Here is a 55,404-nt window from a genome sequence, read left to right as displayed (position 1 = left end):
GCCCTGCTGGCCTGCGCCTTCATTCTTCCGGCGCTGTTTAACCTCACTGCCCAAGCCGCCGTCCTCGGCGCCTCCGGCCGGGAGCAGCGCTTGGCCACCCTGCGCCTGTTGGGATTGAGCTCCCGCCAGGTGGAGCGCATGGCCATCGTGGAGACCGGCCTGCAAGCCATCCTCGGCATCGTGCTCGGCGGGCTTATCAGCCTGCTCGTCGCGCCGGTCTTTACGCAGGTGGATTTCCAGATGCGTTCTATTGCTGTATCCGAGATTCTCCTCCCGTGGTGGGGTTATCTGGCCGTGGCCGGTGTGCTCTTTGTGTTGGCCATCGGTGCGGCACTCGTCGGCATGCAGCGCGTGCGCGTGAGCCCCCTGGGTGTGGCCAAGCGCCAGATGCCCGCGGCCTATCGCTGGTGGCGCGTCATCGTCTTCCTCATCATCGCGGGTATCGGTGGTGTGTTGCTCTCCGGGAAGGCGGGACCGCCGACCGCCATGGTCATCGTGGTCATGTTTGGCATGGTGATGAGCATCAACCTCATTTCCCCTTTTATCTTGCAGCTCGGCGCACACATCATGTCTCTCTTTCCTGGCACCGCGCACTTCGTGGCCTGCCAGCGAGTGGCGGGCAATGCGCGCCCGGCGTGGAAGCGGAGTGCGGCCATCGCGTTCTTCGGCTACTTGGCGGGCTTCCTCGTTGCGGCGCCCCTAGGCTCTGATGCCTTGGCCATGGTTCTCAAAGAGGACCCGGGGATGAACGTGGTGTTTAAGGACATCTCCACCGGCGTCTTATTAACCCTCATCTTCGGCTTCACGCTGACCACCATGTCCATCATTCTGGGGCAGGTCTCCGGCATCTTCGAAGACAAGGAACTCATCCGCTCTCTGGATCTCATGGGTGTGCCGCGCGGTTTCCAGTTCCGCTCCGGTGCCCTGACCATCATGGGGCCTGTGGTGGGATTGAGCTTCTTCGGCTTCCTTTTCGGCGGTGGGATCGCCTCACTGATGTTCTTCTCCAGTGTCGAGCAAAGCGATGTCGACGTTCTTGGCCGTCTGCTCATGGCCTTCGGTTTCTTGGCCATAGGCTGGCTGGTCACGCTGCTTGCCATTGTCCTTGTTGAACCCCTGCGCGGCTACGTGCTGCGGACTGGAGGTCGAAAAGAATGAAAACGGTACTGAAAATCTTCGGCGGACTCTTTCTCGTTGCTCTTGTTGCTGTGGCCGCGGCCGTGTATTTCTTCGGCCCCTCCTATGGCGGGGCGCTGCTGGGCAAGCCCTACTTCCTCTTCAATGCCAGCGAGAAGCGCATCAACACTGCGATGGTGGATACTGCCGCGATCTCCGGAATCTATGGCGAGAGCGAAGAATTCCAGCGCGCCCGCGAGGCCTTCAAAGCGGACCCCACGAACGCTGAGCTCCTCGATGCCGCCATCAACGCTGCCGGTGGCAAGCACTCCAAAGTCTTTAGCACCGAAAAGGAAAAGGCCGCCGAAAGCGCTGAGCCTTCGGTTGACTTCAACGATGGCGTCTTGCGCGCTACCGTGCCCTCCATCGGCCGCCACGATGACGGCCAAGCCTACGCCGACACTTTGGCCCACGGTCTGACCTCTCACCCGGAGGCCTGTGCTGCCGTGGTGGATCTGCGCGGCAATGACGGCGGGGACATGGGCCCGATGTACGCGGGCTTAAGCCCCCTTCTGCCGGATGGCACCGCCCTCTCCTTCGTCAGCCGAATGACTACTTCTGACGTGGTCATCGACGGTAATTCCGTTACCGGCGGTGGCACGCCCACCACCACGTCGGGCGGCAAGCTGAACATTCCCGTCGCCGTGCTCACCGACGACGAGACCGCCTCCTCCGCCGAAGCCACCCTCCTGGCCTTCCGCGGGCTGGACAACACACGGACCTTTGGCAAGCCGACCGCCGGCTACGCCTCCGCCAACGTGGTCCTGGACTATCCGGACGGCCGCTCGCTCATGCTCACCACGGCCAAGGACAAGGCGCGCACGGGCGAGGAGTTCGCCGAGGATCCCATCGCTCCCGATGCACCCGAATCCGAGCTCGACGGCTGGCTCGCCTCCCACTGCGGCTCCTAAGTGTGGTGCGGCGATCTAGCCGCAACGCTCGCCTTCCCACCGCCAGTAGTGGTGCCATGTCCACGGCGGGGCCACGAAACTGCCCCGCCCTTGTATGACCGCGAGAACCTGCTGGACGGCGACGTCGAGGTGGTACTCAATCGTGGCGGCGGTGAAGTGGAGGGGCCGATAGCCGCGCTGGACGGCGTCGTTCAGCTTTTGGCGGTCGATTTCGAAACGCTGTCGGTTCTCGCCTTTGTGATAGGCGTAGCCGTCCACCTCGATGGCGACCTTGTGTTCCTCCAGCACCAAGTCCCAGCGGTAGGGCCCAATCCGCACGTTGTTGCGGACTTTGACGTGGGGCTCAAGGCCCCTGGTCAGGTCGCGCTCCGGCTTGCTATCCGCTCCGACGATGGCCTTTTCCAGAACTTCGCGCGTGTGCTTGGGCAGGCGGCGAAAGTCCAGCTGCTCGGTCTCGATGCGCGAACGCCCGTGCGGCCCGGCGAAGAAGGCCTCGATGAAGGCCACGGCATCCTCCTGCGCCATCGCCTCAACACACTGCAGTGGGCTGCAGACGTTCACCCGATTCATGCTGCCCAGCGCTTTAGGCCGTGCCCGCCTGCTGCGAAAATAAGTGCTCGATGGGAGAGTGGAGTCGCGGATAAACTCGAGCGGGAATTGAAGGGGCTGTTCTAGGTACCGGCGCGCGGCGGAATAGCCATCAAGCGCTAAATCGGGCCATTCACGTGACATGATTTGTGCTAGCTGAAGCGGTGTGGGCTCCTCTGAGAGGTAAAAGCCATTCGCAATCTTGATGGCCCCCTTGCGCCGAGCCCCGCGGGAGACATCGCGCCCCCGATAAATCTCAATCAATGTTCCCCCCGGAACGAAAAAGGTACGTTTTCGCAAATAGTGGCGAAAAACTGGTAGGTTTTCAGCCCCTATTTACCAAAACGTACCTGACAGTGCCGTCGCCGGCATGCGGAACGCGGCTGCTTACTTGAAGCGAGCCTTGGCTTCCTCGAGGATCTTCTCTGCTTCAGCCTTGTCTCCCCAGCCGGAGCCGGTAACTTCCTTGTTCGGCTCCAGGTCCTTGTAGCGGGTGAAGAAGTGCTCGATCTCGTCCTTGATGTGCTGCTCTACATCGTTGATGTCCTGGTAGCGCTCCCAGCGCGGGTCATCGACGACGGCGAGCAGCTTGTCGTCGCCACCGGCCTCGTCGGTCATCTTGAACACGCCGAGGACACGAGCCTCAACGACAACGCCGGGGAAGACCGGTTCCGGGAGGATGACCAGCGCGTCCAACGGGTCGCCGTCCTCACCCAGGGTGTGGTCGATGAAGCCGTAGTCAGCCGGGTAGGCCATCGGGGTGAACAGGTAGCGGTCGAGGTGGACCTTGCCGGTCTCGTGATCGATCTCGTACTTGTTGCGGGAGCCCTTTGGGATCTCGATGGTTACTTCAACGCTCACGGCTGAATCCTCCATAACTAATAGGTTGGCATGTGCTCCGCTTAGTCTACCGCGCTAGTCTAAAGGGCGATGAAAGCTAAGCATGTCTGGTGGAGTACTGCGGCCCTCGTCACGGCGGGAGCCGTCGCGGCGACGGCCGCCTTGGGCGTAGAAATCCAGCGCACCTACGATCACCTGGACCACGGCCAGCCCTACAAGCAGGAAGAACCCACAACACTGGTCCAGCCCGTCGAGCCCGGCGATATCGACGCCGCCGCGCTTAAAGCCAGGTTGGATGAGCTGGGCAAGGACAAGGCTCTAGCCACTTTCGGCGGGCAGATCATCGACACCACCACCCACGACGTGCTGTGGGAACGCGAGCCCGCAAAGCCGCTAACCCCGGCCTCCGCCACCAAGGTCCTCACCCTCGCCGCGGCTACGCTCAAGCTCGACGAAGAAGAGCGCCTCACCACCGAAGTAGTCGCAGGGGAGCACGAGGGCGAGGTCGTTATCAAGGCCGCCGGCGATGTCTGGCTGACGGACGAGCGCCTCGATGAGCTGGCGGAACAGATTCAGCAGAAGATGGATACCGTCACGCGGGTCTCCATCGACACGTCCATCTGGGCCGGGCCCGACCAGGCACCGGGCTGGGATGATGACAATATTGACGGCGGTTTCGTCGCCCCCATCCAGCCGGCCATGCTCTACGGCGGGCGCATTGGGGAGAAGACCGGCGACGTTCCGCGCTCCCACGAGCCGGCCCTCGACGTCGCCCGCGCGTTGGCCTCCCGCCTGGGAACCGACAAGGCGGACACGAGCTCAGCGCCCGAGAACACCGAGGTCATCGCAGCTACAGAATCTGAGCCGTTGGCTTTGCGCGCCCAGGAAGCGGTGAAGGATTCCGACAACGTCATGGCGGAGGCCATCGCCCGCGAGCTGGCCGTCAGCCAGGGCGCGGAAGCAAGTTTCGAGGGCGCCACGAAAACCATGCTCGACGTGCTTAAAGGCCACGGCATCGACATCAGCGGCATCACCCTCAAAGACGGTTCCGGCCTGTCCCGCGATAACCGCATCCCCGCCGACGTACTCGCCCACATCATGGACCAGGCCGTAGCCACCGAGGAGCTGCGCCCGTTGTTGGGCTACCTGCCCCTCGCCGGCGGCGAAGGCACGCTCTACCAGCGCTACCCCGATTCGCCGGCCCGCGGGTACGTTCGCGCCAAAACCGGCACCCTCACGGGAACCTCCGCGCTGACCGGCACCGCCCAGGGCCAGTCGGGTCGCGTGTACGCCTTCGCCTTCTTAGTCAACGACGGCGAAGTCACCTCCGCCCGCCAAGCCCAAGATGCTCTCGCCGCTGCCCTCCATGACTTCTAAGAAACCTTTTTGGCCGCGCAGAAGCCCCAACTTTTTGGCGTGCCGCGTCGCCGCCCGCGCCGTGGTCGGTGAGCAGCCACGCGCCATCGCCGTGGGCTTGTCCGGCGGGGCCGATTCCTTGGCGCTGTCCGCCGCTCTCGTGGCCGAAGGACACGAGGTGACAGCGCTCTGCGTCGACCACGGCTTACAGGAAGGCTCGGCCGCGCAGGCGCGCCGGGCTGCCGAGCAGGCCCGCGCCTTGGGGGCGGGGGCGGAGGTGTTGCGGGTGGACGTCGGCAAGCAAGGCTCCGTGGAGGCCGAAGCCCGCGCCGCCCGGTACCGTGCCTTCGCGCCCTGGGGTGAGGTGGCGGTGGCGCATACCGCTGATGACCAGGCCGAAACCCTGCTGCTGGGTGCCCTGCGGGGGAAGGTCGCGGGCATGCGCGAGCGCTCCGAGGTGGAGGGCGTGCGCGTTGTGCGCCCCCTGCTGAGCGTGCGCCGCGCCCAGACCGAGGCCGCCTGCGCGGAGCTGGGGCTGGAGGTCTGGCAGGACCCCCAGAACCAGGACCGAGCCTTCCGCCGCGTGGCCCTGCGCCGCGAGCTCCTCCCGCGGCTGCAGGAGATCGTGGGCGGTGACCCCGTCCCGGCCTTAGCCCAGGCAGCCCACGACGCCGCGCTTGACGACGTCCTCCTCAGCACCCACCCCACCACCGACTGCGCCGAGCTGGCCGTTCTCCCAGAACCGAAGCGCCGCCGGGCGATCGCTGCGTGGCTGCGCGAGGAGGGAATAGAGGTTACGCGCGAGGCGGTGCGCGGCATCGATGCCCTGTGCACGCAGTGGCATGGCCAAGGCCCCGTCGCCGTCCGTGGGGAAAAGAAAGGTACAAGGTTGGAAGTCGCACGCGTTGGTGGCAAACTGTCACTATTGCCTCGGTCAGCAAAGGAGCGCTCACGTGCACGATAACCATGATTTAGCCGTCCCCGCCCATCCTTATGGAGAGGACATCAAAAACGTTCTCATCACCGAAGACGATCTTCAGGCGCGCATCCAAGAGATGGCGGATCGCGTGTCCAAGAAATACAGCAATGCCGACGATGACCTCATCTTGGTCTGCGTGCTCAAGGGCGCGGTCTTCTTCCTGACGGATTTCGCCCGCAAGCTGGCTATCCCGTCCCAGCTGGAGTTCATGGCGGTCTCCTCTTACGGCAACTCGGCCTCCTCCTCGGGGGTTGTGCGCATTCTGAAGGACTTGGACCGCGATATCGAGGGCCGCGATGTGGTCATCGTGGAGGACATCATTGATTCCGGCCTGACTTTGTCGTGGCTTATCCGTAACCTGCAGGGCCGCCAGCCACGATCCCTTGAGGTGGTCACCCTGTTGCGCAAGCCAGAGGTGGTTAAGGCAGAGCTTGACCTGTTCGATGTAGGCTTCGATATCCCCAACGAGTTTGTCGTGGGGTATGGCCTGGATTTTGCCGAGCGCTACCGTGACCTGCCCTATGTAGGTACGCTGCATCCGGCGGTCTACAGCAACGATTAATCTTTATTCTTGTCCGGCGCTTTAAGCCGCAATTGTGCAAGGTAGTTAATGAAAAACAAGAACATCATCCGCTACGGCTCCATCGCGGGCCTGGTTCTCATCCTGCTGTACGCATTCACGTTCTTTACCAACGATGCCCGCAGCTTCAAGCAGGTGGACACTTCGGTGGCCATGGAGCAGCTGACCTCCAAGAACGTCGAGGAAGCGCAGATCGACGACCGCGAGCAGCAACTGCGCCTCAAGCTCAAGAAGCCGGTGACGGTGGAAGAGCAGGAGGGCATCGAGGAGGTCATTGCCAAGTACCCGGCACGCGCCTCCGAGCAGGTCTTTAACGCGGTCAAGGACTCCGGTGCTGAGAAGTACCAAACGAAGGTCACGCAGGATTCCTTCATCGGCTCGATGATTAGCTTCCTGTTGCCGATGCTGCTGCTCTTCGCGCTGTTGTTCTGGATGATGTCGCGCATGCAGCAGGGCGCTGGCGGCATGTTTGGCATTGGCGGCTCCAAGGCCAAGGAGCTGACCAAGGATATGCCGACCAACACCTTCGCGGATGTGGCCGGTGCGGACGAGGCCGTGGATGAGCTGCAGGAAATCAAGGACTTCCTCGATGATCCGGAGCGCTACCACGCCCTCGGCGCGAAGATCCCGCGCGGCGTACTTCTCTACGGCCCGCCGGGCACCGGTAAGACCTTGCTGGCCCGTGCCGTGGCGGGCGAGGCCGGTGTGCCCTTCTACTCCATTTCTGGCTCCGACTTCGTGGAGATGTTCGTCGGCGTCGGTGCCTCCCGCGTGCGCGACCTGTTCAAGCAGGCGAAGGAAAATAGCCCGTGCATCATCTTCGTTGATGAGATTGATGCCGTGGGCCGCCAGCGCGGCTCCGGTACCGGCGGTGGACACGATGAGCGCGAGCAGACCCTCAACCAGCTGCTCGTGGAGATGGACGGCTTCGGTGACCGTGAGGGAGTCATCCTCATCGCCGCTACCAACCGCCCGGACATCCTGGACCCGGCGCTGCTGCGCCCGGGCCGCTTCGACCGCCAGATCCCGGTGACCAACCCGGACCTGGCCGGCCGCGAGCAGATCCTGCGCGTGCACGCCAAGGACAAGCCGTTGGCCAAGGAGGTCGACGTGGCGCAGCTGGCCAAGCGCACCGCCGGCATGTCCGGCGCGGACCTGGCCAACGTGCTCAACGAGGCTGCCCTGCTCACCGCCCGTATCGGCGGCAACGTCATTACCTATGACGCGCTGGAGGAGGCCACCGACCGCGTCGTCGGCGGCCCGCGCCGCCAGGGCAAGATCATTTCCGAGCATGAAAAGAAGGTCACCGCCTACCACGAGGGCGGTCATACCTTGGCCGCCTGGGCGCTCAAGGACATTGAGCGCGTCTACAAGGTCACCATCCTGGCCCGCGGCCGCACCGGCGGCCACGCCATGACCGCGCAGGAAGATGACAAGGGCATGTATACCCGCGATGAGCTCTTCGCGCGCCTCGTCTTCGCCATGGGTGGCCGTGCCGCTGAGGAGCTGGTCTTCGGCGCACCGACCACCGGTGCTTCCTCCGATATCGAGCACGCCACCAAGATTGCGCGGTCCATGCTTACTGAGTACGGCTTCTCGCCGGATCTAGGCACCGTCAAGTACGGCAAGGAGCAGGGCGATCCCTTCAGCCAGATGGGTGGCGGCGGGACCATCGACTACTCCGATGCCATTGCCGCCAAGATTGATGAGCAGATGGCTTACCTCTTGGACCGCGCGCACCAGCAGGCCTATGACATCCTGTCCGAGCACCGCGACTACCTGGATAAGCTCGCCGAGATGCTCCTGGAGAAGGAAACCCTGCGCCGCCCGGACCTCGAGGGCATCTTCGAGGGCATCGAGCCGCGCGAGGCTTTCGACGTTTTCCCGAACGAGGACGCTCGCTTCCCGCGCCAGGCCGGCCGCGAGCCGGTAAAGACCCCGGTCGAGCTTGCCCAGGAGCGCGGCGAGGAGCTGCCGAAGCGCATGACGCTTCTCGACGCCTCCCGTGCCGCCCGCGAGCGCCGCCACGCGGAGCTCGAACGCGCGAAGGAAAACGGTGACGAGGCCGCCGCCGCGACATCGGAGGCATCGGTCGAGGAGATTGGCTTCAGCTTCGGCCAGCACGCGGGTGACTACGTGGATCCGGAGAAGGGCAATACCTTCTTCGGCGAGTCCGATATCACCGAGCCCACCGGTCGCGAGCTCAGCGCAGACGAAGCGGTCAGCGATGGGGCGCAGGAAGAAACTGTTGCCCCAGAACAGGCTGACCCCAGCCACGAGGACACCCAAGAGATTCCGCGTGTGCCGGATGCCGCCGCATCGCAGCCAGAATCCCAGCCCCAACCAGAACACCAGCCGCAGCCACGCGAACCGGAACGCCGCGGCCGCCACGCCAAGCCGGAGGAGCACGCCTGGGGCGCTCCCGGCTGGGGAGAACATGAACACCGCAACAACCCGTACAAGGATGGCGACACCAATGAGCGATAACATCCCGGCGCAGCGCGACTTCGACCACGAGCGCGCCGAAGCAGCCATCCGCGAGCTGCTCATCGCAGTGGGCGAGGACCCCGACCGCGAGGGCCTGCGCGAGACCCCGGCCCGCGTGGCCCGCGCCTATGCCGAGGTCTTCGCAGGTCTCCACCAGGACCCGACTGAGGTCCTGCACAAGACCTTTGCCGAGGAGCACCAAGAGCTCGTCCTCGTGCGCGATATCCCCATCTATTCCACCTGCGAGCACCACCTCGTGCCCTTCTACGGCACGGCGCACATCGGCTATATCCCTGGCTCCGACGGCCACGTCACCGGCCTGTCCAAGCTGGCTCGCCTGGCGGACATGTACGCAAAGCGCCCGCAGGTCCAGGAGCGCCTCACCAGCCAGATCGCCGATGCGCTGGTGGAGGTCCTCCACGCGCAGTCCGTCATCGTCGTCATCGAGTGCGAGCACCTGTGCATGGCCATGCGCGGTATCCGCAAGCCGGGGGCGACCACGACGACATCCGCGGTGCGCGGCGGATTCAAGAAGAATGCGGCCTCCCGCGCGGAGGTCATGAGCCTGATTAGGAGCTAGCAGCAATGGCAGTCAGTGATCTCACCGTTCCCGGCCGCACGCTGGTCATGGGCATCGTCAACGTCACGGAGGATTCCTTCTCCGACGGCGGGCGCTGGATTAATGTCGACGACGCCATCGCGCACGCCCGGCACTTGGTGGCCTCTGGAGCGGACATGATTGATGTGGGCGGCGAGTCCACCCGCCCGGGTGCGGTGCGTGTCGCGGCCGAAGAGGAAGAGCGCCGCGTCGTGCCCGTCATCAAGGCGCTGCGCGAGGAGGGGATTAAGACCTCCGTGGACACGATGAGGGCCTCGGTTGCTCAAGCCGCTGCGGAGGCCGGCGTGGACATGATCAATGACGTCTCCGGAGGTGCGGCCGACCCGCACATGTACCGCACCATGGCCGAAACCGGCCTGCCGGTCTGCCTCATGCACTGGCGCACCGTCCAGTTCGGCTCGGCCGCCGGTGTGGCCGACCACGGCGGGGATGTGGTGCGCGATGTCCACGAGTCCCTGGCGAAGCTCGCCGATAACGCGCTGCAGGCCGGTGTTAGCCACGACAACATCGTTGTTGACCCGGGCCTGGGTTTTGCCAAGTCCCCGCAGGATAACTGGGCTTTACTCAAGGCTCTGCCGGAGTTCCTCCAGGGCGAATTCCCGCTGTTGGTGGGTGCGTCCCGCAAGCGTTTCCTCGCCGCCATCCGGGAGGATCGCGGTGCCGAGTCCAGCCCGCTGCTCGCGGATCCGGCCACCGCCGCCGTGACTGCCATCTCCGCGCAGATGGGTGCGTGGGGCGTGCGCGTGCACGAGGTGGAAGTCTCGCGCGATGCCGTGGATGTCGCCGCGGCCTGGAACGCGGGCGCGGCCTACACCGGCGGCGCGCATGCCTCCGGCAGCTACGCCAACGGCGCGGACGGCGGAACAGTGGTGTCCACTTCTTTGGGAAAGGCATAAAACATGGCGGATCGCATCGAACTCACCGGCCTGGAGTGCTTTGGCTACCACGGAGTCTTCGAGGAAGAGAAAAAGACGGGGCAGCCCTTCATCGTGGACGTCACCTGTTGGTTGGACACCGCGGGAATCGGGGATGACCTGTCCCGCACGGTGAACTACGCCGAGCTTGCCGACGTCGCCGCAGACATCGTCGAGGGCCCCTCCCGGGACCTTATCGAGACGGTGGCTGAAGAAGTTGCTGAGACCGCGATGCAGCGCTTTGAGATTCTCCACGCCATCGAGGTGACCATTCATAAGCCAAAGGCGCCCATCCCGCGCACCTTCGCGGACGTGGCAGTGGTGGCCCGCCGCTCCCGGAAGAGGATGGCAGGCTAATGCGCGCCGTGCTGTCCATCGGCTCCAACATGGAGGATCGCCGCGCGCTGCTGCAGACCGTCTTTGACGAGTTTGCTGAGGAGACCGTCGCTGCCTCTCCAGTCTTTGCCACCCCGCCGTGGGGCGTGACCGACCAAGATGAATTCCTCAACGCGGTGCTCATCGTGGACGTGGACTGCACCCCGCTGGAGCTGCTGCGCCGCGGCCAGAAGCTGGAGGAGGCCGCTGAGCGTGTGCGGGTGCGGCACTGGGGTCCTCGCACCCTGGACGTGGACATCGTACAGATAGACGGCGTGACCTCCGAAGATCCGGAACTTACTCTGCCGCACCCTTATGCTCACGAGCGGGCCTTCGTGCTCGTGCCGTGGTTGGCCGCGGATGAGCACGCGGAGCTCAACGGCACCCCGGTGCGCGAGCTCATCGCCGACCTCGATGAGGACGAGGTCGCTGCGGTGAAGGAACTGGGGGAGTAATGACGAGGACGTCGATCGGCGCGCTTGTCGGCACCGCCCTCTTCGTGGCTGCGGCGGCTGCCATCCTCACCACCCGCTTTTATGGCTCCATGCTGGCCATTCCGGCAACCGTATCGATTTCTCTGTGGGCTATGGCGCTGGTGTGCGTGCTGTTGACGCTCAAGGTGCGCGGTGCCAAGGAGGACGAGCACGGTATCGGCCTGGATAACTCGCAGCTCAATCCCATGACCATCGCGCAATTCCTGCTTGTCGGCAAAGCCTCGGCGTGGACCGGGGCCATCGTGGGCGGGGCCTATGCTGGCATGGCGGTCTACGTGGTGCCGCGCGCCGGTGAGCTCGTCGCTGCGGCTGGTGACCTGGCCGGGGTGGTGTCTTCGGCGCTGGGCGGTGCCGCGATGTGTGTTGCCGGAGTGGTGTTGGAGCGACACTGCGAGGTGCCACCTCCAACTGATGGGGCACAAGCGGTAAGTTAGTGGGCATGACGAGCCCGCACCACGCCCCTGATCCCCAGTACGAGTCGGCCCCGGATGATCGCCCGACCACCCAGTTTTCTGCGCAGCCGGACTCTCAGCCACCGACAACGGCGGAGTCTTCCCAGGACGGTTCGAAGACGGATGCTGGTTCTATTGGGCTTATCATCCTCGTCATCCTCGCGGTCATCGCCAGCCTGGTCATGTTGATTTCGGGTTCGGCGAACGCACTGAAGATTGCCCTGCTGGCTGCCCTGTGGGCCGCGGTGTTGGGCTTCTTCTTGGTGGTGCGCTATCGCCGTCAGGCCCATGAGGCCAAGGAGCTTCTGGCGGTGGAGCGCGCCCATGCCGCATCCACCTTGACCGCTTCCGGTGCTTCGAGCGCGGATAACAGCAAGGTCCTGGCGGAGATCCGATCGGAGCTGGAAGCCATCCGCACCCAGATCGAGGAGATCTCCGGGCGCGAGTGGGTCTACGAGCCGGCCGCCCTGTATGCGGAGGCTCGCCGCATCCAGGAGCTGGAGCGCAAGGCTGGCGGCGCTGGCGTGGATGAGCGCGGCGATGCCCCCAACGTGAACTTCACCCAGAAGTCCGGCGGCGCGCCGTCTGCCGACGCCGTCGCAGGCCGCCTCGGCTCGCAGCCGACCCACCCGGTGAGCAACCCGCTGGACAATCTGCTGGCGGATAACGCCCGTGCCAACGCCCAGCAGCCGGCGGCGAAGCCAGCCGCGAAGCCTGCTCAGCAACCCACGCAGAAGCCAGCCGAGCAGCCCGCCGGGAAACCCGCAGATCAGCAGGGCACCCGCCCAGCACCATCGGCCTTCGGCGCGCCGCAGCCTTCTCAGAACCGTCCCTCGGCGTTTCGCCCAGTGACCGAAACACAGCCTCAGCCGCAGGCGGCACAGCAGAAGCCGCAGCCGAAGCCTCAACCCCAGCCGAAGACTGAGAAGCCACAGCCCCAGCCAAAGGCACCGGAGTTCAAGACCGATAGCTTCCAGGCCGTGCAGTGGAACCAGGGTGCCGCGGGCGGGCAGCACGTCAAGGAGAACTCTGCCCCGGCCCAGCCGCACCACCGCCACCGCAAGCCGGAGGCAGACACCGCACAGACCAGCACCCGTGGCCGCCGCCGCAGCGATGAGCACCGCGAGGGCGCGGTCTCCGTGGCGGAGCTCATGGCACGCCGCAAGCGTCAGCAGGAACAGCAGAACAAGGGCGACAAGAAGTAGATGAAGGCACCACGCATGCGGGTGGCGGTCTGGGGTAGCTCCCGGGCCGGCCTTAACTTCGCGCGACGCCTCGAGTGGGCGGGCCATACCATCGAGAGCCTTGAGGACCCCGCCCAGCTGGACCGCTTCGATGCGCTGATTCTCGCCGCGACGGCGAGGGAGCTGGAGGGGGCAGTGGGGGACGTCGAAAAGCACGTGCGCCCCAAGCAAATCGTCATCCACACCTCATTGCTGGCTGGGGTGGAAGCCCTTGATGAGCTGGAAACGCGCGGGTGCCTGACGATTGCCGCAGCTCCCCTGGGCGACTCCTACGCGGTGGGCACCCTCGATGAGGTGGCGGAGACCGTCATTGGGTTGCTGCTCTCGGAGATTCACCAAACTGCAGAAACGGTGCCGGCGGCACAACGTGCCGAGCGAGCCGCGCGGTTGTACTACGCGGAGATGCTCGGTGAACTCAGCGCGTGGGCGGCGCTTAAGGCGGGGATTATCGAAGATTTTATGGGCAGTTCCTTCGACCTTGACGCTGGCGACATCATCGATGCTTACCCCGCCGCCGTGGAGCTGGGCATGGCGCGCAACTACCGCGACGTCGCCCGCATGGTGGGTGAGAAGAAGAACATGGAAGAACTGGAACTGTGGGCAGTAAGAAAGGAAGCGCCGTGGCAGAGCAACTCCTAGTGGAGGACAACGAGCGCATCCGCATGGTCGGCAGCGCCTACCGCAAGACCGGCAAGCGCGTAGTGCTGGTGCCACTCGGCCGCGATATTCACGCCGGGCACCTGGCACTCGTGCAGGCAGCACAACGCGTGCGCGGTGGCATCGTGGTCGTGGCAGTGGACCCGGAGACGGACATCTCTTCCCTCGATGGGGTTGATGTGGTGTGGCGCTACGACCAGCAGAGTCAGCGCACGCGGGTCCTTGCACCCGACCACGGCATGGAGGACGTGAGCGCGGAGCTGACCCGCATTGTGGCGCTGACCTGCGCGCTGGGTCCCAGCGATGTGTTCATGGGGGAGAAGGACTACGAGCTGCTCGTGGCCACCCAGCAGGCCTTTACGGACCTCCACATTGCGGCGCGTGTGCAGGGCGTGCCCTCGGTGCGTATGCCCGATGGGGTGGTGATGAGCCTGCGCAATGCCGACGTCGCACCGGAGGCCCGTGAGCAAGCCAGCGCCTTGTCAGCGGCACTCACCGCCGGTGCGTACGCGGCGGAATCCGGGGCCGAGGAAGTCGTGCGCGTGGCACGTGAGGTGTTGGCTGCCGCGGGCGTGGAACCGGAGTACGTGGAGCTGCGCGGGCGCGACCTGGGTGAGGCCCCCGCAGAGGGCGATGCCCGCCTCTTTATCGCCGCCACCGTGGGTGGGGTGCGGCTCATCGATAACGCGGGCGTGCCGTTGGGAATTGGGTTCCGAAACTTAGAACAGCGCGGATAAAAGTCTGTGGCGCAGGTCTCCACCAGCTAGGTTGGAGACATGAAGATTGGAATTCTGGGAGCCGGCGCCATCGGCGGATACTTTGGCGGAAAACTGAAAGCAGCGGGCCACGACGTCGCCTTCGTCGCTCGCGGTGAGACCTTGCGGGTGCTGGGGGAGACGGGCGTGACGCTGATCGACGCCCACGCGGAACCCACCACCACCGAGGTCATAAAGGTCCCGGCTGCCCACACCTTTGCTGAGGTCAAAGAACTCTTGGGCGGATTGGACGTGGCGATTATCGCGTCGAAGGCGCTGCCGGGCAACGAGACCTTTGGAAGCGCGGAGGACCGCGAGGCGCTGCAGGGAATCCCGGTGGTGACCACGCACAACTCGGTCGAGATTCCGTACTTGGCGGCCGAGGAATTCGGGGAGGAAAACATCCTCGCCGGTGTCGCTCGCGTCTATGCCACGCGCCTGGCGCCGGCACGGATCAAGCGCAACCCAGGGCCTTTGGCTTTGGCTTTCGGACCGCTAAGTGCCGATGCGCCGGAGTCCCTGCGCCGCACGGGCGAGGAACTGGCGGCGGCGCTGAAGGAGTCTGGGGCTTCCAGCAAGTTCCATGACGCCGCGCTTGTCGACGTTTGGTCGAAAGCCATGTTCGTTACCCCGACAGGAACTCTGGGCGCCTTGGTGGATAAACCGATTGGTTACCTCTGCCAGGAAATCCCCGGCCAGCTTGAGGCATTCATGCGGGAAGTCGAGGCCGTCGGGCGCGCACTCGGCGTGAAGCTGCCGGAGAACGTGGTGGAACAGACCATGGAGTTCGCCCGCCAGCAGCACCCGGACAGTACGTCCTCGATGCAGCGCGATATCAAGGAGGGGCTTCCCAACGAATTAGACGCCCAGGTCGGAGCGATCCGACGCATGGGCGTCAAAGCTGGCGTTGCAACCCCGTTGTGGGACTTTGCACAGGAGGTGCTGGAGGCGCAGCTGCGCACCGCCTAAGAGTGCGCACTACGCAACGTCGGTGCCTTATTCGGTACCGATCTTGCCGCCCTTCTTCCACACCACAACCACGGCCGGGCGCGGGGTGGACTTACCGCCATCAGGCCAGTGGGAGGTGGCGTTGTCGAAGGTGGCGTCATCAGACTCGCCCGGGTGCTGAACGTTGACCATGACGCGGTCATCGTCGACGATCGGGCCACAGGTCTCCGCGCCCGCCGGGACGGTGAGGAAGCACTTGAGCTCGCCGCGGGTCTCGCCCTCGGTGGTCACGGCGTAGAGGCCGTCGTTAGAGTCCAGCGCGTTGCCGTCAGTGGAGATCCACAGGTTGCCGTGGTTGTCGAAGGCCAGGTTATCCGGGCAGGAAATCGGGGAGACCTTCTCCTTATCAAAGCCACCGAAGTAGGTGCTGGCCTCACGCGGGTCACCACAGACCAGGAAGAGGTTCCAGGTGAACTTCTCGCCGGCGTGGTCATCCTCGAGCTCCATGACCAGGCCGTTCTTGTTCTCCTTGACCGGAGCCCATTCCTTGGCGTCTTCCTTGTTCTTCTTAGCGTTCTCGCCGGTGGCGCCGCGGTACTTATTGTTGGTCAGCGCGATGTAGACCTTCTCGGTCTCCGGATGAACCTCAACGTCCTCCGGGCGGTCCATCTTGGTGGCGCCCACCTTATCGGCGGCCTCACGGGTAAAGACGGCGACTTCTTCGGCGGACATGCCGTCCACGTGGGACTCGAACTTGTTGTTCTCCGTATCGGAGGTCAGCAGCTTGACCCACTCACCGGTGCCGTCGAAAGCACCGTCCTCCGGCAGGACGCCGGAGCCGTCGATTTCCTTCTCCGGGGAGTTGCCCTCCATCTTGGCCACGTACAGGGTGCCGTGGTCCAGGATGGTCATGTTGTGCTTCAGGTCGCCCTCCTTGTACTTCTTGGAGGAGACGAACTTGTAGACGTACTCGAAGCGGGAGTCATCGCCGGAGTAGCAGACCACGGTGCCATCCTTGGTGATGTGGATGTTGCCGGCCTCGTGCTTGAAGCGGCCCACGGCGGTGTGCTTAATCGGGGTGGACTTCGGGTCCAGCGGGTTGATCTCCACGAGCCAGCCAAAGCGGTTCGGCTCGTTCGGCTCCTTGGTCACGTCGAAGCGGTCATCGTACTTTTCCCACTTACGCTCGGACGGGCCCTCCTCGATGCCGAAGCGCTTGAGGGATTCAGCGGCCTTCTCATCCTTGACATCGCCACCGGCGAAATACTGGTCGAAGTTCTCTTCGCCAGAGAGCATGGTGTTCCACGGGGTCACGCCACCGGAGCAGTTGTTGAGGGTGCCCAGGACCTTCTCACCCTTCGGGTCGGCGGAGGTCTTCACCAGGTCGGTGCCCTTAGCGGGGCCCACCAGGGTGAACGGGGTGGTAGCGGTAATGCGGCGGTTGAGCGGGCCGAACTCGCGCTTGAGTTCGCCGGAGCCCTTCACCTTGGAGACCTCGAGGATGGTGTGGCCGTGGCCAGCCCAACCGATCTTTACCTGCTCCTCGGTAGGGTTCTCCGGGTCGTAGTCCGGGAACATCATCGGCTCGGTGGTGTACTCGTGCGAGCACATGTAGATCATGCGGTTCTTGTCATCCGGGTGCTCGATGAGGCCGGCGAAGTCATTGTTGAAGCCGAACTGCTTCTCCGCATCCGCGGCAGTCTGGTTGTTGACGTCGAATTCCGGCGCGCCCTCGATGACCGGGTCACCCCAGGCAATCAGGACGGACTGCTCATAACCCTTGGGGATGACGACCTCATCCTTGGTGTTGGCCTCCACGGCTTCAAAGTGCATGCCCTCGGCGGAGGTGAGCTCGATGTCAGAGCCCTTGACCTCGCTGGTCTTGTTGGAGGAGCTGCCAGCCGCAGACCCGTTGTCATCCGGCGCGGCACACGCAGCCAGCGCAGAGGAGCCACCGACGGCGACGACGGCCAGACCACCGGCGCGCAGAGCAGTGCGGCGGGAGAACTGGTCACCAAAGTAAGGGTTATCGGAGGTGTTCTCGCACTCGCCGAAGCAGGCATTACCGCACTTGTAGGTGCAGGTAAGAGAAGAACGAGAAGAGGTAAACATGTTAGCCAAGAGATTGCGGCCGTTGAGTGCCATGAAAATATGCTCCAAAAATCGAACTCGTTGGTTGCGCGGGGATGTCGCAACGGACGCACTGAGTTAATACGGTTGAGATGGCCGCGCGGTTGATACTGTCTAACGGCTAGATGAACACTCTGTGAACCGGGATCGCGCCAGCGTATGGGGATCGACTACCCTAGACAACCGTGAGCGAGAAGAAGAATACTGAAGTTACTGACGTCCCCGAGCAGCTGCGCATCCGCCGCGAGAAGCGCGCCCGACTGTTGGAGTCCGGCACCGAGCCTTATCCGGTGACCGTGGACCGCACGATCTCCCTGCGGGATCTCCGCCAGCAGTTCCAGGTCGTTGCAGAGGGCGAAGAGCCGGCCGCGGAAGAGGGCGTCACCTACCTCAACGCGGGTGAGGAGACTGACGTCGAGGTGGCCATCGCCGGCCGCCTTATCTTCATGCGTAATACCGGCAAGCTCTGCTTTGCCACCTTGCAGGATGGTGATGGCACCCAGGTACAGGCCATGCTGTCGCTGGCGGAGGTAGGGGAGGAGCGCCTCGCCGCGTGGAAGTCTGACGTTGACCTGGGTGATTTCATTTCCGTACGCGGCCGCGTCATTGCTTCGCGCCGCGGCGAGCTCTCCGTCATGGCTTCCGAGTGGACCATGGCGGCGAAGTCCTTGCGCCCGCTTCCGGTTTCCTTCGCTGACATGAACGAGGAAACTCGCGTGCGCCAGCGCTACAACGATCTCATCGTGCGCGAGGAGGCCCGCAAGAATGCCATGACCCGCGTGAAGGTCATGCGTGCGTTGCGCAACTACCTGGAGGATCAGGGCTTCGTGGAGATCGAAACCCCGATGCTGCAGACCATCCACGGTGGTGCGGCGGCCCGCCCGTTCGTGACCCACTCCAATGCCCTGGACATCGACCTCTACCTGCGCATCGCTCCGGAGCTCTTCCTGAAGCGCGCTGTCGTCGGCGGCATTGACCGCGTCTTTGAAATCAACCGCAACTTCCGCAACGAGGGCGTTGACCGCTCCCACTCCCCGGAGTTCGCCATGCTGGAGACCTACGAGGCATGGGGCGACTACAACGACTGTGCTCGCACCATTCGCGAGTCCATCCAGTCTGTGGCCCGCGCGGTCTTTGGCTCCACCACCGTCACCCTGGCGGATGGCACGGAGTATGACCTCGGCGGCGAAGAGTGGCCGGAAATTGAAATGTACCCCTCCCTCAACGAGGCTCTGCAGCGCAAGTTCCCCGGCCAGCCGGAAGTGACCATCGACTCCACCGTCGAGGAGCTCAAGGCGATTGCCGACGTCATCGGGCTCGACGTCCCGAAGAACGGCGGCTGGGGCCACGGCAAGCTGGTGGAGGAGATCTGGGAGGTGCTCTGCGAGGACCAGCTCGAGGGCCCGATCTTTGTGAAGAACTTCCCGGTTGAGACCTCCCCGCTGACCCGCCAGCACCGCTCGCAGCCGGGTGTGACGGAGAAGTGGGACCTGTACGTGCGCGGCTTCGAGCTGGCCACGGGCTACTCGGAGCTGGTGGATCCCGTAATCCAGCGCGAGCGCTTCGAGGACCAGGCCCGCCTTGCCGCCGGCGGTGATGAGGAAGCCATGGTGCTGGATGAGGACTTCCTCGCCGCCATGGAGCAGGGCATGCCGCCGACAGCCGGTGCTGGCATGGGCATGGACCGCCTGCTCATGGCCCTGACCGGCCTGGGCATCCGCGAGACCGTGCTCTTCCCGATCGTGAAGCCGGAGCACTAGTTTCTCCTAGCTTCCACCTGCCCGCGCCCGCCACTGTGGTGGCTGCGCGGGTTTTCTGGTTTTCTCATTGCTGCGCCTTCAGCCCCCAATGAGGGAAAGTTGCTGCGGCTAGCCGCAGGATTGACCAATCCATGGGAAAATGCAGGTGTGACAAAGCTTCTGAATGCCCTGCCCCTCGCACTGATCGCCTGTACAGCGGCAGCGTGTTCTGCTGCCGAGGATTCCACCAGCGGTGAGCCGCAATTCCACAACACCTCCACCGCCGAGACTTCCGCCGATAACACTGAATCTACGGAAGCGAGCCCGGCTCCGACGTCCGCGAAGGACAAGGAAGGTGACTCGGGCCTTAAAGAATTAGATAAGGAAGACTTCATCGCCACCAACTTGGGACACGCGACCTCCACGGTGTATGGAGTGAGCAGCCCGAATGACCGTGTGGCCTGCACAGTTACTGAAGATCAAGGTTTGATCGGGTGCAGCGTAATGCTCGCTGATCCGCCCCTGTACCCGGCGACCGGGCAGCCGTTCTGGCTTTCTAACTCCGTCAACTTCGATGCGAACGCGGGCTTTTATCCCAATGTGAAAATGGGCGGAGACGCCGCGGCGCCCACCATGCTAGAAGCAGGGAACACCGTCACGATGAACGGTGTGACGTTTGAATCCGTGAATGAGGATGAGTTCACGGTCAAGATCGATGGCCACCACTTCACAGTGAAAGACGATGGTGAGTACTACTCCGATACCTTCCCACCGCAGCCAGATGGGGAAGGGAAAGCTATGACCGGAACCATCTGTGGGGACCTCGGCAATGGCGAGTATGTCTATGCCAAAGAAAACGGGACGAATTGCGCGCGGGCAATGGAAGTTCTTGAGTATTACAAGAACTATGACTTCGCGCCCATGGAGGGCGGTAACCGTGGGTACCTCATGGAAGATGATTTCAGTTGCTCCTATAACGCCGATCCCGGCTGGCCAGACGAGCCCGACTATCGGTGGCTTGGCTGCAGCATTGAAGACGGTGGCGCTGTCGTCGTCCTGGACCCGGCCGCGCGTGCACTCGTGTCAGAGAAAGGTGGGCAGCGCTAGATCAGTGCGGGCCGCGAGTCAGCGTGAGTTCGTAGGAGCCGCTGGGCGTCGTGAAGCACAGCAGCGAGGTGCCCTCGGGGATGGCTGCGGTAGCGTGCGGCAGCAGCCTGATGGGGCCGTGCGTGCGGATGCGTGGGGAGGATAACTCCGCCGCCAGGAAGCTGCCCACGTTACTCACCATCCAGTTATCCTCTTGCTGCCAGAAGTGGAGGAAGTGACGGTGCATGGAGGCGTCATCAGGAGCCAGTGGGAAGTCCCCCGCGCGGCCTGCCACGAGCTGCTGACCTGGGCGCACGACGGCGCGTTCCCCAGCGGAGTTAGTGACAAGGAGGTCGCGCTGCATCCAGAGGCCTTTCTGTAACTTTAGGCAGTAGCTTTTAGAGCTTTGAGTAGTACGGAGGGCGCTGTCACCTTTACACTGCCGTGTGGCCTAGCGCGCCTGCTGAGATTCCGGGGAGTGCCACCCAACGAGGGTTCACATTTGGCTCGTGTGGCACCCCCGGCCACCAGAGGAATACACTAAATCGCTCACGTGTTGTCTCTTGGGCGCTGACGATGTGAGTAGCAGCGCTGAAGACCCAAAATAGAAAAGTTGAAAGGTGTAGCCGGCCGCATGTCCGCTGAAATCCCTTCGAAGGTAATAACTACCCTCAGCATCCTGGTGCTGGGAGCGATGGTCATGATTCTCAACGAGACCTCGCTCTCCGTTGCGCTACCAGCCATTATGGCGGACTACTCCATTCCTGCCACGAGTGCCCAGTGGTTGTTGACGGGATTCATGCTCACCATGGCTGTGGTTATCCCGACCACCGGCTTCCTTCTGGAAAGGCTCACGACGCGCCAGATCTTCGTTGCGTCCGTGGGGCTCTTCCTGGCCGGAACCGTGGTGGCGGCCCTCGCACCGAGCTTCTTCATCCTGCTGGTGGGCCGCGTCCTTCAAGCTGGCGGAACCGCTTTGATGATCCCTACCCTTATGACCGTGGCCATGACGCTGGTCCCAGCGCAGCGTCGTGGCACGGTGATGGGCATCATTTCCGTGGTTATCTCCGTGGCCCCGGCATTGGGACCCACCGTCGGCGGAGCGATTCTCAACCACTTCACCTGGCACGCCATCTTCTGGTCCATGGTTCCGCTCATCGCCCTCATTCTCATCGCCGGGCTCTGGCGTTTGGACAATGTGGGTGAGAACCGTGATACCCCGCTCGACGGCCTCTCCGTCATCCTTTCCGCCTTCGCGTTTGGCGGGTTGATCTACGGCCTGTCCTCGATGGAAAAGATCCTGCAGGGAGGCGGCTGGGTGGACATCGCCGTTACCGTGGTGGGCGTCATCGCGCTCGCCGTATTCATCCGTCGGCAGCGGCGCTTGGCGCTGGAGGATCGCGCCCTGATGGATCTGCGTCCCTTCCGTGTGCGCAATTTCACCCTCGCGGTGATCATCCTCCTCCTGTCCTTTGGGCTCATGCTGGGAATGGTCACGGTCTTGCCCATCTATCTGCAAACCACCCTGGGGGCTACGGCCTTTGCCACGGGGTTGGTGGTGATGCCGGGCGGCATCCTCCAAGCCTTCCTTTCCCCGATTGTGGGCCGGCTCTTCGATTCCTATGGCCCGCGCCCGCTCATGATTCCTGGTTCACTGCTCATGGTGGCCGGGCTGTGGCTCATGGCCACCTTGGGTGAGAACTCAGCTGTGTGGATGGTCGTGGGTATGCACGTGATCTTCTCCCTCGGCATGTGCTTGATGATGACGCCGCTGATGACCACTGCGCTGTCCTCGCTTCCGAAGAAGCTCTATTCGCACGGCTCGGCAATCATGAACACTTTCCAGCAATTGGCGGGTGCGACGGGAACGGCTTTGCTCGTTGTCTTCCTCACCCGCGGCACCCTGGCTGGCGCTGCCGCTGGGCTAAGCCCGGCCGCGGCGACGGCGCAGGGAACGCATTGGGCTTTCCTGTTTGCCGGCGTGGCCGGCATCGCCATTGCTGTGATAGCACCGCTGCTTAAGCGCGCGGACTAAGTGCGCGGTTTAACACAGAGGTAGGTTGAGGCGGATGTCCTCTGCGTCCTCGCCCCAGACGAGGACGGCGTCGGTGGAGTCCTCGGCGCTCATGTAGAACACCGGCTCGGAATCGGAAATGTCGTAGCTGTACACGGTGCAGCGTCCGTTGGATAGTTCCTGCGCGCCCTGCGTCGGGCCGGCGGCCTCGCGCTGGGTGACGTCCCCGTACCGCGCCACGGAGTAGCTCACGCCGTCACCAACGCACGTAATCTTCGCCTCTTGGCCGTCCTCCGGAGCACGGGATTCGCAGGTGGCGCCGTTGAAGCCTTCGTCGCCGGGGCGGGAGCTGATGAGCCCGGGGTGGCCGTCGGCAAGCGCCTGCTCTGAGTCGGACCACGCCGACCGCCCCAAGAAGAACCACAGCAGCCCACCAACCAGGAGCAGGAGAAGAAGGCCCACGCCCAAGCCCGCAAAGACCTTGCCCTTCGATTTCGAGGTGCGCGTGGTGGGTGATGACTCCGCGGGATCGGCAGCATAGCCAGGTTGCGGTTGCTGGGGTTGCTGGGGTTGCTGCGGCCCGGCCCAGTCCGCCTGTGGGGCGGCGGTGGGCTGCGGAGCTGACTGCCACGAGGCCGCGCCCGGACTATCTGTGTTTGTGCTGCGCACGGCGTCGATAACGGCGGCCGCTGAGGGGTAGGCGGCCGCAGCACGGAAGCCTGGGTAGGCCGCGGAGACGAGCTGGGCTAGGCGGTCAATGACCTCCTTCGCGGAGGCAGTGGGGGCGTCGGTAGCGGTGGCCGGGCCGACCGTGGCGAAGAAGGCGTTCGCGCGGTTATCGGTGAGGATGATGCGTCGCGGGTTGAGCGCACGGAGAGCGAAGCCAGCGCGGCCCTGCTGGATAAGGAAGTCCGTGGCGTCGGCCAAGGGAGCAAAGACGGCGAGAGCCTCCTCCTGGGAAAGGTGATGGGCGCCGATGCCAGATGACGTGTACTTCGACAGCTGCTCGCCCGGCAGGCTGCGGCGTACAAAAAACTCCTGACCATTGTTCATCGTGCCCGTGCCCACGACGGGGGCAATAGCGCTGTGCTGCAGCTGGCCAACGATTCCGGACTGGCGGAGCACGCCGCGGTGCTCCGGACCATAAATCTCTACGAGGAGTTCGTCTTGCGAGGGATCTTCCACGAGAAACAGCGAGGAGCCCGTCCCTTGGTCCAAGACAGCCTTCTCGCGCAGCCGGTGCTGGGTAGTGAAAAATTCAGGAAGCGTAGTCACGGTGAGAGAAATCCTTCGTGGAGGAGGTCGACGGTGAGGTATACGAATCTTCCTCATTCTAAAGGCGACACCGTGTCCATGGGCGTGACACAGCGCTCCCGCCAGGGTGGGCTAACAGATGGGCAAGCTCAAACGGTCCTCGTGGGCCTGCGGACCAGCAAGAACGAGAGCAAAACGCGCGGAGACGCCCGAGGGGTACACTCCCCACGTTCCCGGCTGGTGAGGGATTTCCGCCGAGGTGATGCTGCACGCATCCTGGACTAAGACGTCGAGGCGGCGCGGCATGATGGAGTTACGGTTGTCCTCCGTGCCGAAATCAGCTGCGACGAGCGTGAGGTCGTCGCCCCTGCACACGATTCGAGCCTGCTGCCCCGCTTCCGGCAGCGCGGGGCGGCAGTCGAGGTTGCGCCACGGAGCGCGGCCAGGGTGCTCCGGCAACAACTGTGGAAATTGTTGGGCCAGAACCTCGTCGTAGTCGTCCCACCCCGCGCCGTACAGCGCTAGTCCGCCGGCGACTGCCAGACACAGCAACACCGCCGCAAGCACGCCCCCGAGGATGCTCAGATGGCGGCGCCGCGGCTGCTGGGCGCGCTCGTGGTGGGGGCTGGCCGGTGGCGTAGCAGGGCCGGCGGCAGCATCCGGGGCTGCGGGGCGCGGCGCGGACGCCAGCTCACTCAGCTCCGCGAGCATCTCCGATGCGCTGGCGAAGCGCTGATGAGGATCCGGGTTCAGCGCGCTGGCGAAAAAAGTGTTGAGGGCGGGGGCGAGGGGAGCGTCGCCAGGCGCCAGATTATGAGCGGTCAACTGCGGTATCACACGGCTGTGCGCCCACTGCTGGGGACTGGTGGCGCGGCGCAGATTAACCAGAGTGAGCATCTCCAGCGCGATGAGCGCGAGCGAGTAGCGGTCGCTGGCGGCGGTCGGCTGCGGTGGCTGCTTGACCAGCTGCGTGGGGTAGAGCTCCGGCGCCATGTAGGCATCCGTGCCCACGCGCAGGCCTTCGCGGGTCAAGCGCGTCGTGTCCTCATTGATGGCGATGCCAAAGTCCGCCAGCATGACGGTACAGCCCTCGTTATCACTGTGGGCCGTGGGGGAAGGCGTGCTATCGGCGATGATGTTCGCGGGCTTGACGTCGCGGTGAATGACCGGCGAAGGCAGGGCCGCCAGGTAGTCCAGGGCCTGTGCGATGGGCGCGAGCAGCTGCACGGTTTCCTCCACCGTGAACTTGGAATTGTCCAAGATCCGCTGGTTAATGTGCGCCTCCAAGCTAGGGCCGCGCAGAAATTTCATAATGAAATAAGGCACGCCGCCCGGGGTGATGTCGCCATCGTAGATAGGCACGATGGCCGGATGCTCGAGTGCCGCGACGGTGCGCATCTCCGCCATGAAGCGGCGGACCTCCTCATCATCCTCGGCCGCATGCTGCGCGATGACCTTGATGGCGACCTCGCGGTCCAAGCTTTCCTTGCGGGCAAAGACGATGGTGCCCATGCCACCCGCACCGATCTGGTGGAACTGCGAGTAGCCCTTGGCGCTGAGCTCGGGCTCAAGATCCAAAGGCAGACCGGAAGCGGTGGGCTGGCTGTTCATGGCTATGCGGCGACGATGATGGGCTGGTGAATGACAAAAGGCTCATAACCGGCCTGCCGGATGCTGATCTCTGCGACGAAGTCGCCGGGGTCGGTGAGCCGAGCAACCAGCGTGCACTCGCCGGACTCACAGTCCACGACGAAATCCTCGCCCTCCTTGAGGTGGTGTGACTGGGTGTCGTCGAGAAGCGCCACCTGCCATTCGGCATTGTTGTCCAGATCTGCCTCGTCCCCACTCAAGTTCGTGGCCTGCACGCTGAGGACAAGGGCACCCCCGGTGGCCCACTGCAGCACGCCGGTCGGGGCAGAGCCGCCGGTAGCCCCGTCGTAGCGCCGGTTGTCCAGCTCAACGCGCAGGGTTTGGAAACCGTAGGGCTCTACGCCCGAGTAGGTGGCCACGATTTCGTTGACCACACCGGGGCCCGCTTCCTTCTTCGTGAGCAGGTAGGTGCCGTCCTCCTGGCGCAGGTGCGAAGGTTCGCTGGGTTCTGGGCTCTCGGAGTCGGCCCCCTCGACAGGAACGTCTTCGTACTGGGACAGGGTGGTCTGGCCCGTGACCGTGAATTTGGGCGCATCCTCCGCGGTGTCCTTGTTCGTCGCGCACGCAGACAGCGCGAGGAGCGCTACGCCGAGTCCAGCTAGCGCGCGCGGAGAGACGGAGGCGAACATTGGTTGTCAGATCCTTGCAGAGGGACAGATGAGGGATAGAAGGGGATAAAAATAGAAAGGGGCCAGAATCAGACAAAGAATAACAGCACCGGTGAGCGGCTTAAAACAATAATGCTGAATTGTTATGAAAGGTGCGCATAGTAGTGCGGGTGTGCGGCCGCGAACTGGGCGAGCACAATGCGCCACGAGATTTTCTGGCCCGGCTGGAACTGCGGAACGCCGAGCTTTTGCAAGGTCTCCGCCAGCGTCTGAATCTTGCGCTCTACTTTCTTTTCGGTCCAGTCTAGGGCCTCTGCTAGCTCGCGCTGACTACTCACGACCACCCGTGGCTCCGCAGCGGGGTTGTCGAGGAGTGGCTGAGCGAGGGTCTTGAGCAGCAGGCACTGCTCCTCATTCGGCTCGAAGACGTGGGTGGTAAACGGCCCATCCGGTGGAAGGCTGGGCTGTGGGCTGCGCAGCGACTGCATGACGGTGAGCTCGCACTCGTAGCTCATGGTGGCAGTGGAGAAATAGAGCGTGGAGGTTCCCGGGTGCAGGACCTCAATGCTGCCGGGGCTGATGAGGGTGCGGCCGAAGCCGCAGGCGGCGGGCGGCTGGATCGTAGCGGCGATGAAACTGCCGATGTTCTTGATGAACCACTGTGAGCCATTGGACCACACCTGCAGGAACGTGCGGTGCATGGCGGGATCATCGGAGGCCAGTAGGAAGTCCCCCTGGCGGCCAAGGGTGACGCTTTCGGAGACCTCGAGGAGGCGGGAGTGCCCAATCAGATCGTCGATAAGCAGGGTGCCGTGCTGTGCCTGTTGCATCGGGGGAGGCTCCTTCCCGCGGGGATGTAACCAGTGTTGACTGAAGAGTTACTTTACTTCAAGGCTTGCGCGCAGGCGCTTGGCGACGCCTCCCGCCACCTGTTCGCTACCGGCGTACAGTGGCTCTACCTGGGGAAATGAGGTTTTTGAGTAGGGGGGTGCGGAATTCGCGAATGGAGTGTCCGCCCCGCGCGTTAGAGTGGATGACACATTTACAGCGAAAGGTAAGAGGTAATGTTCGAGAGGTTTACTGACCGTGCTCGCCGCGTCATTGTTTTGGCGCAGGAGGAAGCACGCATGCTCAACCACAATTACATCGGCACCGAGCACATCCTCCTGGGGCTTATTCACGAAGGCGAAGGTGTAGCGGCCAAGGCTTTGGAGTCCATGGGTATCTCGCTGGAGGACGTCCGCCGTGAGGTGGAAGAGATTATTGGTCAAGGTTCTCAGCCGCACACCGGCCACATCCCATTTACCCCGCGCGCGAAGAAGGTTCTCGAGCTCTCCCTGCGTGAGGGTCTCCAGATGGGCCACAAGTACATTGGCACTGAGTTCCTGCTGCTTGGCCTCATCCGTGAGGGTGACGGCGTGGCGGCTCAGGTGCTGACCAAGCTGGGCGCCGACCTGCCGCGCGTGCGCCAGCAGGTTATCCAGCTGCTCTCAGGCTACGAAGGGAATGAAGGCGAAGGCGGCCAGTCCCAGGGTGGCCCCGGCCCGGTAGGTGCCGGTGCCGGCGCTGGCCAGGGAGGCCGTGTTGGCCCGGGTGGCTCCGGCGAGCGCTCCAACTCCCTGGTGCTGGACCAGTTTGGCCGCAACCTCACCCAGGCTGCGCGCGACGGCAAGCTGGACCCAGTCGTGGGTCGCGATTCCGAGATTGAACGCATCATGCAGGTTCTGTCTCGCCGCACCAAGAACAACCCGGTGCTCATCGGTGAGCCCGGCGTGGGGAAGACCGCCGTGGTCGAGGGCCTAGCCCTCGATATCGTTAACGGCAAGGTCCCGGAGACCCTCAAGGATAAGCAGCTCTATTCGCTGGACCTCGGCTCCCTGGTGGCTGGCTCGCGCTACCGCGGTGACTTCGAGGAGCGCCTGAAGAAGGTGCTCAAGGAGATTAACCAGCGCGGTGACATCATCCTCTTTATCGATGAGATCCACACCCTGGTCGGCGCCGGTGCCGCCGAGGGCGCTATCGATGCTGCTTCCTTGCTAAAGCCGAAACTGGCTCGCGGCGAGCTGCAGACCATCGGTGCCACCACCCTGGATGAGTACCGCAAGCACATTGAGAAGGATGCTGCCTTGGAGCGCCGCTTCCAGCCTGTCAAGGTGGAGGAGCCCTCCCTCGATGACACCATCCTGATCCTCAAGGGGCTGCGCGATAAGTACGAGGCACACCACCGCGTCTCCTACACCGATGAAGCGTTGAAGGCTGCAGCCTCCCTGTCGGACCGCTACATCAATGACCGCTTCTTGCCGGATAAGGCTGTTGACCTCCTCGATGAGGCCGGTGCCCGTATGCGCATCAAGCGCATGACCGCCCCGGAGGGCCTGCGCGAAGTGGATGATCGCATCGCAGAGGTCCGCAAGGAAAAGGAAGCTGCGATTGACGCCCAGGACTTCGAGAAGGCCGCTGGACTGCGCGATAAGGAGCGCAAGCTGGGTGAAGAGCGCGCGGAAAAGGAAAAGCAGTGGCGCTCCGGTGACTTGGAGGAAATCGCCGAGGTCGGCGAGGAGCAGATCGCTGAGGTCCTCGCGCACTGGACCGGCATTCCGGTGCTCAAGCTCACGGAGAAGGAATCCAACCGCCTCCTCAACATGGAAGAGGAGCTGCACAAGCGCATCATCGGCCAGGACGATGCCGTCAAGGCCGTGTCCCGCGCCATTCGCCGCACCCGTGCCGGCCTGAAGGACCCGCGCCGTCCTTCCGGTTCCTTCATCTTCGCAGGCCCCTCCGGTGTGGGTAAGACGGAGTTGTCGAAGTCCTTGGCTAACTTCCTCTTCGGTTCGGATGATGACCTCATTCAGATCGATATGGGTGAGTTCCACGATCGCTTCACCGCGTCCCGCCTCTTTGGTGCTCCTCCGGGATACGTTGGCTACGAAGAGGGCGGCCAGCTGACCGAGAAGGTTCGCCGCAAGCCTTTCTCCGTGGTGCTCTTCGATGAGATCGAAAAGGCCCACAAGGAGATTTACAACACCCTTCTGCAGGTGTTGGAGGATGGCCGCCTGACCGATGGGCAGGGCCGCGTGGTGGACTTCAAGAACACCGTGCTTATCTTCACCTCCAACCTGGGCACCCAGGACATCTCCAAGGCTGTGGGACTGGGCTTCACCGGCTCTTCGGAGAATGACGCCGATGCGCAGTACGAGCGCATGAAGAACAAGGTCAATGACGAGCTGAAGAAGCACTTCCGCCCCGAGTTCCTCAACCGTATTGATGAGATTGTGGTCTTCCACCAGCTCACCCAGGAGCAGATCGTCGAGATGGTGGAGCTGCTCATCGCCCGCGTAGAGAAGCAGCTCTCCGAGCGTGACATGGGCATCGAGCTCACTCAGAAGGCCAAGGACCTGCTGGCTCAGCGTGGCTTCGATCCGGTCTTGGGTGCTCGTCCGCTGCGCCGCACCATCCAGCGTGAGATTGAGGACCAGCTCTCCGAGAAGATCCTCTTCGGCGAAATCGGTGCGGGTGAAATCATCACCGTGGATGTTGAGGGCTGGGACGGCGAGTCCAAGGACAATTCTTCCGCCACCTTCACCTTCACGCCGCGTCCACGCCCGCTGCCGGAGGACACCTTCGACAATGAGCTCGAGGAGACCGCCGTGCGTGAGGCCGATGAGGAACTCGCCACCGAGATCGACGCCGAAACTCACGGCCCCGACTCCAATGGTCCGGACACGGTGACCCCGGACGTCCTCGACGAGTCTGGTAGCGATTCCGCTGAGGAATCCCACAACGACGATGGCGATGACGGCAACCCGCCGCCGGCAGGTGCCGGTGCTGGCCAGCCGCTCTAAGCGCTGACCTGGGCCCCATAAGGATTAGCCCCGGATCGCATGCGTGTGACACTGCATGCGGTCCGGGGCTTTTTGCACGACCAGTGGGCGAGATGGCCCGGTGGGTGGGAAGGCCCAGTGGGCGGGATGACCCGCCCACCACTAGAAGGGAATCAGCACACCGTCTCGTGGGATTCGTGCTCTGGGTGCTCGATCTGGATGGTGGAGTGCTCGATGCCGTGCTCGCGCAGGGCTTGCTGGGCGGCATCCAACAGAGGGCCGGTCTCGACGGTACCGTCGCGCACGATGTGCACGGTCGTCAGCACGTTCACGCCGTCCAGGCTCCACAGGTGTAGGTCGTGGATGTCGGCAACACCCTCGATCTGTCGCAGCGCGGGCTCGATGACGCTGGCGTCGAAGTCCGCCGGGACCTGCTCGAGCAGCACGCTCGCCGAGAGCCGCATGAGCTGCCAGGCGCGCGGGAGCACCATCGCCGCGATCACCAGGGAGGCGATCACGTCCGCCGCCACAAACCCCGTGGTCAGTACCACGACGCCCGCCACGATCACTGCGATCGAGCCGAGCATATCCACCAGCACGTGCAAGAACGCGCCCTCCACGTTGATTGAGGATTCGCGGTGCCGGTGCAACACCCACGCCGATAGCGCATTCGCCACAAGGCCAATCACCGCGATGATCAGCATCGTTGTTCCTTGTACCTCAGCTGGGCTCTGCAGGCGGCGCACCGCCTCGACGACAATCCACACCGAGATCGCCAGGACCATCACCGCGTTCGCTAGCGCAGCAAGCACCTCTACTCGCCGGTAGCCGTACGTGGCCTGGGCTGATGCTTGTCGACGCCCAACCAACACCGCTAACACCGCGATGATCAACCCAGCGGCGTCGGAAAGCATGTGCATCGCATCCGCCATCAGCGCCATTGAGCCCGCCAACCAGCCGCCGATCAGCTCCGCGAAGAAGACGGTTCCGGTAATGCTCAGCGCAATCAGTAGTGCGCGCAGCGGCGTGCTGGAGTGATCGTGGTCGTGGTGCTCGTGTGCCATGCACTCAGTCTATCCCCGCCGGCGCTTATTGACAATTAAATGAAAATGGATGGCGGCGCCAGGGGGCGATTCTAGGATTCGGCAGGTTGGCAGTTTGACGGTGCGGGGACGTCGCGGAAGCGGTCGATGAGGTAGTTCGTGCCCTGCAGAACCGCGCGGACCGTGGGGGCGGCATGGTTGGTGCCCGAGCCTGGGTTCACGTTGACCGCCCAGGCGTCCTCAAAGTAGACGGTCCCGCCGGCAGCACAGAAGTCGTGGGCCATGCGGCGTGCTTGCTGGTAGGGGATGATGTCATCGGTCGGGGAGTTGACCACCATCATCGGGGCGTTGAGAGCGCGCTGGCCGAGGCGCTGCTCGTGCAGCATGCGGGAGGCTACCGGCTTGCGGCGCAGGAGCTCGGCGAAGGACTCGCCGCTCGTGGTCAGCTCACTGGTTCGAACATTTCCCCAGGTAGACATCGATTCGCGCAAACAAAAAGTGGCGGCGTCGGCGAGGAATGTGTGGCCGCGCGGATTCATCTCATCGATGATTTCCCGGGAGAACTCCGGGCTACGCTCCGCAAAACCATTGATGGCGTAGCCCAACACGTGAACGAGCGCTGAGCCGTCGACCGCCTGCATCACCTCGAAGAGGTCCGCTGGAGGTGCACCGGCGAAGGTTCCCTTGACGTTGAGCTCGGGGGCGTAGCTAGCGGCGTATTCGCCCGCAGCGGCAGCTGCACCGCCGCCTTGGGAGTAGCCGACAAATCCCACGGGGGAATCGGCGGGAGCACCGGCGAGCCGGAGCGCGGCGCGGGCGGCGTCAAGAACCGCGTGGGCCTCCTCGACGTTGTTGACATAAGAATGGTGCCCCGGGGTTCCGAGCCCGATGTAGTCCGTGACTACGACGCGCACACCTTGGGAGGCCGCATAGTTATACACGCGCGTGGCCGCAGCTTCATAGCGCTGGTCAACGCGGTTGCCGTCGGCGGCGAAACGGGCTCGGGACGGTGCACACTGGTCACCCGCCCCACGCGTTCCCGGCGCGTAGACGATAGTTGGGCGCTCGCCCGGCCCGTTCCATGGTGCTGAGGGCTCGTAGACCATGCCGGTCACCGTGGTGGGTGTGCCATCCATGAGGGTGGAGGAATAAGAGATAACAGTGGCCTTAACACCGGGTTGTTCTATCGGTGACGCCGATTGGACGCTGCCCGGCTCCACCGCGTGGGCGGCGGGTGACGCCAGAATAAGAGCAGCGGTGGCCGTCAGCACTGTTAACAGGGATTTTATTCGCACAAAGCTCAGAGTAGCCTGCGGCGTCGTGGTGCGCATCCGCGCTAAGCTGGCACGCATGGGAATTTATTATCGCAAGCGCAAGAAGACCGGAAAGAACAGCTGGATCAACCTCTCCGGCTCCGGTGCCTCGATGTCGACGAAGGTCGGCCCCGTGACGTTTAACTCCCGCGGCGGCATGTGGGTCAACCTGCCCGGAGGCCTGAATTTCCGGGGACGCTGGCGCTAATGACATCTCACCCCAACAGCGACTATGTCCGTATGGGGTACGAGGCCGACGTCGTCTTGCGCCTAGGCATGATGCTCATGGGCGCGGGAACGTCCGGCTACCGCGTGCTGCGCGGCATGAAACGTGCCGCCCGCGCGCTCGGCTTTGATCGGCTCGACGCCAACGTTGGCGTCACCCAGATAACATGCACGTTTCACCGCGGCCGCGAGTTTCGCACCGTGGTGGCCCAGCAGCATTCACCGGCTGTCGATGCATCCCGGATCGAAGCCCTTGAGGACCTTACCCACCACAAGCTGTACGCGGGCATTACGGCCGAAGAGCTCACGGAGATGCTTGATTCCATCGAGTCGAGGGTGGTCAAGCGGTGGAATCGTTGGTTCTTGGCAGCCGCGGCGGCGATTGCGTGCGCCTCATTCGCGGTCCTGAACTTCTTCACGCCGCTGGCGATTTTCCTCGTGGCGCTCGCCGCTTTTTGTGGTCAGCTCACCCGCGCGGTCCTACACGGCAAGCACGTTCACCAGCTGGGCTGCATCGTGGCGGCCGGGACGGTGGCTAGCCTCGTGTACTTCTTCACCACCGAGGCTGTGGCCGCCGCCGGGGTGGCGGACCCGTCGGAGTTTTCCTCGGGCTATGTGGCCGCCGTACTTTTCCTCATTCCCGGCTTCCCGCTATTCTCCGCGCTCATTGATCTCGCGCGCTTCGACTTCGAGGCCGGACTATCCCGCCTGACCTACGCGCTGACGGTGATCACAGCTGCGACCTTTACCGTGGCCTTAGTCAGCTGGACCACGGAACTCACCCCGGAACCGGGAATTCCGGACTATGCGCCCGTGTGGTACCTCGCCGCCGCGGCGGCCAGCTTCCTAGGCATTTCCGGATTCGCGTTCCTCTTTAACTCCTCGCGCCGGATGGTGCTCGTGGCGGCCGCGGTGGGAACGGTGGCCAACCTTGTGCGCCTGCTCCTCATCGGCGTCGGGGCCACGGCCTACGTCGGCGCCTTCGTAGGTGGTCTCATCGTCGGGCTCTTGGGTGCGGTGGCCTCCACACGCGCACACCTACCGCGCATCACCACGACGGTGCCCGCGTCCGTCATCATGATCCCGGGCACCTCCATGTTCCGCACTGTCTATCACCTCAACGTGGGTAACATGGACCAGGCGTTGAGCAACTTCGCTACCGCCTCGATGGCCGTGGCAGCCATCGGCTGTGGGCTTATCCTCGCGCGCCTGTTGACCGACCGTGACTGGACCTTCGGCCACCTCATCGACTTCTCACATGTGCCTAGTGCGGAAGGTGGAACAAACCCTCGTCGTTGACATCCATCAACCCATCCTCGAGCAGTGAGGCTTGTGCGCGCGAGCGCTGTGCCGCGTCCGGCCATACCGCGTCGAGCGCGGATTGCTCGACGGGATGAGGGGTGGCGCGGAGGACGTCGAGAAGCAGCCCGCGCACCTGCCGGTCCGTACCGGTGAACTTTTGCACGCGCTTCTTGGCCCGCGCGGTCTCTTCTTCGCTGGGCTCCGGACAGCCCGCGAGCTGCCAGGCGCACGTGGACTTGATGGGGCAGGCGGCACAGTCGGGGTTCTTGGCCGTGCACACCAGCGCGCCGAGCTCCATGAGCGCGGCTGAAAAGCGCGGACCGTTCTCTTCTGGAAGCAAAGCTTCTACCTGCGCCAACTCGCGTTTTGCGGGAGGTGGCGCCAGGAAGCGGCCCTCCTCGGCGCGGGCATAGACGCGGCGGACGTTGGTATCCACCACCGGAACGTTGTGCCCAAAATGGAAGCAAGCCACCGCACGCGCGGTGTACTCACCGATTCCGGGCAACGCCAAGAGCTTGTCGACGTCTCCCGGAACCGCGCCTTCACCAATCTCTTTCGCGCACTCCCACAAGCGTAACGCGCGGCGCGGGTAGCCCAGCTTTCCCCAGGCACGCAGCACATCTGCTTTGGAAGCCGCCGCGAGGTCCTGTGGGGTGGGCCAGCGGCGCATCCACTCCTCCCACTGCGGGGCGACGCGCGCGACGGGTGTTTGCTGGCTCATGACCTCGCTTAAGAGCACGCCCCATGCCGAGGTCCCTGGCTCGCGCCACGGTAGGGGACGCTCATGGGCATCGAACCATTCCACGACAGCTTGGGTATCCATAGGCACCTCAGTGTAGGTGGTGGGGACTAGAGTAAGGATCATGCCTTTAGTAGATGTCCCTCAAAACCCGCAGAAGGTGTGGGAAGCCCTCCAGGAAGGTAACCACCGACTGGTGACGGGCCACCTCATCGACGTTAACCAAGACGCGAAGCTGCGCGCTGGCCTGACCCAAGGGCAGGACCCGCGCGTCATTGTGTTGGCCTGTTCCGATTCCCGCGCGCCGATCGAACATGTGTTCAACATTGGTTTCGGCGATGCCTTCGTCATCCGCACCGCCGGTCATATCCTGGACAGCGCGGTGATGGCGTCGCTGGACTATGCCCTGGAGAATCTCAAGGCCAACCTGCTCGTGGTGATGGGGCATCAGTCCTGCGGTGCGGTGGGCGCAGCTGCGGACTTCCTGGCGGGCGGCGATCTGCCGACGGGCCTGCAGCGTCCGATCATTGAGCGCGTGGCCGCTGCCTCGATGGTGGCCAAGCGTGATGGCCGCGAGGAGCTCGCCGATTTCGAGCGCGAGAATACCGCGCAGACAGTCTCCCAGATCATTTCTGACGTGCCGGCTGCGCGCCAGCTTCTCGACGCCGGCACGCTCGGCATCGTCGGCCTGCGCTACCTCCTAGAGGATTCCAGCGTGGAGACCGTCGTCCTGCACGGCGTTCACTAGGCTCGCCGGCTGGCCCGGGCACTGGGCGGGACTAAGCGCATAGAAGTCGCTGCTCAAGACACGCGGCCCCGGGCTGGCCCGGGTTGGGCTCTAGTCCCCTTAAACTAAGAGCTGTGACTGAGCCATCCCGTACCCCGAAGCAGCTGCCGCGAGAGATTTACCTGCGTCGCCGCATCGCCGCGCTCGTGGCGATTCTGGTACTCGTGGTTATCCTTATTTGGGCTGCCACCGCGCTCTTTAGCGGTTCGAAGGAGGACCCGGGAGCCGAGTCGCAGCAGGCGGCGGCGTCGGGCACTCTGACTCCGTCGGAGGATGCAACCTCGGCGGTGGAGACGACCGAGTCCACCGCGTCTGAGGAATCCACCGAGCCCGAGGCGGGGGAGACGGACAAAGAAGAACCGACCTCCGAGGAAAAGCCAGCTGAGCTCACCGTTGATCCATCCAAGACAACGTGTTCCCTCCAGGACCTTAAAGTGATGGCCAAGACCAACGAGGACAGCGTCCCCGCCGGTAAGATGCCAACCTTCTACTTGGAGGTATTCAACCCGACGACGGAGGACTGCTCTATCGATCTCGATGAAGAGCAGCTGCGTTTCGAGGTTTACAAGATGGGCTCCAACGAACGCGTGTGGTCCGATACCGATTGCTATGCCTCAGTGGAAACCGGCAAGCAGACTTTCAAGTCCGGTGAGACGCGCTACTTCCAGGCGGATTGGTCCCGCAAGCGTTCCGAGTCGGGCAAGTGCACCGAGCGCGAGGAAGCCGAGCCAGGCGCTTACTTCCTGCATACCGTCATCGGGGAAAACTACTCCCCAGCGTTGCCGTTCAACTTGCTTTAAGCGCTGCAATCGCCTCGCTCAGCGTTGCGGCTTGGCGCACCTGCATGCCACCGCCGACCTCCACCTTTCCGGGCGGGACGATGGCGTAGCGGTAACCCAAGCGGGACGCTTCTGCCAAGCGGCGGTCCAGGTTCGGTACGCGGCGAACTTCGCCGGCCAGGCCCACCTCACCGATGACCACCGTTTCGGTGGCAGCGGCTGCTCGTGCAAGGAAGACCACGTGGCGAGCGCTACGGCAAGATCCGTCGCCGGCTCTTGGATCTTCATGCCGCCCACCGTGGCCACGTAAGCGTCCTTATCGTTGGTGCGTTCACCGGCGCGGGCCTGCAGTACGGCGAGCACCATCGGGACACGGTTGGCATCGAGCCCCGTGACCACGCGCCGCGGGTTCTTCGCCACGGGGTCGACGGTCAGCGCCTGCACCTCGGCCAGGATGGGGCGCACGCCATCCATGGCGACGGTCACCGCTGAACCGTCTGGGGTGCTGCCGCGGTGGGAGAGGAAGAGGCCGGAAGGGTCCGCCACCTCCCGGATGCCGGCGGCGGTTTGCTCAAAGCAGCCCATCTCATCGGTGGCGCCGAAACGGTTCTTGAGTCCCCGGAGCAGACGCAGGGAGGATTGGCGGTCACCTTCAAAGTTCAACACGACGTCCACGAGGTGCTCGAGCACGCGCGGGCCAGCGACGTTGCCGTCCTTGGTCACGTGTCCGACGAGGAGGATGGGGATGCCGGTGGTTTTGGCCAGTGTGGTCAGGGCTGCGGTCACCGCACGCGACTGTGCCACGCCACCGGCTACGCCCTCCACCCCGGCCGCGTGCATGGTTTGGACGGAGTCCACGATGAGGAGGCTGGGCTTGAGCTGTTCGACGTGACCAAAGACGACATCCAAATTCGATTCGGCCGCGAGGTAGAGCGTCTCGTGCAAGGCCCCGGTCCGCTCGGCCCGGGCGCGGACCTGCCCGGCGGATTCCTCGGCCGTGGCATAGAGGGCGGTGCGGCCCAGTTGCGCCCAGCGGGAGGCGACCTCCAATAACAAAGTGGATTTTCCGACTCCCGGCTCACCCGCCATGAGCACCACCGAACCGGGAACGATGCCGCGGCCAAGAACGCGATCGAGCTCCCCGATGCCAGTGTTGAGGGCCTTCGTGGCGGCAGCGCCCACCTTCGTAATCGGAACCGCTGGGCTCGTCGGTGTCAGGCCGGTTGGTCGGCGTCCAGACACAGCGGCCTGGGCCGCGGTGCTGCTTTCTGACGCCGCGGTTTCCTGCAACGTTCCCCATGAACCGCACTCGGGGCAGCGGCCAAGCCACTTGGGGGAGACGAAGCCGCATTCAGAGCACGTGTGGACGGGACGAACCTTTTTTGCCATGCCCATCACTCTAGTAAGTGGTGTGGACATTCACGTCGCGGGCAGGGTCGCCCCCTTTTCATCGCGCGCGATATGCACAGAGGCGCTACAGTGTTAGCCAGGTTACATCTTGTGTGTGCCTGCCCCCTCTTTATCCCCGTCCGATTTCTCACAACAAGAAGGTATTTCCATGAAGATTCGTCGTACCCTCGTCGCCGCTGGCGCTGCTGCCGCCGTCGCCCTCGCTGGCACCCCGGCTGCTTCTGCCGCACAAGCTCCTGAGCCGCTGGCCACTGTTCTGACCGAGATCACCAACGTCGCTGGCTATGAGGCTCAGAACCTCATCCTCGTCCCGGCGGCGCTGTCCTCCTTGGGCTTCCTGTCGAACCTGCTGTCCTAGTCCAGTTCACTTACCCCCACACCTCACTATTCAAGGAGACCCCATGAAGATTCGTCGTACCCTCGTTGCTCTGACCGCTGCTACCTCCCTGGCTGTAGCTGGCGCCCCGGCCGCTTCCGCCGCTACCTACCCGGAACCGCTCAACCAGGTTATGGATGAGATGGTGAAGTACGGCGGCCCGCAGGCGCCGAACCTGCTTCTCATCCCGGCTGCCCTGTCCTCTCTGGGCATTCTTAACTCTCTGCTTGTGATGGCTACGGCATCCTCGCGAGCTTAAGAGTTTTCTGCGTTCGCTAAGGAGCGTTAAACGCAGACCGCCCCAACTGCCAAAGTTGAAGCCCGTGATTCGGGCGGGAAAACTTTGGCGGCTGGGGCGGTTTTCTATGAAGAAAAGGCTTACTTGTTCTCGGCGTAGCCCTCGGTGGACTGCGGGTCGCGGTCAAAGTCACCGGACTGCAGCGGGGAGGCGGACACGGTGGCGTCAACCTCGATGGTGCCGGTGTTAAAAGTGAAGGTCACCGGGCGGGCGCCGCCGAAGGCGAAGCCGTCGTTCTCTAGGGTGGTGGCCACGTAGGTGATGTTCTTGTCCTTGCCGTCCTTCGGGAGACGGTCCAGGTTCGTCTGGGAATCAGCGTAGAGGGCGTGATCGCGAGGAAGCGGCTCTGCGCCTTCCAGTGGTACGTCCTGGCCGTCGACGCTCACGGACTCGAGGACGACGTCGTCGACCTTGTAGCCCTGGTTGACGGCCACGAACTTCAGGGAGGTCTCACCGGTGTCCGGCTCAACCTGAATGGTGACGTCACGCACGGCCACCTTGCCATCTTCGGTGCTTGCGGATGCGCCGTCGACAGCAATGACCTTTTCCGCGGTCTGAGCAACATGACCGGCCGAGCAGGACGCCAAGGCCAGCGCGGAGAGGGCGGTAACTGACATGATGGCACCGCAGCGAGCGGCGGACTTCAGGGACTGCACTGTGAGTGTCCTCCATTGAATTGCGATCACAAAGCTTATCAACGCTTTAGCCTAGTACCTCCGCAGTAAAAGCACACAGTTTCCGACAAACCTCTTGGGTAAACCGGGGGTAGCCGCGCTTTATGTTGGCCGTCATCGTGGTGTAAAGCGAGCTGCTCTACGGGCTTGGGTGGGGGAGCAGTGCCGGAAAACTGCGTGCTAGAGTAGATACCCTGTATATGCGGCCCACTGAGAGTACGCCGAGAGCGCACGATGGGCACCGTCTCAAAGGCTTCATAAGGAGTGGCAATGGAATTTAAGGTCGGAGAGGTCGTCGTCTACCCCCACCACGGCGCCGCCAAGATTACGGCGATTGAAACGCGCGAGATGGGCGGCGAGGAGCTCGAGTATCTCGTCCTCCAAATCAACCAATCCGACCTCGTGGTTCGTGTGCCCTCCAAGAACGTTGAGATGGTGGGCGTGCGTGATGTTGTGGGCAAGGAAGGCCTCGAGAAGGTCTTCTCCGTCTTGCGCGAAGAAGACGTGGAGGAGGCCGGCAACTGGTCCCGCCGCTACAAGGCCAACCAGGAGCGCCTTGCATCCGGCGATATCAACAAGGTGGCAGAAGTCGTGCGTGACTTGTGGCGCCGCGATCAGGACCGCGGCCTGTCCGCCGGTGAGAAGCGCATGCTTGCCAAGGCCCGCCAGATTCTGGTCGGTGAGCTTTCCCTGGCTAAGCCGGTCGATGACAAGAAGGCGGACACCATGATGGAGGAAATCAACGCCACCATCGAGCGCCACCGCGCCGCCGGCTTGGTCGAGGACAAGTCCATCACCACCGACATTGACAATGACGTCGATCTCGATGACCTCTCCTTCGACGACGAAGACTAATACCCGCCGCGTGATCGCCCTCGTCGCGGCGGCCGGTCAGGGAACGCGCCTTGGCGCTGATATTCCTAAGGCCTACGTGGAGCTGCGCGGAAGTACCCTGCTTGAGCGCTCCGTGAAGGCCATGATTACCTCGGAATTTGTCGATGAAGTCATCGTTCTCGTCAGCCCCGCCATGGAGGATTATGCCGCCAGCATCCTCGACCGCATCGATTCTGATGTGCCCGTACGCATCGTCCACGGCGGGGGTGAGCGCGCCGATTCCGTCTGGGCGGGCCTGCAAGCCATCCCAGATGAGGATGCCGTGGTGCTGGTCCACGACGCCGCCCGGGCGTTGACGCCGCCGGGGATGATCGCGCGCGTCGCCAAGCGCGTGCTCGACGGTGCCACCGCGGTCATCCCGGTCCTTCCCGTCGCGGACACCATCAAAGAAGTCGAGGGGACCACGGTTCTGTCTACTCCGGATCGCTCCCGCCTGCGTGCCGTGCAGACGCCGCAGGGTTTTAACCTGGCCGCGCTGCGCCGCGCCAACCTAGACTATTGGGCGCAGGACCCTGACTTTGTCGCCACGGATGACGCCAGCCTCATGGAATGGCACGGCGAGCGCGTGGAGACCGTGCAGGGAGATACCTTCGCGTTTAAAATCACCACTCCCATCGACCTCGTCCTGGCGAAGGCCGTGACGGATGAGGCCGAACCGACCATCTTCGAGGTGCCTAGTGACTAACCCCATCATCCCGCGCGTGGGAATCGCCACCGATGCCCATCAGATCGAGCCCGGAAAACCCTGCTGGATTGCAGGCCTTCTCTTTGAGGACGTGGATGGCTGCGAGGGCCACTCCGATGGGGACGTGGTGAGCCACGCGCTTGTCGACGCTCTGCTTTCCGCCTCCAACCTCGGCGACCTCGGCTCCTTCGTTGGCGTGGGCCGGCCAGAGTACGACGGAGTCTCCGGAGCACAGTTGTTGCGCGAGTGCCGCGAGCTGCTGAAAAAGGAAGGCTTCATCATCGGCAACGCCGCTGCGCAACTGGTTGGCCAGAGCCCCAAGATGGGCCCGCGGCGGAAGGAAGCCGAGGCCGTTCTGAGCGACATCCTCGGCGCCCCAGTGTCCGTCTCTGCGACGACGACGGATCACCTTGGCTTCACCGGCCGCAAGGAGGGCCGCGCTGCCGTGGCCACCGCCGTGGTCTGGCGCGCCTAGGCCGTCCCGCGCTAGCCGCCGGACGCGGGTCAATTAGACTAGGCCAGGTGAGTACTTTGCGCATTTTTGATACCGCCACCCGCAGCCAACGTGAGTTCGAGCCGGTTCGCCCCGGCCACGCGTCGATCTATCTGTGTGGTGCCACCCCGCAGTCCCAGCCGCACATTGGCCACCTGCGCTCCGGCGTCGCCTTCGACATCCTGCGCCGCTGGCTTAGTGCGCAAGGCTATGACGTGGCACTCGTGCGCAACGTCACCGATATCGATGACAAGATCCTCACCAAGGCCGCCGAGAATAACCGCCCCTGGTGGGAGTGGGTATCCACCTATGAGCGTGAGTTCACCAAGGCCTATAACACCCTGGGCGTTCTGCCCCCTTCGGTGGAGCCGCGCGCGACGGGCTTTGTCACCCAGATGGTGGAGTACATGCAGCGGCTTATCGACGCCGGCTTTGCTTATGCCGTGCCTGGCGAAGACGGTGTTGGCTCCGTCTACTTCGACGTCGCGGCGTGGAATGCCACGGAAGGCTCGGACTACGGTTCGCTGTCCGGCAACCGCGTCGAGGAAATGGAACAGGGCGAAACAGACAACGCGGGCAAGCGCAGCCCCCAGGACTTCGCTCTGTGGAAGGCGGCTAAGCCGGGCGAGCCATCCTGGCCCACCCCGTGGGGTCGTGGCCGACCGGGCTGGCACTTGGAGTGCTCGGCCATGTCCACGTACTACCTAGGCAGCGAGTTCGATATTCACTGCGGTGGCTTGGACTTGCAGTTCCCGCACCACGAAAATGAGATCGCGCAGTCCCATGCGGCGGGGGACAAGTTCGCCAACTACTGGATGCATAACCACTGGGTCACCATGGCCGGTGAGAAGATGTCGAAGTCCTTGGGCAACGTCCTCTCCATTGCCAACATGCTGGAGATTGTCCGCCCGGTGGAGCTGCGCTACTACCTGGGCTCCGCGCATTACCGTTCGGTGCTCGAATACTCCGAGGCGGCGCTGACCGAAGCTGCGGCTGGCTACCGCCGCATCGAGGATTTCGTAGGCAAGTTCGAGGGCGTCGAGAAGGGCGAGTGGACCCCGGCCTTCGAAGAAGCGATGAATGATGACATCGCTGTGCCGAAGGCGCTGGCGGAAATCCACACCACCGTGCGCGCGGGCAATAAGGCGCTGAGCGACGGCAACCGTGAAGAGGCTGAGCGCCTCGCCGGAGCCGTGCGCGCTATGGCCGCGGTTCTTGGCTTTGATCCACTGGATGAACAGTGGAAAGATAGTGGCGAAGAAAGCGGCGCTGAAGCGGCCCTGGACGTTCTCGTTCGGGCCGAATTGGAGCGTCGCACCACCGCCCGCGCAGAAAAGGACTGGGCTACTGCGGACGCCGTGCGCGACCGCCTTGCAGCCGCGGGTATTACCATCACCGACACCGCCGACGGCCCCACCTGGTCCCTGGCGGATTAACGTCCTCTGCATACGCAGAGGACAACAAAGGAGAAGAATTATGGCACGTACCCATGGCCGCGGCGGCGCAGGTATCCGCAAGACGAATAAGAAGGGTGCCACGAAGGGCTCTGGTGGCCAGCGCCGCAAGGGCCTAGCTGGCAAGGGTCCCACGCCTAAGGCAGAGGACCGCGTCTACCACGCCAAGCACAAGGCGAAACTGGAGCGCGAGCGCCGCAATTCGGGCCGCCACCAGAAGGAGACCGCGGAGATGGTCGTTGGCCGCAACCCGGTCATCGAGTGCCTGCACGCCAAGGTGCCTGCTACCTCCCTTTACATCGTGCAGGGCACGCGTAATGACGCTCGCCTTTCCGAGGCGGTAGCCATGTGCAATACCCGCAACATCCCGATTCTTGAGGTCCAGCGCCACGAGATGGACCGCATGACCGGCAACGGTATGCACCAGGGCATTGGCCTGCAGATCCCGCCGTACAAGTATGCCGACGTCCATGACCTGATGGATCGGGCACGCGATGCTCAGGAACCGGGCATGTTCGTCATCCTCGATAACATCACCGACCCCCGCAACCTCGGCGCGGTCATCCGCTCCGTCGCGGCCTTCGGTGGCCACGGCGTTATCATCCCGGAGCGCCGCTCCGCCTCCGTTACCGCAGTGGCTTGGCGTACCTCTGCCGGCACTGCTGCGCGCCTGTCGGTAGCCCGCGTGACCAACGTGACCCGCACGGTTCAGGACTTCCAGAAAGCCGGCTACCAGGTTGTTGGCCTGGATGCGGGAGGCGAGCACACCCTCGATACTTACAACGGTGGCACCGACCCCGTTGTCATCGTCATCGGCTCTGAGGGCAAAGGCATTTCGCGCCTCGTCCGCGAGAACTGCGATGCCATCATGTCCATCCCCATGACCGACTGGGTTGAATCCCTCAACGCCTCCGTGGCGGCAGGTGCGGTGCTTTCCGAGTTCGCCCGCCAGCGTCGCGCGGCCCAGAAGTAGGCTCACGCTTTCGTCGCCATGTTCCTCACGAGTGTGCGTCCCGCCCCGGAGCTTATTGGGGAGGGACTGCCCGGCGTGCCGGAACACATGCGCCGCCTGGGCGTGCTCATCGCAGCGCTGCCCGGCGGCGCCTTGCGTTTGCCTACGCCCGTGACCGTCGTCGTGGGGGATAACGGCGCCGGAAAATCCACGCTGCTCGAGGCCATCGCCGTGGGGCTTGGCGTCAATCCCGAGGGCGGCTCGCGCCACGCCCGGTTTGCCACCGGCGACGAGGACTATCCCGAGTGGCTCATCTGCTCGCGGGCGCACAACCCGCGCGACGTGTACTTCTTGCGCGGCGAGACCTTCCTCAACTTGAGCGAGTATCACCACCAGATCCACAGCCCGGAGAATCCCGATCCGCTCAGTGACCTGCCGTTTCTCAGCCACGGCCAGGGTCTGCTCGCCCTCGTCGAGAGACGCTTCCATTCTGACGGAATGATCATTCTCGACGAGCCGGAAGACGGCTTGTCCTATCCCCGGCAGGTCGAGGTTGTCACGCAGCTCGAGCGCCTCGCCGCCCAGGGCGCGCAGGTCATCCTCGCGACGCACTCGCCAGTCTTCCTCAGCATGCAAGGCGCGACCGTCTACGCGTTCGGCGACAAGGGGATTGCGCCCGTCGCTCCCGAAGCGACGGAAGCTGTCCACGCCGCGCGCGAGTTCCTTGCCGATCCATTGGGGACCGCCGCGTTTCTTATTGGGGAGGGCGAATGAGAGACTTCTATGTCGACGCCTATGCCGCGCTGGACGGCGGCCACGGACCTGAGTGGGTGTCCTCCGTTCCTGGTTTCGTGGCGCTGCGACGCCAAGGACTGGACCTGCGTGCGCCGGTGACCGTGCTGACCGGGGACAACGGGGTAGGAAAGTCGACGCTCGCCGAGGGCATTGCCTTCGAGTACGGCTTTCCTGAGCGCGGTGGGATATGGGGTGTGCAGCGCTCCGCCGGTCCCATCAATCCCCTCCGGAGGTGGGCGAGCCTGCGGCTAGGTACCGCGCCCAAGGACGGCTACTTCCTGCGAGCGGAGGCGCACTACAACGTTGGTTCGACCGCGATGTCGCATGGCGAGTCCGTCATGGACGTCGTGCAGCGTTCCTTTGATGGGCGCGGGCTCTACATCCTCGACGAGCCGGAATCTGGGCTTTCGCTCGTGCGGCAGATGACGCTCATGGCGGAAATCCATCGCGCCGCGGAGGCGGGTGCGCAGTTCATCGTGGTGACGCACTCGCCGATTGTGGCAGCCATCCCCGGTGCGCGGATTGTTGAAATTACAGAAGATGGGTTCTTCCTTGAGCTGCGCGACGTGACACAGACGCTGGCGTTTCAGTCGTTGCGTGAGTTTCTCTACGCCTCCGGATGCTAGATTCAGGGCCGAGAAAGCTGGATGGCGATCTTTACTTCTTGGTTGCTGGCCAGTACTTCACATCTTGAACATTCAGATTGCGTGCGTGTGCCGAATACAAGGTTCTGGAGGATTGGGGTTCCACGGCTTAGAGACGAGGACGACTCGGTCCTTTGCCTGCCGTTTTCACCTTGTACAGATTCAGCTGCGGGTAACTTGAAGAATCTTCGCCAGCAAACCGTGACATCGAGAGTACATACATGCACAGACGTGTGCAACATCACGCTGGGACGTAATAATTCTCTAGATAACAACGGGTCGCAAGTGTGATTAGTCAGTACGCGAGAAAAGAAAACCTACGCGATGGAACGCGACCTCTACGCGATCGTCAACGACATTGCCGACCACTACAACAAGGTTCACTGAATGATGAACTGAAGGATCTTTTATCCCTTGTAGGCCTTTCATTGCACCACAGTGTTTCCTGCGAGCATGCTTCGCTCGGTATGAAACAGCGTCTAGGAATCGCCAAAGCACTGGTCGGTAATCCACAATTATTGCTTCTCGACGCTCACCTACGAACGGCCTCGACCCGAGGTTGGGGCTGAGTGGAGTGAGACACGATGGGGCGCACGTGCAGTCTAGAGCCCGAAGAATTCCTCCACGAGCTCGGCAGCGATGAAGGAATCCGTGTTTTTACCCAGGCGTGGGTCCAGCTCGTTGCCCGACGGGATGACGTGGCCCATGCCCTCGACGCTCACGAGCTCGACCGGCGCGCCGGTGGCGTCTGCCGGCTCCCAGCGGTCGACAACGGTGTCGGGGAAAAGGTGGGTGCGCTCTGGGCCGGCGGCATGGTTGAGCTCCGCGAAGCGTGCGGCGTTCTCCTGCGCGCCGGTGACGGCACCGCGGGTGCGCTTCGGGTCAATGCCCGCCGTTCCGCCCGTATAGGGCGCGAGCCGGTCGCCCGTGCCGTGGACGAACATGACCGGGGTGGGTTGGTACGCCGAGTCCGGATTGGTGGGCGCATGGTTGGCGCCGGCGCCGAGAGTGGAGGCGAAGACGCAGGCGGCATCGGCAAGCCCGGGGGCGTCGAAGAGCAAGCGGATAACCATCTGCCCGCCGTTGGAGAAGCCGCAGAGGAACACGCGGCCAATCTCCTGCTCCGCGCGCAGCTCGTCGAGGATGGTGCGCGTGAAGGCGACGTCATCGATGCCCAGCTCGCGCGCGGCGACGGGCAGGGTGGCGCGGGCATCGTTAAAGTGCTGTTCCACGCCGGTGGGGTAGACCGCAAGCATGCCGTGGCGGGTGGCGAGGTCATCGAACGTGCCGTTAGTGAAGCGGCGGATGACGTTCGCGGATTGCAGGGAGCCGTGGAAGAACAGGAGGAGGTCTCTCTGGCGCTCGACGTCATCATTCGGGCGGTACACGAGGTACGTGCGGGTGCGGTCTTGTAATTCGAGGCTACGGCGTTCCAAAGTCACGCATCTAGCCTAATCCTGATGCGCGCAGTGCTCATCGTGCGTCGAGGTGTGGTGTGTCTCGGCGTCGGCGCGATCGGTGGCGGCGCGGAAGTGTTCCTGGGAGGCGCGGCGGGCGGCGACGTCGTCGCGGACGGCCTTGCGGCTGCGAGCCCAGCCGATGCCGCGGCAGACCAGGTAAATAACAAAAGAGATGCTCGTGACGAAGACCGAGACGGGCAGGCCCGGCGCCAGGGAGAGGACCAGACCGCCCACGGCGGAGACCTCCGCGAAGATGGTGGACCACACCACCGCGCGCAGCGGGGAGGAGGTAATCTGTACCGCCGCTGCGCCCGGCGTGATGAGCAGCGCCATGACGAGCAGGGAACCGACGATCTGTACGGACTGTGCGGCCGTCAGGCCCACGAGGATGGCGAAACACACCGCTAGGGACTTCACTGGCACGCCGGCGGCTTGAGCCATGACGGGATCCGCGGAAGCGAAGAGCAACGGGCGCCAGAACAGCGCCACCACGGCAACGATGATGGCGGTCGTGGCGGCGAGCAGCCACACCGAGGCGGAGGAAACACCGACGATCTGTCCTGTCAGCAGCGTCATCGCGGTCTTGGCGTTGCCGGGGTAGAGGTGCAGGAACAAAACCGAGAGACCCAGGCCGAAACTCATGACCACGCCGATAGCGCTGTCTTGTTGGCCCTTGAGCCCCAGCACCGCCAGGATGATGGCCGCGACGATGGCGCCGGCAATCGCACCGAAGCCGATGTTGAGACCGAACAGCAACGCTGCGGCCGCGCCCATGAGCGCGAGCTCTGAGGTGGCGTGCACAGAGAAGGACATGTGGCGCAGGACGATGAGTGAGGTCATCACTCCGGAAAGGATTCCGAGCAGCGCGCAGGCGATGAGCGAGGATTGCACAAAATCAACGCCCAGCAGGTACTGGGTATCTTCGATGAATTTAGACAACGATGAGCCTCCCATCGACGTTGAGGACTGTCACGGAGGAGCCATAGAGTTCCGAGAGCACTTCGGAGCGCATGACCTCATCGACCGTGCCGAACATGTGACCATTGGGCGCGAGGTAGAGCACCTTATCCACCACGCCCAGCACCGGGTTGATGCCGTGGGTAACAAAAAGCACAGAGGTGCTGCGCTCGTGGCGCCACGCATTGAGCTTCTCGACGGTCGCCTGCTGCCGCGCTGGATCCAAAGACAACAGTGGCTCGTCCGCGAGGATGAGCTCTGGGTCGTTGGCTAGGGCCTGGGCTTGGCGGATGAGCTGTTGCTGCCCGCCGGAGAGCTGGCCCACGCGGCGGTTGGCAATGCCGGTGGCGCCAACTTCGGCGAGGAGATCGTCGACGCGGCCCCGAGCAGGGCGTCGATTGCGCAGGGTGCCGTGTGCCAGGGAGAGCGATACGAGGTCCCGGGCGCGCAGGGGCAGGTCTTGGGGAAACATTCTTTGCTGTGGGATAAAACCCACGCGGCAGTTGACGTTCACGCTGCCAGCGGTGAGCTGGCGGGTACCCAAGATTGTTCCCAGCAGCGTGGACTTGCCCACGCCGTTGGGGCCTAAAACGGCGATGAACTCGCCGCGGTCTACGGCGAGGTTCATGTCCGACCACAGCGGTTCTACTGCGGCGTTCTTAAAAGAGATGAGCACTTACACAGCCTCGAGTGCGTTGACGACTTCTTCGTAGTAGTCGAGGAAGTTGGTCTCCTCCGGCGGGGTTTCACCAATCTCTACCACCGGGATGCTCTTATCCTCGGCGGCGGCGCGGATGCGCTTGGTCATGTCAGTTTCGGTCTGCGGGTTGAAGATGAGCAGGTCGATCTTGTCCTGCTTGATGTCCTCGAGGAAGCGGGCCAGGTCGGCGGCGGTGGGCTCGCCCTCAGCGACGGTGGCCTTGCGGTAGCCCTCCGGGGTGGCGTCGGTGCTGTCGGTGTACTTGAAGATGTAGTCCGCGATGGGCTCGGTCTGCGCGTAGTTGCGCTGCGGGAGCTTCTCGATGCGTGCCTTCAGGCCCTCCACGCGCTCAACTAGCGGATCGGCCGTGGCCTTGGCTTCTGGGTTGGTCTCGTTAACGAGCGTGGCGACCTCCGTCGCCACCTTCTCGATGGCTGCGGCGTCGTACCACACGTGCTCGTTGCCATCGATGTTGGTGACCTGCTCGGGGTGCTCGGCTGCGATCTTCTTGGCCTCGTCCATGGTCACGGTGTCGCCTTCGTGAGCGTGGTCATGGTCATGCCCGTGCTCGTGCGCATGGTCATGCGCATGCTCGTCATGGTTGTGCGCATGCTCGTGTCCTTCTTCATGACCATGTTCGTCATGGTCATGCGCGTGGTCGTGCCCTTCTTCATGATCATGCTCTCCATGATCATGATCGCCATGATCGTGAGCGGTAAGCGGGAGCGCGTGAATGATCTGGTCCTGGTTCTTGACGGCCTGGTAAAGCCAGGCGTCGTAACCGCCGCCACCGGCGATGATGACGTCAGCCTCGTTGGCGCGGGCGATATCCGCGGCGGTGGGCTCGAAATGGTGTGGGTCCACGCTGTTACCGCTCACGATGGCGTGGACGTCGATGTTGACGTCGGTCTGCGCGGTGTTGACGACCGCCTGGGCCACATCAGCCCAGATGGAGGTCGAGGCGACGACCTGGATTGTCTCCTTATCGGCACCGGCATCCGAGCCGCCATCGGCGTTATCGCCGCTGGAGGAACAGGCGCTCAGCGTGGCGGCGCCCAGGGTGGCAGCGAAGAGGAGGGCGGTGGGACGTCGGAAAGCGCGGCGTGAGAGGGAAGTGGTCATGTCCCTATTTCTACGTTTAGTGAAAATTGTTGTCAAATGATAATGAGTTGAAAACGGGTAATGTTGCCGTCATGTCCAAACGCAGCACGACGCTGGCCTCCCTAGCGGCCGAACTTGGGGTTTCGCCCACCACGGTGTCCAACGCGTACAACCGGCCGGACCAGCTGGCGCCTGCCACCCGCGAGCGGATCCTCGCCGCCGCGGCTGAGCGTGGATACACAGGCCCGGATCCCACCGCACGCAGCTTGCGCACGCGCCGCCAAGGTTCACTGGGTGTTCTGCTCACCGAGCACCTGTCCTATGCCTTCGAGGACATGGCCTCGGTGGATTTCCTCGCCGGCATGGCGGAGGCCTCGGCGGGGGCGAGCACGACGTTGACTCTCATCCCTGCCGGGCCGGATACCGCCGGCGCGCCCAACGACGCCCAGGCAGCGCAGCTCGTAGGTTCGGCTGCCGTCGACGGTTTCGTGGTCTATTCCGTGGCAGCGGGAGATGCTTACCTCGACGCCGTGCAGCGCCGTGGCCTGCCGGTGGTGGTGTGTGACCAGCCCACGGATTCCGGCCTGCCCTTCGTGGGCATCGATGACCGCGCCGCGATTGCCCCGGCGGCGCAGGCGCTTGTCGACGCCTCCCATACCCGCATCGGTATCCTTGCCATCCGCCTACACCGCGAGCGCCTCGACGGCGAAGTGACGGCCGCACAACTGGCCGCGGCGGACATGCACGTGCAGCGCTCACGTGTATTGGGTGCGCTCGATGTTTTTGCAGACGCGGGACTCGATCCTGCAGACATCCCCGTGGTGACGCGACACATCAACGATTCGCGTACGGCTTACGCGGCCGCGGAGGAGCTGCTGACTAAGTACCCGGATCTCACCGCGGTGTTGTGCACGACGGATTCGATGGCGCTCGGGGTTATGGCTTATGCGCGCGATCATGGAATCGCGGTTCCCGAGCAGCTCTCCGTCACCGGCTTCGATGGCATCGCGCCGGCCCTGGCGCTGGGCCTGAGCACCGTCGTGCAGCCGAACAAGGAAAAGGGGGCGGCGGCGGGGCGCATGCTGGCCAGCCTCATCGAGGGGCGCGGCGAGGTGCCGCGCGTGTTGTTGGAGACCACCTTCCGCCCGGGGCGCACCGTGGCGCCGGTCGGGGCTTAAGAGCTGTGCTGCGCGCGAGCGGCGGCGAGTTCTTCGAGGAACTCTGTCACCGCCGCGATATCGGGCACGCGCAGCGCCGCCTGCGTTGCGCCCTCACCAACCTTGACACCGAGGTCCGGCGGCTGATTGAGCGCGGCGAAGCCGTCTTCGTCGGTGGTGTCATCCCCTAAAAAGACCACCGCTGTGGCCCCGACGCGGTGACGAAGCTTGTCAATCCACGTGCCCTTCGTGGCCTGCGTTGCGGAGAACTCGACGACGCACTTGCCCGCAGTCTTGGGGAAACCATCGGCGCTTAAGGCCTCGCCTTCCGCATAAGCAGCAGCGGCGGCGTCCGGGTCTTGCAACTCCAGCGCCCGCAGGTGCAGCACCCGCTGGAAAGGTTTGATCTCCAGCTCCGCGCCGGGGTGGCGGGCGATAATCTCCTTGATTTCCGCTTCCTTCTTGGCCAAGTAGGCTTCCATCTCCGGGGTGAGCGCGGATTCTTCCCACGAGGATTCGGCCCCATGCGAGCCACCAAAAAGCACCGGCTCGCGCAGCGGGCATACTCGCATCAGGCCATCGAGGTGGCGCCCAGAGAGCACTGCCGCGGTGGTGTTAGGTAGTTGCGCCAAGGCAGCGAGAGCATCCAGCGAGCGCTGCTCGGGGCGCACTGCGTAGGCGTTGCGCGCGAAGCCGGCCAAGGTGCCATCGAAGTCGGAAACAACCGCTAAATGTTCGGCGGCGGCGAGAGCATCAATCATGCTCCCCACCCTAGCGCTGAAACTTCGGAGCTATAGCGCGGCCATGCGGATAATCGGTGAATCCACCTTGTCGGTGCGCAGCGTCAACACGAGTTGGTTGTTGGGGTTGAGCGCGAAGTCGAACTCATGGCCTTCGGCGATGAGGTTGCGCATCAGCGAATCAGCCCATTGCATCGAGCCCTCGCAGTCGCCGCTTCGCGGTGGGCTTTCATAGGTGGCTTTCTCCACCCGCATGACGTCGCCCTCCCAGATCGTGGAGGTTTTGTCATCCTTGTGGAAGGACACCTCAGCGGTAAACGGTACGCAGCCAGTTGAGCCCACCGCAGTGTGCTCACCGAAACTCATGTGCGGCACCTGCGCGGTATCGGCAGGGAGGGAGGAAGGAGCGTCCGGTGAGGTGTAGAGGTTGATGACCTGCCAATCCTTGCCCACGATGCGGTCATCGCCGCGCGGGGCAGGTTCCTCCTCAGCGGAGCTGCATCCAGCTAGGCCAAGCGCAAGCAGCACAGTACTGAGCACAGCGGTGAGCCGGCGCCGCATCATGCTTCCTCCTGGTTCAGTGCGCCGAGGAAAGACTGCGACCACAGCGCGATATCGTGCTGACGCACCTGCTCGTTCATAGCAATCATGCGCTCGCGCATGGTCTCGGGGGATTCCTCCAGTGCCTTGACCGCGGAGAGCAGCGCACGTTTGATGGATTCGATGTCGAAGGGATTGCACAGGTTGGCTTGTGTGAGTTCTGCTGCCGCGCCCGCAAACTCGGAGAGCACGAGTGCACCTGTGCCGTCGCCGTGGGAGGCCACGTATTCCTTGGCCACTAGGTTCATGCCGTCCTTAAATGGCGTGACCAGCATGATGTCCGCGAGCCGGTAATAACGCCGCAGGACGTCCTTCGGTACGGAACTGTGCTGGTAATGCACCACCGGCGCGCCGAGGCGCCCAAAGCGGCCATTGATGCGGCCCACGGCCTCCTCCACCTTTGAACGCGTGGCGCGGTAATGGTCGATGCGTTCGCGCGAAGGAGTAGCCAGCTGGACGAAGGTTACCTCGTGTGGGTCCAGCGCACCGGTCTCGAGGAGCTCCTCGAAGGCGGTGAGGCGCTGCAGGATCCCCTTCGTGTAATCCAGGCGGTCCACACCCAAAATGACGTGCTTGGGGTTCCCCAGCTCAGCGCGCAGCTGGGCGACGTCCCCCGCATCGCCACCGTCAGCGAATTCACCCGCCGCAATAGAAATGGGGAAAGCGCCTACCCCGACAGAATGCCCGCTACCGGTCACGATGCGAGCGGTGACCGCGCGGGTGCTGACCTCCCCTTCTACGTCCAGCCCTTGGGTGCGGGCCAGCTCCAAGAAATTGCGGGCGTTGGATTCGAGGTGGAAGCCGATCAGGTTGGCGTCGAGAAGCCCCCGCACCAACTCCTCACGCCACGGCAACTGGCGGAAGAGATCCGGGGACGGGAAGGGAATGTGCAGGAAGAATCCAATGGTGAGGTCGGGGCGTAGCTGGCGCAGGATGCCGGGGACGAGCTGGAGCTGATAGTCCTGCACCCACACCGTGGCATTCTCTGCGGCGACGGCTGCTACCTCGTTGGCAAAACGCAGGTTGACCTCGCGGTAGGCATCCCACCAGTCGCGGTTGTAGACGGGGGTGACGATGAGGTCGTGGTAGAGCGGCCACAGGGTGGCGTTGGAAAAGCCCTCATAGAAGGCCTCAAAATCCTCCTGTGTCAGGCGCACCGGGTGAAGGAGGACACCGTTATCCGTGGTGAAGGGCTCGGGAGCTTCGTCGGCTACGCCCGGCCACCCCACCCAGCAGCCCTGGTGTTCTTCCAAGACCGGGGAGAGCGCGGTGACGAGGCCGCCGGGGGAGGCCTTCCACTCGCGGGTGCCATCGGCGGCGGTCTCGAGGTCCACTGGCAGGCGATTGGCTACGACGACGAAGCTATTGGTGCGCCCGGACATAGCTAGGCCTTCTTTGCGGCCTTTTTAGTTGCCTTCTTCGTGGCCTTCTTAGTTGTCTTCTTGGTGGCTTTCTTCGTGGCCTTCTTAGTCGTCTTCTTCGTGGATTTCTTAGAAGCCTTCTTCGTGGCCTTCTTACTGCTCTTCTTCGGAGCGGCATCGGCTTGCTCGGCCAGCACCTTGCGGTGGACCAAGCCTTCTGGCTCGACGCCCAGCATCGACATGAGGGTCACGCCGTCGAGGAAATCCTCCGCATAGGTGGCGACAACGCGGCGCGCGGAGCGGGCGGTCTCCTCCTCTACTGCGTGAGTCTGGTCAGCCGCGGGCTGGGTATCTGTGACCTTTGGTGGCACGGAGTCCTCCTGGGATGAAGTGTGAAAGCTTTCAGACCGGCTATTCTACGCTATTGCGAGTCCGTTGGGGCGCTCGGGTCATCTTTGCCGGGCACCGTGTAGGTGGGGCGCTGCGCTGGAAATTGCGTGGTGACGGGCCACATGTCCGTGACGGCATCGCCCTGCTGGAGGCGCGCCTGCTGCGCGGGCGTCGGTGGTTTGGGCCCATACTGCGGCGGTGGGGCCGGCAGGTTGTGACGCGGAGCGAAGGGCGATAGGGGAACGCGAGGAATGCGGGCGCGCTGCGCCAGGCGGGTGGCGCGCGAGAAGGAGAACGTGCCCAAGCGCTTGAAGGCGGTGTAGGGGCGGAAGTACTGCGGGCGGCGCAGGCGGCGGGCGACTCGCTCGCCGAAGACCACGCCGGCGGCAAGTGCACCGGCGATGGCGAGGGCGCTGGCCAGGTTGGTCAGGCCGGTGATGAGCTGCTCGTTGAGCATGGCGTACATGCCGCGGTACAACGTCAGGCCTGGAAGCATGGGCGTATAGCCCACGATCATGGTGATGAGTGGCGGCATCATGTAGCGACGGGAGAGCAGGCCGCCGGCCAAGCCCACCGCTGCGGCAGAAATGCCCGAGGCAATGACGGCCCCGACGCCCAAGAAGACGACGAGGAAGTAGTAGAACACCATACCGGCGGCGGCCGTGAGACCGGAGATGGTGACCTCGGACCAGGAGGCTCCCAGCGCCAGTGCGAAGGCGGCGGAGCCGATGCCGCCGCACAGTACGAGCAGTGGGATTTGGTGATAGACGGGCGGGGCGAGCGTGGCTAGTGGGGGAAGGCTAAAGCCCAACCACGACGCCACCTGGATACCCAGGCCCACGCCGGCGATGATGGCGCCGGTGGACATGAGAGCCTCAAAGAACTTCGCGGACGAGGTCACGGGTGCGCGGGTGATGCCGTCCACGAGGCACTGTACGAGCGTTAGTCCCGCCACCAGCACGACGATGCCGGAACCGATGATTTGGGAGGGCAGCATCTGGATGCCAAATCGCGCGAAAACGTTGTAGAGGATGGCCGCGGGAATGACGGCAAGCAGGCCGCCGACCAGGTTCTGATAGAACGGCGGCAGCCGGTAGCCGGCGAGGAACATATTCGTGCCCATGATGAGTGCCGAAATGAGGAAGGTGACAACACCGACGAGAAGGTCACCGCCCAGCATCACGGCGATGAATCCACCCATGGCACCCCACGCGCTGACGATGGTGGTCTTGGAATAGGGGTTCTTCATCGCATCGATGTCATCCAAGATCTTCTCCGCCATTGCCGGTGGCGTAGCACCGGAATGGATGGAACGGATGAGCCTGTCAACGGCGGATAGTTTGGTGAAATCCACGGCGATGCTCGGCGCCACGCGGAAGACGTGGAGGTTGTGCCGATCCGGCCCTGTGCCGATGGCGGTGTGGATAGTGATGGTGTTCATCAGGATCGACACGTGGCAGTAGTGCAGGCCATAGGAGGATGCGACGAGGTGAATCTGTGCCTGCACGTCGGTATTGGCTGAGCCCGCTGCAATCAGGATTTCGCCGACGCGCGCGGCGATCTCCATGACGCCGGTGACCTGGGCCGGATCGGTGAGATCGACTGGGGCGAGCGGGGAGGGCGGCGGTGCGGCCTTAGCGGCGTCAATGGTGGCGACCGGAGCCGACCGGTACAGCAGGCGCTGGCGCAAGGAAGAAAGAACAGACACGGAAAAGAAAGACCTCAACAACACTTCTGGGTTCGGTAAGTCAGCACTTTAGTAACTGCCGCGGATTTATGCACCTGCCAGTGCTTTTCGGGCCCCTGACGGCCGCTTTTTCGCAGTGCAACCACCCTGGCTTTCCGTCCATGGGGTGGGCTCAGGTACGATTCCCCATAGCGGATGAGCCGCGGTGCTGGAGTGGCGCAATCGGTAGCGCAACGGTCTTGTAAACCGTAGGTTGCGAGTTCAAGTCTCGTCTCCAGCTCAAAAGGGCCTTTTTCAAGGCCCTTTCTCTCTTTTAGGGCCTATTCGGCGAGGTGGCCCAAGGCGACGTCGATAAGCGCGCGGCGCCTTTGCGGCGGCAGGGGGCGGTCGGTGAGGTGATCGTGGACCCACAGGCCGTCGGCGATGATCGAGGCCAGCACGACGGATTCATCCTCCGAGACAGGATCGGGGAGCCAGCGCCTGTCGACGTCCCTCCACACCTTCTGGAAGTCCGGATGGGACTGTGAGTGGATGGACATGAGCAATTCAATGAGCGGGTCGTTCTTTCCCATGGACTCCAGCGCGGCACGGTAGCGCTGGCGTGGGCTCAGCTGGTCTGCCGTCTTGCCGTCGGAGAGACCGACGAGCTCTTCCTCCCAGCGCTCCGCGCAGAGCTTGTGGCAGTCAATGAGCAGCTCGTGGCGGGTGGGG

General features: G+C 63.6%; 56 protein-coding genes, 1 tRNA gene and 1 pseudogene (1 of these 58 only partly in view). 35 read left to right on the top strand and 23 right to left on the bottom strand.

Features of this window, described 5'->3' with window-relative positions:
* A protein-coding gene (locus HMPREF3056_RS06490) for an FtsX-like permease family protein (RefSeq protein ID WP_070511129.1) crosses the window boundary here: on the top strand, window positions 1-1,158 show its 3' portion. 243 nt of this gene lie to the left of the window's left edge; 1,158 of the gene's 1,401 nt are visible here — the last part of the coding sequence; its start codon lies beyond the left edge, outside the window; its stop codon occupies window positions 1,156-1,158.
* Window positions 1,155-2,087, top strand: coding sequence for a S41 family peptidase (locus HMPREF3056_RS06485; RefSeq protein WP_070511126.1), 933 nt, complete (start codon window positions 1,155-1,157; stop codon window positions 2,085-2,087). The genes HMPREF3056_RS06490 and HMPREF3056_RS06485 overlap by 4 nt, the downstream gene beginning before the upstream one ends.
* A 15-nt stretch (window positions 2,088-2,102) precedes the next feature.
* On the opposite strand, the gene HMPREF3056_RS06480 is transcribed toward HMPREF3056_RS06485, so the two are convergent.
* Both HMPREF3056_RS06480 and HMPREF3056_RS06475 read right to left on the bottom strand, forming a co-directional pair.
* Window positions 2,103-2,657: an endonuclease domain-containing protein gene (locus HMPREF3056_RS06480; protein WP_232760907.1), complete on the bottom strand. Its 555-nt coding sequence runs from the start codon at window positions 2,655-2,657 to the stop codon at window positions 2,103-2,105.
* A gap of 405 nt (window positions 2,658-3,062) precedes the next feature.
* A complete protein-coding gene (locus tag HMPREF3056_RS06475) occupies window positions 3,063-3,536 on the bottom strand; it encodes an inorganic diphosphatase (RefSeq protein WP_010188812.1) in 474 nt (157 codons plus the stop codon).
* Window positions 3,537-3,605: 69 nt separating this feature from the next.
* On the opposite strand from HMPREF3056_RS06475, the gene dacB reads away from it, so the two are divergent.
* From dacB to HMPREF3056_RS06410, 13 genes are read left to right on the top strand one after another with little or no spacing between them, the layout of a single operon-like run.
* On the top strand, window positions 3,606-4,892 hold the full coding sequence (gene dacB, locus HMPREF3056_RS06470) for a D-alanyl-D-alanine carboxypeptidase/D-alanyl-D-alanine endopeptidase (RefSeq protein ID WP_070754354.1): 1,287 nt from the start codon (window positions 3,606-3,608) through the stop codon (window positions 4,890-4,892).
* Window positions 4,882-5,835, top strand: a complete 954-nt coding sequence (gene tilS, locus HMPREF3056_RS06465; RefSeq protein ID WP_083317787.1) for a tRNA lysidine(34) synthetase TilS — start codon at window positions 4,882-4,884, stop codon at window positions 5,833-5,835. Before dacB ends, tilS begins: the two co-directional genes overlap by 11 nt.
* Entirely contained in the window at window positions 5,825-6,412 is a 588-nt protein-coding gene (gene hpt / locus HMPREF3056_RS06460) for a hypoxanthine phosphoribosyltransferase (RefSeq protein ID WP_049154711.1), read from the top strand. Before tilS ends, hpt begins: the two co-directional genes overlap by 11 nt.
* 48 nt (window positions 6,413-6,460) lie before the next feature.
* Window positions 6,461-8,917 (top strand): ATP-dependent zinc metalloprotease FtsH, encoded by a 2,457-nt coding sequence (gene ftsH, locus HMPREF3056_RS06455; protein WP_070516212.1) that lies wholly within the window; start codon window positions 6,461-6,463, stop codon window positions 8,915-8,917.
* Entirely contained in the window at window positions 8,907-9,497 is a 591-nt protein-coding gene (gene folE / locus HMPREF3056_RS06450; RefSeq protein WP_046647199.1) for a GTP cyclohydrolase I FolE, read from the top strand. The genes ftsH and folE overlap by 11 nt, the downstream gene beginning before the upstream one ends.
* Window positions 9,498-9,502: 5 nt before the next feature.
* The gene (gene folP / locus HMPREF3056_RS06445) at window positions 9,503-10,432 is read left to right on the top strand and encodes a dihydropteroate synthase (RefSeq protein WP_070516214.1); all 930 of its coding nucleotides are present in this window, start codon (window positions 9,503-9,505) and stop codon (window positions 10,430-10,432) included.
* 3 nt (window positions 10,433-10,435) lie between these two features.
* Window positions 10,436-10,807, top strand: a complete 372-nt coding sequence (gene folB / locus HMPREF3056_RS06440; RefSeq protein WP_049154714.1) for a dihydroneopterin aldolase — start codon at window positions 10,436-10,438, stop codon at window positions 10,805-10,807.
* On the top strand, window positions 10,807-11,280 hold the full coding sequence (gene folK, locus HMPREF3056_RS06435; RefSeq protein WP_070516215.1) for a 2-amino-4-hydroxy-6-hydroxymethyldihydropteridine diphosphokinase: 474 nt from the start codon (window positions 10,807-10,809) through the stop codon (window positions 11,278-11,280). The genes folB and folK overlap by 1 nt, the downstream gene beginning before the upstream one ends.
* Entirely contained in the window at window positions 11,280-11,753 is a 474-nt protein-coding gene (locus HMPREF3056_RS06430) for a DUF3180 domain-containing protein (RefSeq protein WP_046647203.1), read from the top strand. Before folK ends, HMPREF3056_RS06430 begins: the two co-directional genes overlap by 1 nt.
* A 5-nt stretch (window positions 11,754-11,758) precedes the next feature.
* On the top strand, window positions 11,759-12,976 hold the full coding sequence (locus HMPREF3056_RS06425) for a DUF6779 domain-containing protein (RefSeq protein WP_070516217.1): 1,218 nt from the start codon (window positions 11,759-11,761) through the stop codon (window positions 12,974-12,976).
* A complete protein-coding gene (locus tag HMPREF3056_RS06420) occupies window positions 12,977-13,654 on the top strand; it encodes a Rossmann-fold NAD(P)-binding domain-containing protein (protein ID WP_083306496.1) in 678 nt (225 codons plus the stop codon).
* 23 nt (window positions 13,655-13,677) lie between these two features.
* Window positions 13,678-14,409: a pantoate--beta-alanine ligase gene (locus tag HMPREF3056_RS06415; RefSeq protein WP_070516221.1), complete on the top strand. Its 732-nt coding sequence runs from the start codon at window positions 13,678-13,680 to the stop codon at window positions 14,407-14,409.
* A 39-nt stretch (window positions 14,410-14,448) separates the two neighbouring features.
* Window positions 14,449-15,396: a 2-dehydropantoate 2-reductase gene (locus HMPREF3056_RS06410; RefSeq protein WP_049154717.1), complete on the top strand. Its 948-nt coding sequence runs from the start codon at window positions 14,449-14,451 to the stop codon at window positions 15,394-15,396.
* A gap of 27 nt (window positions 15,397-15,423) precedes the next feature.
* Here the strand turns inward: HMPREF3056_RS06410 and HMPREF3056_RS06405 are convergent, their stop codons facing one another.
* Window positions 15,424-17,520, bottom strand: a complete 2,097-nt coding sequence (locus tag HMPREF3056_RS06405) for a PhoX family protein (RefSeq protein WP_070680077.1) — start codon at window positions 17,518-17,520, stop codon at window positions 15,424-15,426.
* A gap of 170 nt (window positions 17,521-17,690) precedes the next feature.
* Between HMPREF3056_RS06405 and lysS the strand changes: the two genes are divergently transcribed.
* Complete coding sequence (gene lysS / locus HMPREF3056_RS06400; RefSeq protein WP_070680080.1) at window positions 17,691-19,265, top strand: lysine--tRNA ligase; 1,575 nt, start codon at window positions 17,691-17,693, stop codon at window positions 19,263-19,265.
* A gap of 147 nt (window positions 19,266-19,412) precedes the next feature.
* Window positions 19,413-20,351 carry a hypothetical protein gene (locus HMPREF3056_RS06395; protein ID WP_049154719.1) on the top strand — a complete coding sequence of 313 codons (939 nt, stop codon included), beginning with the start codon at window positions 19,413-19,415 and terminating at the stop codon, window positions 20,349-20,351.
* A 1-nt stretch (window position 20,352) separates the two neighbouring features.
* Here the strand turns inward: HMPREF3056_RS06395 and HMPREF3056_RS06390 are convergent, their stop codons facing one another.
* Window positions 20,353-20,694, bottom strand: a complete 342-nt coding sequence (locus tag HMPREF3056_RS06390) for a hypothetical protein (protein ID WP_046647209.1) — start codon at window positions 20,692-20,694, stop codon at window positions 20,353-20,355.
* A gap of 270 nt (window positions 20,695-20,964) precedes the next feature.
* On the opposite strand from HMPREF3056_RS06390, the gene HMPREF3056_RS06385 reads away from it, so the two are divergent.
* Window positions 20,965-22,365: an MDR family MFS transporter gene (locus HMPREF3056_RS06385; protein ID WP_070680083.1), complete on the top strand. Its 1,401-nt coding sequence runs from the start codon at window positions 20,965-20,967 to the stop codon at window positions 22,363-22,365.
* Window positions 22,366-22,374: 9 nt separating this feature from the next.
* Here HMPREF3056_RS06385 and HMPREF3056_RS06380 read toward each other — a convergent pair whose 3' ends face one another.
* The 4 genes from HMPREF3056_RS06380 to HMPREF3056_RS06365 form a co-directional block, all read right to left on the bottom strand.
* The gene (locus HMPREF3056_RS06380) at window positions 22,375-23,619 is read right to left on the bottom strand and encodes a serine/threonine protein kinase (protein ID WP_070515878.1); all 1,245 of its coding nucleotides are present in this window, start codon (window positions 23,617-23,619) and stop codon (window positions 22,375-22,377) included.
* A 111-nt stretch (window positions 23,620-23,730) separates the two neighbouring features.
* Window positions 23,731-25,209 carry a serine/threonine-protein kinase gene (locus tag HMPREF3056_RS06375; RefSeq protein ID WP_070515876.1) on the bottom strand — a complete coding sequence of 493 codons (1,479 nt, stop codon included), beginning with the start codon at window positions 25,207-25,209 and terminating at the stop codon, window positions 23,731-23,733.
* Between the two features lie 2 nt (window positions 25,210-25,211).
* Window positions 25,212-25,877: a hypothetical protein gene (locus HMPREF3056_RS06370; RefSeq protein WP_070515874.1), complete on the bottom strand. Its 666-nt coding sequence runs from the start codon at window positions 25,875-25,877 to the stop codon at window positions 25,212-25,214.
* Window positions 25,878-25,999: 122 nt separating this feature from the next.
* The gene (locus tag HMPREF3056_RS06365) at window positions 26,000-26,686 is read right to left on the bottom strand and encodes a hypothetical protein (RefSeq protein WP_070511101.1); all 687 of its coding nucleotides are present in this window, start codon (window positions 26,684-26,686) and stop codon (window positions 26,000-26,002) included.
* A 234-nt stretch (window positions 26,687-26,920) separates the two neighbouring features.
* Here HMPREF3056_RS06365 and HMPREF3056_RS06360 point away from each other — a divergent pair, with 234 nt between their 5' ends.
* Entirely contained in the window at window positions 26,921-29,698 is a 2,778-nt protein-coding gene (locus tag HMPREF3056_RS06360) for an ATP-dependent Clp protease ATP-binding subunit (protein ID WP_070680086.1), read from the top strand.
* Between the two features lie 152 nt (window positions 29,699-29,850).
* Here the strand turns inward: HMPREF3056_RS06360 and HMPREF3056_RS06355 are convergent, their stop codons facing one another.
* Together HMPREF3056_RS06355 and HMPREF3056_RS06350 are read right to left on the bottom strand one after the other, a co-directional pair.
* Entirely contained in the window at window positions 29,851-30,741 is an 891-nt protein-coding gene (locus HMPREF3056_RS06355) for a cation diffusion facilitator family transporter (protein WP_046647215.1), read from the bottom strand.
* Between the two features lie 71 nt (window positions 30,742-30,812).
* Complete coding sequence (locus HMPREF3056_RS06350) at window positions 30,813-32,072, bottom strand: lipase family protein (protein WP_232760910.1); 1,260 nt, start codon at window positions 32,070-32,072, stop codon at window positions 30,813-30,815.
* Here HMPREF3056_RS06350 and HMPREF3056_RS13015 point away from each other — a divergent pair.
* Together HMPREF3056_RS13015 and HMPREF3056_RS06345 are read left to right on the top strand one after the other, a co-directional pair.
* The gene (locus tag HMPREF3056_RS13015) at window positions 32,071-32,241 is read left to right on the top strand and encodes a DUF4236 domain-containing protein (RefSeq protein WP_080975064.1); all 171 of its coding nucleotides are present in this window, start codon (window positions 32,071-32,073) and stop codon (window positions 32,239-32,241) included. The two genes, HMPREF3056_RS06350 and HMPREF3056_RS13015, sit on opposite strands and share 2 nt — an antisense overlap.
* Window positions 32,241-33,557: a threonine/serine exporter family protein gene (locus HMPREF3056_RS06345; protein WP_070680092.1), complete on the top strand. Its 1,317-nt coding sequence runs from the start codon at window positions 32,241-32,243 to the stop codon at window positions 33,555-33,557. Before HMPREF3056_RS13015 ends, HMPREF3056_RS06345 begins: the two co-directional genes overlap by 1 nt.
* Here HMPREF3056_RS06345 and HMPREF3056_RS06340 read toward each other — a convergent pair.
* Window positions 33,523-34,383 (bottom strand): HhH-GPD family protein, encoded by an 861-nt coding sequence (locus HMPREF3056_RS06340; RefSeq protein ID WP_070515882.1) that lies wholly within the window; start codon window positions 34,381-34,383, stop codon window positions 33,523-33,525. The two genes, HMPREF3056_RS06345 and HMPREF3056_RS06340, sit on opposite strands and share 35 nt — an antisense overlap.
* Window positions 34,384-34,423: 40 nt before the next feature.
* Here HMPREF3056_RS06340 and HMPREF3056_RS06335 point away from each other — a divergent pair, with 40 nt between their 5' ends.
* On the top strand, window positions 34,424-35,047 hold the full coding sequence (locus HMPREF3056_RS06335) for a carbonic anhydrase (protein ID WP_070515866.1): 624 nt from the start codon (window positions 34,424-34,426) through the stop codon (window positions 35,045-35,047).
* Window positions 35,048-35,160: 113 nt separating this feature from the next.
* Window positions 35,161-35,886 carry a hypothetical protein gene (locus HMPREF3056_RS06330; RefSeq protein WP_070515864.1) on the top strand — a complete coding sequence of 242 codons (726 nt, stop codon included), beginning with the start codon at window positions 35,161-35,163 and terminating at the stop codon, window positions 35,884-35,886.
* On the opposite strand, the pseudogene radA reads toward HMPREF3056_RS06330, so the two are convergent.
* Window positions 35,873-37,254: pseudogene (gene radA, locus HMPREF3056_RS06325) on the bottom strand (DNA repair protein RadA). The gene HMPREF3056_RS06330 and the pseudogene radA overlap by 14 nt on opposite strands.
* 169 nt (window positions 37,255-37,423) lie before the next feature.
* Here radA and HMPREF3056_RS06320 point away from each other — a divergent pair.
* Together HMPREF3056_RS06320 and HMPREF3056_RS06315 are read left to right on the top strand one after the other, a co-directional pair.
* Window positions 37,424-37,633 carry a hypothetical protein gene (locus tag HMPREF3056_RS06320; protein ID WP_049154730.1) on the top strand — a complete coding sequence of 70 codons (210 nt, stop codon included), beginning with the start codon at window positions 37,424-37,426 and terminating at the stop codon, window positions 37,631-37,633.
* Between the two features lie 43 nt (window positions 37,634-37,676).
* A complete protein-coding gene (locus HMPREF3056_RS06315; RefSeq protein ID WP_070680095.1) occupies window positions 37,677-37,910 on the top strand; it encodes a hypothetical protein in 234 nt (77 codons plus the stop codon).
* A gap of 119 nt (window positions 37,911-38,029) precedes the next feature.
* Here the strand turns inward: HMPREF3056_RS06315 and HMPREF3056_RS06310 are convergent, their stop codons facing one another.
* Window positions 38,030-38,605 carry a hypothetical protein gene (locus HMPREF3056_RS06310; RefSeq protein WP_070511090.1) on the bottom strand — a complete coding sequence of 192 codons (576 nt, stop codon included), beginning with the start codon at window positions 38,603-38,605 and terminating at the stop codon, window positions 38,030-38,032.
* A 288-nt stretch (window positions 38,606-38,893) separates the two neighbouring features.
* Here HMPREF3056_RS06310 and HMPREF3056_RS06305 point away from each other — a divergent pair, with 288 nt between their 5' ends.
* From HMPREF3056_RS06305 to HMPREF3056_RS13010, 8 genes are all read left to right on the top strand, one after another.
* Window positions 38,894-39,478, top strand: coding sequence for a CarD family transcriptional regulator (locus HMPREF3056_RS06305; protein ID WP_046649265.1), 585 nt, complete (start codon window positions 38,894-38,896; stop codon window positions 39,476-39,478).
* Window positions 39,450-40,202, top strand: a complete 753-nt coding sequence (ispD, locus tag HMPREF3056_RS06300; RefSeq protein ID WP_070546294.1) for a 2-C-methyl-D-erythritol 4-phosphate cytidylyltransferase — start codon at window positions 39,450-39,452, stop codon at window positions 40,200-40,202. The genes HMPREF3056_RS06305 and ispD overlap by 29 nt, the downstream gene beginning before the upstream one ends.
* The gene (ispF, locus tag HMPREF3056_RS06295; protein WP_046649267.1) at window positions 40,195-40,677 is read left to right on the top strand and encodes a 2-C-methyl-D-erythritol 2,4-cyclodiphosphate synthase; all 483 of its coding nucleotides are present in this window, start codon (window positions 40,195-40,197) and stop codon (window positions 40,675-40,677) included. The genes ispD and ispF overlap by 8 nt, the downstream gene beginning before the upstream one ends.
* 47 nt (window positions 40,678-40,724) lie before the next feature.
* Window positions 40,725-42,131: a cysteine--tRNA ligase gene (gene cysS, locus HMPREF3056_RS06290; protein WP_070680098.1), complete on the top strand. Its 1,407-nt coding sequence runs from the start codon at window positions 40,725-40,727 to the stop codon at window positions 42,129-42,131.
* Between the two features lie 40 nt (window positions 42,132-42,171).
* On the top strand, window positions 42,172-43,122 hold the full coding sequence (gene rlmB, locus HMPREF3056_RS06285) for a 23S rRNA (guanosine(2251)-2'-O)-methyltransferase RlmB (RefSeq protein WP_070680101.1): 951 nt from the start codon (window positions 42,172-42,174) through the stop codon (window positions 43,120-43,122).
* An 18-nt stretch (window positions 43,123-43,140) separates the two neighbouring features.
* Window positions 43,141-43,875, top strand: coding sequence for an AAA family ATPase (locus HMPREF3056_RS06280; RefSeq protein WP_010188884.1), 735 nt, complete (start codon window positions 43,141-43,143; stop codon window positions 43,873-43,875).
* Window positions 43,872-44,522, top strand: coding sequence for an AAA family ATPase (locus HMPREF3056_RS06275; RefSeq protein ID WP_010188886.1), 651 nt, complete (start codon window positions 43,872-43,874; stop codon window positions 44,520-44,522). Before HMPREF3056_RS06280 ends, HMPREF3056_RS06275 begins: the two co-directional genes overlap by 4 nt.
* Before the next feature lie 305 nt (window positions 44,523-44,827).
* Entirely contained in the window at window positions 44,828-45,109 is a 282-nt protein-coding gene (locus tag HMPREF3056_RS13010) for an ATP-binding cassette domain-containing protein (protein ID WP_080550367.1), read from the top strand.
* 33 nt (window positions 45,110-45,142) lie between these two features.
* On the opposite strand, the gene HMPREF3056_RS06270 is transcribed toward HMPREF3056_RS13010, so the two are convergent.
* From HMPREF3056_RS06270 to HMPREF3056_RS06255, 4 genes are read right to left on the bottom strand one after another with little or no spacing between them, the layout of a single operon-like run.
* Window positions 45,143-45,982, bottom strand: a complete 840-nt coding sequence (locus HMPREF3056_RS06270; protein WP_070511078.1) for a CE1 family esterase — start codon at window positions 45,980-45,982, stop codon at window positions 45,143-45,145.
* Window positions 45,983-45,991: 9 nt separating this feature from the next.
* Window positions 45,992-46,954: a metal ABC transporter permease gene (locus HMPREF3056_RS06265; RefSeq protein WP_198531109.1), complete on the bottom strand. Its 963-nt coding sequence runs from the start codon at window positions 46,952-46,954 to the stop codon at window positions 45,992-45,994.
* Window positions 46,932-47,633, bottom strand: coding sequence for a metal ABC transporter ATP-binding protein (locus HMPREF3056_RS06260; RefSeq protein ID WP_070680106.1), 702 nt, complete (start codon window positions 47,631-47,633; stop codon window positions 46,932-46,934). The genes HMPREF3056_RS06265 and HMPREF3056_RS06260 overlap by 23 nt, the downstream gene beginning before the upstream one ends.
* On the bottom strand, window positions 47,634-48,779 hold the full coding sequence (locus HMPREF3056_RS06255; protein ID WP_070680108.1) for a metal ABC transporter solute-binding protein, Zn/Mn family: 1,146 nt from the start codon (window positions 48,777-48,779) through the stop codon (window positions 47,634-47,636).
* Window positions 48,780-48,850: 71 nt separating this feature from the next.
* Between HMPREF3056_RS06255 and HMPREF3056_RS06250 the strand changes: the two genes are divergently transcribed.
* Complete coding sequence (locus HMPREF3056_RS06250) at window positions 48,851-49,936, top strand: LacI family DNA-binding transcriptional regulator (protein ID WP_070511070.1); 1,086 nt, start codon at window positions 48,851-48,853, stop codon at window positions 49,934-49,936.
* On the opposite strand, the gene otsB is transcribed toward HMPREF3056_RS06250, so the two are convergent.
* Genes otsB through HMPREF3056_RS06225 form a run of 5 tightly spaced genes read right to left on the bottom strand, consistent with a single transcriptional unit; the run spans window position 49,933 to window position 54,714 of the window.
* Window positions 49,933-50,676: a trehalose-phosphatase gene (gene otsB / locus HMPREF3056_RS06245; RefSeq protein ID WP_070511068.1), complete on the bottom strand. Its 744-nt coding sequence runs from the start codon at window positions 50,674-50,676 to the stop codon at window positions 49,933-49,935. The genes HMPREF3056_RS06250 and otsB overlap by 4 nt on opposite strands.
* A gap of 30 nt (window positions 50,677-50,706) precedes the next feature.
* Window positions 50,707-51,219 (bottom strand): hypothetical protein, encoded by a 513-nt coding sequence (locus HMPREF3056_RS06240; protein WP_070511065.1) that lies wholly within the window; start codon window positions 51,217-51,219, stop codon window positions 50,707-50,709.
* Entirely contained in the window at window positions 51,216-52,637 is a 1,422-nt protein-coding gene (locus HMPREF3056_RS06235; protein WP_070680114.1) for an alpha,alpha-trehalose-phosphate synthase (UDP-forming), read from the bottom strand. Before HMPREF3056_RS06235 ends, HMPREF3056_RS06240 begins: the two co-directional genes overlap by 4 nt.
* 2 nt (window positions 52,638-52,639) lie before the next feature.
* Window positions 52,640-52,987 carry a hypothetical protein gene (locus HMPREF3056_RS06230; protein WP_046649277.1) on the bottom strand — a complete coding sequence of 116 codons (348 nt, stop codon included), beginning with the start codon at window positions 52,985-52,987 and terminating at the stop codon, window positions 52,640-52,642.
* A 50-nt stretch (window positions 52,988-53,037) separates the two neighbouring features.
* On the bottom strand, window positions 53,038-54,714 hold the full coding sequence (locus HMPREF3056_RS06225; RefSeq protein WP_070754352.1) for a threonine/serine exporter ThrE: 1,677 nt from the start codon (window positions 54,712-54,714) through the stop codon (window positions 53,038-53,040).
* Window positions 54,715-54,900: 186 nt separating this feature from the next.
* Between HMPREF3056_RS06225 and HMPREF3056_RS06220 the strand changes: the two genes are divergently transcribed.
* Window positions 54,901-54,973: transfer RNA gene (locus HMPREF3056_RS06220), tRNA-Thr, on the top strand.
* Window positions 54,974-55,013: 40 nt separating this feature from the next.
* On the opposite strand, the gene HMPREF3056_RS06215 is transcribed toward HMPREF3056_RS06220, so the two are convergent.
* Window positions 55,014-55,404: TetR family transcriptional regulator (locus HMPREF3056_RS06215; RefSeq protein WP_070754351.1), on the bottom strand; the 391-nt coding region annotated here is incomplete at its 5' end.

It is taken from the genome of Corynebacterium sp. HMSC056F09 (assembly GCF_001815785.1).
GTDB lineage: Bacteria > Actinomycetota > Actinomycetes > Mycobacteriales > Mycobacteriaceae > Corynebacterium > Corynebacterium hiratae.
This window is presented reverse-complemented; position numbering and strand designations above follow the sequence as displayed.

Coding starts and splice junctions, on each gene's coding strand:
- HMPREF3056_RS06485 (WP_070511126.1), top strand. CDS start 1,155: ATGAAAACGGTACTGAAAATCTTCGGCGGACTCTTTCTCGTTGCTCTT.
- HMPREF3056_RS06480 (WP_232760907.1), bottom strand. CDS start 2,657: ATGAATCGGGTGAACGTCTGCAGCCCACTGCAGTGTGTTGAGGCGATG.
- dacB (WP_070754354.1), top strand. CDS start 3,606: ATGAAAGCTAAGCATGTCTGGTGGAGTACTGCGGCCCTCGTCACGGCG.
- tilS (WP_083317787.1), top strand. CDS start 4,882: ATGACTTCTAAGAAACCTTTTTGGCCGCGCAGAAGCCCCAACTTTTTG.
- ftsH (WP_070516212.1), top strand. CDS start 6,461: ATGAAAAACAAGAACATCATCCGCTACGGCTCCATCGCGGGCCTGGTT.
- folE (WP_046647199.1), top strand. CDS start 8,907: ATGAGCGATAACATCCCGGCGCAGCGCGACTTCGACCACGAGCGCGCC.
- folP (WP_070516214.1), top strand. CDS start 9,503: ATGGCAGTCAGTGATCTCACCGTTCCCGGCCGCACGCTGGTCATGGGC.
- folB (WP_049154714.1), top strand. CDS start 10,436: ATGGCGGATCGCATCGAACTCACCGGCCTGGAGTGCTTTGGCTACCAC.
- folK (WP_070516215.1), top strand. CDS start 10,807: ATGCGCGCCGTGCTGTCCATCGGCTCCAACATGGAGGATCGCCGCGCG.
- HMPREF3056_RS06430 (WP_046647203.1), top strand. CDS start 11,280: ATGACGAGGACGTCGATCGGCGCGCTTGTCGGCACCGCCCTCTTCGTG.
- HMPREF3056_RS06425 (WP_070516217.1), top strand. CDS start 11,759: ATGACGAGCCCGCACCACGCCCCTGATCCCCAGTACGAGTCGGCCCCG.
- HMPREF3056_RS06420 (WP_083306496.1), top strand. CDS start 12,977: ATGAAGGCACCACGCATGCGGGTGGCGGTCTGGGGTAGCTCCCGGGCC.
- HMPREF3056_RS06415 (WP_070516221.1), top strand. CDS start 13,678: ATGGTCGGCAGCGCCTACCGCAAGACCGGCAAGCGCGTAGTGCTGGTG.
- HMPREF3056_RS06410 (WP_049154717.1), top strand. CDS start 14,449: ATGAAGATTGGAATTCTGGGAGCCGGCGCCATCGGCGGATACTTTGGC.
- HMPREF3056_RS06405 (WP_070680077.1), bottom strand. CDS start 17,520: ATGGCACTCAACGGCCGCAATCTCTTGGCTAACATGTTTACCTCTTCT.
- HMPREF3056_RS06390 (WP_046647209.1), bottom strand. CDS start 20,694: ATGCAGCGCGACCTCCTTGTCACTAACTCCGCTGGGGAACGCGCCGTC.
- HMPREF3056_RS06385 (WP_070680083.1), top strand. CDS start 20,965: ATGTCCGCTGAAATCCCTTCGAAGGTAATAACTACCCTCAGCATCCTG.
- HMPREF3056_RS06375 (WP_070515876.1), bottom strand. CDS start 25,209: ATGAACAGCCAGCCCACCGCTTCCGGTCTGCCTTTGGATCTTGAGCCC.
- HMPREF3056_RS06370 (WP_070515874.1), bottom strand. CDS start 25,877: ATGTTCGCCTCCGTCTCTCCGCGCGCGCTAGCTGGACTCGGCGTAGCG.
- HMPREF3056_RS06365 (WP_070511101.1), bottom strand. CDS start 26,686: ATGCAACAGGCACAGCACGGCACCCTGCTTATCGACGATCTGATTGGG.
- HMPREF3056_RS06360 (WP_070680086.1), top strand. CDS start 26,921: ATGTTCGAGAGGTTTACTGACCGTGCTCGCCGCGTCATTGTTTTGGCG.
- HMPREF3056_RS06355 (WP_046647215.1), bottom strand. CDS start 30,741: ATGGCACACGAGCACCACGACCACGATCACTCCAGCACGCCGCTGCGC.
- HMPREF3056_RS13015 (WP_080975064.1), top strand. CDS start 32,071: ATGGGAATTTATTATCGCAAGCGCAAGAAGACCGGAAAGAACAGCTGG.
- HMPREF3056_RS06350 (WP_232760910.1), bottom strand. CDS start 32,072: ATGCGTGCCAGCTTAGCGCGGATGCGCACCACGACGCCGCAGGCTACT.
- HMPREF3056_RS06345 (WP_070680092.1), top strand. CDS start 32,241: ATGACATCTCACCCCAACAGCGACTATGTCCGTATGGGGTACGAGGCC.
- HMPREF3056_RS06340 (WP_070515882.1), bottom strand. CDS start 34,383: ATGGATACCCAAGCTGTCGTGGAATGGTTCGATGCCCATGAGCGTCCC.
- HMPREF3056_RS06335 (WP_070515866.1), top strand. CDS start 34,424: ATGCCTTTAGTAGATGTCCCTCAAAACCCGCAGAAGGTGTGGGAAGCC.
- HMPREF3056_RS06320 (WP_049154730.1), top strand. CDS start 37,424: ATGAAGATTCGTCGTACCCTCGTCGCCGCTGGCGCTGCTGCCGCCGTC.
- HMPREF3056_RS06315 (WP_070680095.1), top strand. CDS start 37,677: ATGAAGATTCGTCGTACCCTCGTTGCTCTGACCGCTGCTACCTCCCTG.
- HMPREF3056_RS06305 (WP_046649265.1), top strand. CDS start 38,894: ATGGAATTTAAGGTCGGAGAGGTCGTCGTCTACCCCCACCACGGCGCC.
- ispD (WP_070546294.1), top strand. CDS start 39,450: ATGACCTCTCCTTCGACGACGAAGACTAATACCCGCCGCGTGATCGCC.
- rlmB (WP_070680101.1), top strand. CDS start 42,172: ATGGCACGTACCCATGGCCGCGGCGGCGCAGGTATCCGCAAGACGAAT.
- HMPREF3056_RS06280 (WP_010188884.1), top strand. CDS start 43,141: ATGTTCCTCACGAGTGTGCGTCCCGCCCCGGAGCTTATTGGGGAGGGA.
- HMPREF3056_RS06275 (WP_010188886.1), top strand. CDS start 43,872: ATGAGAGACTTCTATGTCGACGCCTATGCCGCGCTGGACGGCGGCCAC.
- HMPREF3056_RS06265 (WP_198531109.1), bottom strand. CDS start 46,954: ATGGGAGGCTCATCGTTGTCTAAATTCATCGAAGATACCCAGTACCTG.
- HMPREF3056_RS06255 (WP_070680108.1), bottom strand. CDS start 48,779: ATGACCACTTCCCTCTCACGCCGCGCTTTCCGACGTCCCACCGCCCTC.
- HMPREF3056_RS06250 (WP_070511070.1), top strand. CDS start 48,851: ATGTCCAAACGCAGCACGACGCTGGCCTCCCTAGCGGCCGAACTTGGG.
- otsB (WP_070511068.1), bottom strand. CDS start 50,676: ATGATTGATGCTCTCGCCGCCGCCGAACATTTAGCGGTTGTTTCCGAC.
- HMPREF3056_RS06240 (WP_070511065.1), bottom strand. CDS start 51,219: ATGATGCGGCGCCGGCTCACCGCTGTGCTCAGTACTGTGCTGCTTGCG.
- HMPREF3056_RS06235 (WP_070680114.1), bottom strand. CDS start 52,637: ATGTCCGGGCGCACCAATAGCTTCGTCGTCGTAGCCAATCGCCTGCCA.